Source organism: Pontibacillus marinus BH030004 = DSM 16465 (assembly GCF_000425225.1).
Classification (GTDB): domain Bacteria; phylum Bacillota; class Bacilli; order Bacillales; family BH030062; genus Pontibacillus; species Pontibacillus marinus.
Genome location: NZ_KE384334.1, coordinates 94,382 through 140,725, shown reverse-complemented (window position 1 = coordinate 140,725; position 46,344 = coordinate 94,382). Strand labels below are relative to the sequence as shown.

General features: G+C 38.8%; 49 protein-coding genes, 1 tRNA gene, 2 riboswitches and 1 other annotated feature. Of the genes, 32 read left to right on the top strand and 18 right to left on the bottom strand.

Going from position 1 to position 46,344, the window contains the following annotated elements; all coding sequences use genetic code 11:
* Nucleotides 1-250 precede the first annotated feature (250 nt).
* A complete protein-coding gene (locus H514_RS0120280; RefSeq protein WP_027448614.1) occupies nucleotides 251-739 on the bottom strand; it encodes an endolytic transglycosylase MltG in 489 nt (162 codons plus the stop codon).
* Nucleotides 736-1,152 carry a hypothetical protein gene (locus H514_RS24105; RefSeq protein WP_051255250.1) on the bottom strand — a complete coding sequence of 139 codons (417 nt, stop codon included), beginning with the start codon at nucleotides 1,150-1,152 and terminating at the stop codon, nucleotides 736-738. Before H514_RS24105 ends, H514_RS0120280 begins: the two co-directional genes overlap by 4 nt.
* A 194-nt stretch (nucleotides 1,153-1,346) precedes the next feature.
* On the opposite strand from H514_RS24105, the gene rpmG reads away from it, so the two are divergent.
* The 5 genes from rpmG to H514_RS0120250 all read left to right on the top strand — a co-directional run bounded on the left by rpmG (nucleotide 1,347) and on the right by H514_RS0120250 (nucleotide 5,083).
* The gene (rpmG, locus tag H514_RS0120270; protein WP_027448613.1) at nucleotides 1,347-1,496 is read left to right on the top strand and encodes a 50S ribosomal protein L33; all 150 of its coding nucleotides are present in this window, start codon (nucleotides 1,347-1,349) and stop codon (nucleotides 1,494-1,496) included.
* 65 nt (nucleotides 1,497-1,561) lie between these two features.
* Nucleotides 1,562-2,122 (top strand): 5-formyltetrahydrofolate cyclo-ligase, encoded by a 561-nt coding sequence (locus H514_RS0120265; RefSeq protein WP_027448612.1) that lies wholly within the window; start codon nucleotides 1,562-1,564, stop codon nucleotides 2,120-2,122.
* 28 nt (nucleotides 2,123-2,150) lie between these two features.
* Nucleotides 2,151-3,161, top strand: coding sequence for a ThiF family adenylyltransferase (locus tag H514_RS0120260; protein ID WP_027448611.1), 1,011 nt, complete (start codon nucleotides 2,151-2,153; stop codon nucleotides 3,159-3,161).
* 81 nt (nucleotides 3,162-3,242) lie between these two features.
* Nucleotides 3,243-3,431: a hypothetical protein gene (locus H514_RS0120255; RefSeq protein WP_027448610.1), complete on the top strand. Its 189-nt coding sequence runs from the start codon at nucleotides 3,243-3,245 to the stop codon at nucleotides 3,429-3,431.
* Nucleotides 3,432-3,544: 113 nt separating this feature from the next.
* Nucleotides 3,545-5,083, top strand: coding sequence for a rhomboid family protein (locus tag H514_RS0120250; RefSeq protein WP_027448609.1), 1,539 nt, complete (start codon nucleotides 3,545-3,547; stop codon nucleotides 5,081-5,083).
* Here H514_RS0120250 and H514_RS0120245 read toward each other — a convergent pair.
* Entirely contained in the window at nucleotides 5,059-5,931 is an 873-nt protein-coding gene (locus tag H514_RS0120245) for a hypothetical protein (protein ID WP_027448608.1), read from the bottom strand. The two genes, H514_RS0120250 and H514_RS0120245, sit on opposite strands and share 25 nt — an antisense overlap.
* Nucleotides 5,932-6,016: 85 nt before the next feature.
* On the opposite strand from H514_RS0120245, the gene H514_RS0120240 reads away from it, so the two are divergent.
* From H514_RS0120240 to H514_RS0120205, 8 genes are all read left to right on the top strand, one after another.
* Nucleotides 6,017-7,057: a M42 family metallopeptidase gene (locus H514_RS0120240; RefSeq protein ID WP_027448607.1), complete on the top strand. Its 1,041-nt coding sequence runs from the start codon at nucleotides 6,017-6,019 to the stop codon at nucleotides 7,055-7,057.
* A gap of 135 nt (nucleotides 7,058-7,192) precedes the next feature.
* On the top strand, nucleotides 7,193-8,632 hold the full coding sequence (locus tag H514_RS0120235) for a spore germination protein (RefSeq protein WP_036842779.1): 1,440 nt from the start codon (nucleotides 7,193-7,195) through the stop codon (nucleotides 8,630-8,632).
* Between the two features lie 299 nt (nucleotides 8,633-8,931).
* On the top strand, nucleotides 8,932-9,141 hold the full coding sequence (locus H514_RS0120230) for a YqgQ family protein (RefSeq protein ID WP_027448605.1): 210 nt from the start codon (nucleotides 8,932-8,934) through the stop codon (nucleotides 9,139-9,141).
* Between the two features lie 7 nt (nucleotides 9,142-9,148).
* Nucleotides 9,149-10,117, top strand: coding sequence for an ROK family glucokinase (locus tag H514_RS0120225; RefSeq protein WP_027448604.1), 969 nt, complete (start codon nucleotides 9,149-9,151; stop codon nucleotides 10,115-10,117).
* A 361-nt stretch (nucleotides 10,118-10,478) separates the two neighbouring features.
* The gene (locus H514_RS0120220) at nucleotides 10,479-12,356 is read left to right on the top strand and encodes an LTA synthase family protein (RefSeq protein WP_027448603.1); all 1,878 of its coding nucleotides are present in this window, start codon (nucleotides 10,479-10,481) and stop codon (nucleotides 12,354-12,356) included.
* Between the two features lie 134 nt (nucleotides 12,357-12,490).
* Entirely contained in the window at nucleotides 12,491-13,369 is an 879-nt protein-coding gene (locus H514_RS23590) for a M14 family metallopeptidase (protein WP_051255249.1), read from the top strand.
* A gap of 111 nt (nucleotides 13,370-13,480) precedes the next feature.
* A complete protein-coding gene (locus tag H514_RS0120210) occupies nucleotides 13,481-14,182 on the top strand; it encodes an ABC transporter ATP-binding protein (protein WP_036842770.1) in 702 nt (233 codons plus the stop codon).
* 21 nt (nucleotides 14,183-14,203) lie between these two features.
* Nucleotides 14,204-14,983 (top strand): ABC transporter permease, encoded by a 780-nt coding sequence (locus tag H514_RS0120205; protein WP_027448601.1) that lies wholly within the window; start codon nucleotides 14,204-14,206, stop codon nucleotides 14,981-14,983.
* Between the two features lie 77 nt (nucleotides 14,984-15,060).
* Here the strand turns inward: H514_RS0120205 and H514_RS0120200 are convergent, their stop codons facing one another.
* On the bottom strand, nucleotides 15,061-15,240 hold the full coding sequence (locus H514_RS0120200) for a DUF2759 family protein (RefSeq protein ID WP_027448600.1): 180 nt from the start codon (nucleotides 15,238-15,240) through the stop codon (nucleotides 15,061-15,063).
* A 168-nt stretch (nucleotides 15,241-15,408) separates the two neighbouring features.
* On the opposite strand from H514_RS0120200, the gene H514_RS0120195 reads away from it, so the two are divergent.
* Both H514_RS0120195 and H514_RS0120190 read left to right on the top strand, forming a co-directional pair.
* Complete coding sequence (locus H514_RS0120195) at nucleotides 15,409-16,032, top strand: MBL fold metallo-hydrolase (protein ID WP_027448599.1); 624 nt, start codon at nucleotides 15,409-15,411, stop codon at nucleotides 16,030-16,032.
* Nucleotides 16,033-16,191: 159 nt separating this feature from the next.
* Nucleotides 16,192-17,292, top strand: coding sequence for an SAM-dependent methyltransferase (locus H514_RS0120190; protein WP_027448598.1), 1,101 nt, complete (start codon nucleotides 16,192-16,194; stop codon nucleotides 17,290-17,292).
* A 15-nt stretch (nucleotides 17,293-17,307) separates the two neighbouring features.
* Here H514_RS0120190 and H514_RS0120185 read toward each other — a convergent pair whose 3' ends face one another.
* Nucleotides 17,308-17,550: a DUF2626 domain-containing protein gene (locus H514_RS0120185; protein WP_027448597.1), complete on the bottom strand. Its 243-nt coding sequence runs from the start codon at nucleotides 17,548-17,550 to the stop codon at nucleotides 17,308-17,310.
* Nucleotides 17,551-17,640: 90 nt separating this feature from the next.
* Entirely contained in the window at nucleotides 17,641-18,330 is a 690-nt protein-coding gene (locus H514_RS0120180; RefSeq protein WP_027448596.1) for a helix-turn-helix transcriptional regulator, read from the bottom strand.
* Nucleotides 18,331-18,527: 197 nt separating this feature from the next.
* Here H514_RS0120180 and H514_RS0120175 point away from each other — a divergent pair, with 197 nt between their 5' ends.
* Nucleotides 18,528-18,911: a Spx/MgsR family RNA polymerase-binding regulatory protein gene (locus tag H514_RS0120175; protein ID WP_036842766.1), complete on the top strand. Its 384-nt coding sequence runs from the start codon at nucleotides 18,528-18,530 to the stop codon at nucleotides 18,909-18,911.
* Nucleotides 18,912-19,610: 699 nt separating this feature from the next.
* Here H514_RS0120175 and H514_RS0120170 read toward each other — a convergent pair.
* From H514_RS0120170 to comGA, 7 genes are all read right to left on the bottom strand, one after another.
* Nucleotides 19,611-19,682: transfer RNA gene (locus H514_RS0120170), tRNA-Gln, on the bottom strand.
* Between the two features lie 62 nt (nucleotides 19,683-19,744).
* Nucleotides 19,745-19,957 carry a hypothetical protein gene (locus H514_RS0120165; RefSeq protein WP_161625888.1) on the bottom strand — a complete coding sequence of 71 codons (213 nt, stop codon included), beginning with the start codon at nucleotides 19,955-19,957 and terminating at the stop codon, nucleotides 19,745-19,747.
* A gap of 124 nt (nucleotides 19,958-20,081) precedes the next feature.
* Nucleotides 20,082-20,522 carry a competence type IV pilus minor pilin ComGF gene (locus H514_RS0120160; protein WP_027448593.1) on the bottom strand — a complete coding sequence of 147 codons (441 nt, stop codon included), beginning with the start codon at nucleotides 20,520-20,522 and terminating at the stop codon, nucleotides 20,082-20,084.
* Nucleotides 20,523-20,812: 290 nt separating this feature from the next.
* Nucleotides 20,813-21,295 (bottom strand): competence type IV pilus minor pilin ComGD, encoded by a 483-nt coding sequence (gene comGD / locus H514_RS0120150; protein ID WP_154657426.1) that lies wholly within the window; start codon nucleotides 21,293-21,295, stop codon nucleotides 20,813-20,815.
* Nucleotides 21,246-21,554 carry a competence type IV pilus major pilin ComGC gene (gene comGC, locus H514_RS0120145; protein WP_027448590.1) on the bottom strand — a complete coding sequence of 103 codons (309 nt, stop codon included), beginning with the start codon at nucleotides 21,552-21,554 and terminating at the stop codon, nucleotides 21,246-21,248. The genes comGD and comGC overlap by 50 nt, the downstream gene beginning before the upstream one ends.
* A gap of 18 nt (nucleotides 21,555-21,572) precedes the next feature.
* Complete coding sequence (gene comGB / locus H514_RS0120140) at nucleotides 21,573-22,634, bottom strand: competence type IV pilus assembly protein ComGB (RefSeq protein WP_027448589.1); 1,062 nt, start codon at nucleotides 22,632-22,634, stop codon at nucleotides 21,573-21,575.
* Nucleotides 22,600-23,616, bottom strand: coding sequence for a competence type IV pilus ATPase ComGA (comGA, locus tag H514_RS0120135; protein ID WP_027448588.1), 1,017 nt, complete (start codon nucleotides 23,614-23,616; stop codon nucleotides 22,600-22,602). The genes comGB and comGA overlap by 35 nt, the downstream gene beginning before the upstream one ends.
* 179 nt (nucleotides 23,617-23,795) lie before the next feature.
* Between comGA and H514_RS0120130 the strand changes: the two genes are divergently transcribed.
* Nucleotides 23,796-24,296, top strand: coding sequence for a shikimate kinase (locus H514_RS0120130; protein ID WP_027448587.1), 501 nt, complete (start codon nucleotides 23,796-23,798; stop codon nucleotides 24,294-24,296).
* A 46-nt stretch (nucleotides 24,297-24,342) separates the two neighbouring features.
* The gene (locus tag H514_RS0120125; protein ID WP_027448586.1) at nucleotides 24,343-24,534 is read left to right on the top strand and encodes a YqzE family protein; all 192 of its coding nucleotides are present in this window, start codon (nucleotides 24,343-24,345) and stop codon (nucleotides 24,532-24,534) included.
* Between the two features lie 108 nt (nucleotides 24,535-24,642).
* Here the strand turns inward: H514_RS0120125 and H514_RS0120120 are convergent, their stop codons facing one another.
* Both H514_RS0120120 and H514_RS0120115 read right to left on the bottom strand, forming a co-directional pair.
* Nucleotides 24,643-25,491: a YqhG family protein gene (locus tag H514_RS0120120; protein WP_027448585.1), complete on the bottom strand. Its 849-nt coding sequence runs from the start codon at nucleotides 25,489-25,491 to the stop codon at nucleotides 24,643-24,645.
* Complete coding sequence (locus H514_RS0120115) at nucleotides 25,469-27,133, bottom strand: DEAD/DEAH box helicase (protein WP_036842757.1); 1,665 nt, start codon at nucleotides 27,131-27,133, stop codon at nucleotides 25,469-25,471. Before H514_RS0120115 ends, H514_RS0120120 begins: the two co-directional genes overlap by 23 nt.
* A 147-nt stretch (nucleotides 27,134-27,280) precedes the next feature.
* A riboswitch (glycine riboswitch) is annotated at nucleotides 27,281-27,369 on the top strand.
* Nucleotides 27,370-27,372: 3 nt separating this feature from the next.
* Nucleotides 27,373-27,478: riboswitch (glycine riboswitch) on the top strand.
* Between the two features lie 99 nt (nucleotides 27,479-27,577).
* Between H514_RS0120115 and gcvT the strand changes: the two genes are divergently transcribed.
* From gcvT to H514_RS0120075, 6 genes are all read left to right on the top strand, one after another.
* Nucleotides 27,578-28,678, top strand: coding sequence for a glycine cleavage system aminomethyltransferase GcvT (gene gcvT, locus H514_RS0120105; protein ID WP_027448582.1), 1,101 nt, complete (start codon nucleotides 27,578-27,580; stop codon nucleotides 28,676-28,678).
* A gap of 29 nt (nucleotides 28,679-28,707) precedes the next feature.
* Nucleotides 28,708-30,057, top strand: coding sequence for an aminomethyl-transferring glycine dehydrogenase subunit GcvPA (gene gcvPA, locus H514_RS0120100; protein WP_027448581.1), 1,350 nt, complete (start codon nucleotides 28,708-28,710; stop codon nucleotides 30,055-30,057).
* A complete protein-coding gene (gcvPB, locus tag H514_RS0120095) occupies nucleotides 30,050-31,513 on the top strand; it encodes an aminomethyl-transferring glycine dehydrogenase subunit GcvPB (protein WP_027448580.1) in 1,464 nt (487 codons plus the stop codon). Before gcvPA ends, gcvPB begins: the two co-directional genes overlap by 8 nt.
* Before the next feature lie 889 nt (nucleotides 31,514-32,402).
* Nucleotides 32,403-32,617 (top strand) — a binding site (T-box leader).
* A 58-nt stretch (nucleotides 32,618-32,675) separates the two neighbouring features.
* A complete protein-coding gene (gene serC, locus H514_RS0120085) occupies nucleotides 32,676-33,758 on the top strand; it encodes a 3-phosphoserine/phosphohydroxythreonine transaminase (protein WP_027448579.1) in 1,083 nt (360 codons plus the stop codon).
* 12 nt (nucleotides 33,759-33,770) lie between these two features.
* Nucleotides 33,771-34,937, top strand: a complete 1,167-nt coding sequence (locus tag H514_RS0120080) for a phosphoglycerate dehydrogenase (RefSeq protein WP_027448578.1) — start codon at nucleotides 33,771-33,773, stop codon at nucleotides 34,935-34,937.
* A 14-nt stretch (nucleotides 34,938-34,951) separates the two neighbouring features.
* The gene (locus tag H514_RS0120075) at nucleotides 34,952-35,746 is read left to right on the top strand and encodes an HAD family hydrolase (protein ID WP_027448577.1); all 795 of its coding nucleotides are present in this window, start codon (nucleotides 34,952-34,954) and stop codon (nucleotides 35,744-35,746) included.
* 69 nt (nucleotides 35,747-35,815) lie between these two features.
* Here H514_RS0120075 and H514_RS0120070 read toward each other — a convergent pair whose 3' ends face one another.
* Nucleotides 35,816-36,190 carry a rhodanese-like domain-containing protein gene (locus tag H514_RS0120070; protein ID WP_027448576.1) on the bottom strand — a complete coding sequence of 125 codons (375 nt, stop codon included), beginning with the start codon at nucleotides 36,188-36,190 and terminating at the stop codon, nucleotides 35,816-35,818.
* A gap of 496 nt (nucleotides 36,191-36,686) precedes the next feature.
* Between H514_RS0120070 and H514_RS0120065 the strand changes: the two genes are divergently transcribed.
* The 4 genes from H514_RS0120065 to H514_RS0120050 all read left to right on the top strand — a co-directional run bounded on the left by H514_RS0120065 (nucleotide 36,687) and on the right by H514_RS0120050 (nucleotide 41,919).
* Nucleotides 36,687-39,245 carry a vitamin B12-dependent ribonucleotide reductase gene (locus tag H514_RS0120065; RefSeq protein ID WP_027448575.1) on the top strand — a complete coding sequence of 853 codons (2,559 nt, stop codon included), beginning with the start codon at nucleotides 36,687-36,689 and terminating at the stop codon, nucleotides 39,243-39,245.
* A gap of 106 nt (nucleotides 39,246-39,351) precedes the next feature.
* Nucleotides 39,352-40,386, top strand: coding sequence for a spore photoproduct lyase (gene splB / locus H514_RS0120060; RefSeq protein WP_027448574.1), 1,035 nt, complete (start codon nucleotides 39,352-39,354; stop codon nucleotides 40,384-40,386).
* Between the two features lie 78 nt (nucleotides 40,387-40,464).
* Nucleotides 40,465-40,896: a transcriptional regulator MntR gene (gene mntR, locus H514_RS0120055; RefSeq protein ID WP_027448573.1), complete on the top strand. Its 432-nt coding sequence runs from the start codon at nucleotides 40,465-40,467 to the stop codon at nucleotides 40,894-40,896.
* Nucleotides 40,897-41,025: 129 nt separating this feature from the next.
* A complete protein-coding gene (locus H514_RS0120050; protein ID WP_027448572.1) occupies nucleotides 41,026-41,919 on the top strand; it encodes a patatin-like phospholipase family protein in 894 nt (297 codons plus the stop codon).
* A gap of 12 nt (nucleotides 41,920-41,931) precedes the next feature.
* Here H514_RS0120050 and H514_RS0120045 read toward each other — a convergent pair whose 3' ends face one another.
* Nucleotides 41,932-42,324, bottom strand: a complete 393-nt coding sequence (locus tag H514_RS0120045) for an SA1362 family protein (RefSeq protein WP_051255248.1) — start codon at nucleotides 42,322-42,324, stop codon at nucleotides 41,932-41,934.
* 32 nt (nucleotides 42,325-42,356) lie between these two features.
* Nucleotides 42,357-43,316 (bottom strand): DUF1385 domain-containing protein, encoded by a 960-nt coding sequence (locus H514_RS0120040; RefSeq protein ID WP_027448570.1) that lies wholly within the window; start codon nucleotides 43,314-43,316, stop codon nucleotides 42,357-42,359.
* Between the two features lie 137 nt (nucleotides 43,317-43,453).
* Here H514_RS0120040 and H514_RS0120035 point away from each other — a divergent pair, with 137 nt between their 5' ends.
* The 4 genes from H514_RS0120035 to efp all read left to right on the top strand — a co-directional run bounded on the left by H514_RS0120035 (nucleotide 43,454) and on the right by efp (nucleotide 46,148).
* Nucleotides 43,454-43,981: a YqhR family membrane protein gene (locus H514_RS0120035; protein ID WP_027448569.1), complete on the top strand. Its 528-nt coding sequence runs from the start codon at nucleotides 43,454-43,456 to the stop codon at nucleotides 43,979-43,981.
* 70 nt (nucleotides 43,982-44,051) lie between these two features.
* Nucleotides 44,052-44,522 carry a type II 3-dehydroquinate dehydratase gene (gene aroQ, locus H514_RS0120030; protein WP_027448568.1) on the top strand — a complete coding sequence of 157 codons (471 nt, stop codon included), beginning with the start codon at nucleotides 44,052-44,054 and terminating at the stop codon, nucleotides 44,520-44,522.
* Nucleotides 44,497-45,558 carry a M24 family metallopeptidase gene (locus tag H514_RS0120025; RefSeq protein WP_027448567.1) on the top strand — a complete coding sequence of 354 codons (1,062 nt, stop codon included), beginning with the start codon at nucleotides 44,497-44,499 and terminating at the stop codon, nucleotides 45,556-45,558. Before aroQ ends, H514_RS0120025 begins: the two co-directional genes overlap by 26 nt.
* Before the next feature lie 26 nt (nucleotides 45,559-45,584).
* Nucleotides 45,585-46,148 carry an elongation factor P gene (efp, locus tag H514_RS0120020; RefSeq protein WP_027448566.1) on the top strand — a complete coding sequence of 188 codons (564 nt, stop codon included), beginning with the start codon at nucleotides 45,585-45,587 and terminating at the stop codon, nucleotides 46,146-46,148.
* Nucleotides 46,149-46,344 lie beyond the last annotated feature (196 nt).

Genomic DNA, 46,344 nt, shown 5'->3' with positions numbered 1-46,344 from the left:
TGGTCCGTTAATCTCCATAATCGCGTGGAGGGAAGGAAACGGCAAACTGTCGTGGTAACAAAGGGAAGACGAGACCCCGCAGGCACGAGGAGGCTCGGCTTTTCTTCCACAACAGGCTTGCCGTTTCACTGACCGCAACAAACTTCTCAACAGCAACGGACTCCTCTCGGTTTCAAGTCTTCAACAATCCTGCCATATAATTGAACAAAAAAATCAGCACCCCAATATAAAAGGAATGCTGACTTGCTAATTATTGACCTGTAATCTTTTTCGCAATTTCCTCATATGACATATCTCTCGTAATGCTATAAGTTCCTATTTGAATAGCACGACTATACTCATGATCTTTCAGGAACACTTCGAATTTCGCTTTATCCTCAAGAATACCAGCTTTTTTAAGTTCGTCACTGATAGAAGAGGAAAGCATACCGGGCTCAATTGTTAAAGAATAAGGTTGTTGAGAGGTATCCTTTTGATCCTTCTCCTTCGTTTCACTTTGCTTTTTATCGTCTCTTTTCGAATCGGCTTGATCAGGCTGAGATTCCTTTTTCTCTTCTTTTAAATCTTCAAATGAAGATTGACTCAATACATGATAGTCATTACTTTCTAAATGGGTTATAGCTTCTTGGTCTGTAAGTGCTTTTGACTCATTTTGATCATTGGTTTGATAATAAGTGAATGTTAATAAAGCAGTTGCTGTAGCTAATCCTAATGCAAAAGCACGTATGGTGTGTTTCATCTTCGTGCTCCTTTTTGTTCATTTTCGGATGTGAATTGCCTTAATGTTGTTAATATATCATGTTCATTTAAAGAGGTTTCAGAAGCAATATCACTCGTTGTGTAGCCTTGGTTATACATATGTAAGACTTTATGTACAAGAGGAGGTTGGTTCGTTTCTTCTTGTCTATAAGTCTGCTTAGGCTCTGGTTGAGCTTTATTGGAGTTGGAGAACATTTCTGTAGAGAAATCATCAACCAAAAGCTCTTCTTCTAAAACACGCATTTTCTTTTTTAGCTGATAAGAGTCCTGCATCGTTGTCAGTTGTACTTGCTCAACCTGCTCTTCTAAATCTTTAAAGCGGTCCTTTAAGGCAAACGAAACAAGATATAAAATAAAGGATATAGTAAATAATGTCAGAATTACATAAAGCAAACGGTTCACCTCATTTCTAGTCTTCCTTATTTATATCATAGAACCAGACCCTAGAAAACAAACTTTACGAATTTTTAACGTAAAAAGAGAGCCTACAGCCTTGAAAGAAAGGGAAAGATTTGATACTATTATTAAGGTCTGATAAAGTGAAAAACTTATGACAACAGAAGAAAGACGTGTTTGGAGGGATAAAGATGCGTGTAAATATTACACTTGCTTGCACTGAAACTGGTGATCGTACCTATATTACAACAAAAAACAAGCGTAAAAACCCAGAACGTTTGGAACTTATGAAATACAGCCCACGCTTGAAAAAGCACACATTGCACCGTGAGACTAAATAAACAGTAGGATATCAATCCTGCTGTTTTTTTTATAGGTATAGAAGGGTATGTAGGAGGTTAGCTTCATGGGTACAAAAAAGGATTTGAGAACGAAAGGTAAAGATATTCTCTCCAATTTAGTAGGAACAGAACGAGAAAGTAAAGTAATAAACATACATAAAGCGCTACTCAATACATCTAGCTACCAAAATGCAAAAGTTATTGGTTGTACAATTTCACAAGAGCATGAGATTGATACAAAACCTATAATTGAACAAGCTTGGAAAGATGGAAAAACAATTGCGGTTCCAAAGTGTAATGCTAAGCAAAAGGAACTTACGTTTCGTAAACTCACTTCATTTGAAGAGTTGGAAACTGTATACTTCGGACTTAAAGAGCCGAAAGAGGAAGAAACAGAAGTGGTAACGAAAGAGCGTATCGACCTCATGCTCGTACCGGGGTTAATGTTTGACCAGCGAGGTTATCGAATTGGGTATGGTGGTGGCTTTTATGACCGTTATTTAGAATACTTTAATCAAACGACTATTGCGCTTGCCACTGAAGAACAGTTGATGAATCAAGTACCAAATGATCCGTTTGATATTCCAGTCCAACATTTAATTACTGAATTGGGTTTACGCTATTAATCATTGAGTGAAAAGGAGATTATGAACAATGGATGATCGTTATTCCAGACAACGGTTATTTGCCCCTATCGGTGAACAAGGACAAGATGCGTTATCAAAAAGCTCTGTACTTATTGTTGGGGCAGGTGCACTAGGTACAATGCTTGCCAATCAAATGGTAAGAGCTGGAGTGGGGCGTGTGAGGATTGTAGATCGAGACTATATTGAAATAAGCAATTTGCAAAGACAAATCCTTTATACAGAAGAGGATGTTGAAAAAGCATTACCTAAAGCCGTTGCTGCACAGAAGCATCTCGAGAAAATAAACTCAGATGTTTACGTAGAAGGGGTTGTATCTGATCTTCATCGAGACAATGTTATCTCTTTAATAGATGGAATGGATATTGTTCTAGATGGGACTGATAATTTCGCAACTCGTTTTTTATTAAATGATGCCTGCTTTCAAAAAGGTATTCCGTTTGTTTATGGTGGAGCAGTGCGTTCTAGGGGAATGATGGCTTTATTTATTCCTGAAGAAACCCCGTGCTTACGGTGTGTGGTTAGCCCAGGGGCTGGTAAAGGAGAAACGTGCGATACAGTAGGAATTATTTCCCCGGTGATAAATATGGTTACATCGTATCAAGCAACAGAGACACTAAAGTACCTTACGGGTAACAAAGATGCTTTACATGGCATGTTAAAGACTTTTGATATATGGAACAATCAGCATTACGATGTGAAACTTAAAGATCCAAAGCAAGATTGTCCTACTTGTCAGGAAAACCTATATCCTTTTTTACATGATGAGCAGAGTGAAGAATTTGTAGTTATGTGTGGAAGAGATTCAATCCAAGTCAATACCAAAGAGAAAATGGATTTAGCTAAATGGGAAGATAAGCTTTCCGGTGTAGCAACTACGAAGCTAACTCCATTTTTATTAAAGGCAAAATTGGATGATGACCATACATTTGTGCTTTTTCCAGATGGACGTGTACTCATTCAGGGAACTGAAGATACCACGAAAGCGAAATCGCTCTTTTATCGTTTTATTGGCTTATAAGCAAGGTCAAAAGAAGGCAGGAATAAAAAATGCAATGCTCTCCCATACTACATGTAACAGGTATATGTAGGAGGAATTGCAATGAGAATGCTCAGTTGGATTGTGATGCTTGGTGTAGCTTTTTTCATGATAAATCGATACAAGTACCGCATCCTTAATGTATTATTAGCCGTAGGGGTAATAAGGAAAGTTGTCGTTTCAATTACAATGAGACTTCCTTATCTAAGAGAAAAAATTCTGCCTGAAATATTAGGCCGTACAGCAATATAAATACACGGATTACGTTCAGTCCTGAGACTGAACGTTTTTGTTTGTTCTATTCAAGCATTTTTGAATCGAAAAATATTCTCAAATGGTATCATGAAAGAAGGGGGGAGAGTATTATGTACATCGAGGAAGCCTATTACTTTTGGAGAATGGCCTCAGACCTAATGTTAAATCAAGATTTTGATATTCTTCATCTAAGTGAAGAACGAAATGAAATATGGCTTGAAAAAAATATTAAAAGTAAAGCGTATGTTGTTCGTATCACGCAACAAACCTTTGATTGGTCCAATCAATTAAAGCGAGATCAAGATACAGTAACTGAAAACTTAAAACGGTTTAAAAGACAATTAGTAGGAAGAGAGGTTGAGGTACATAACGTTTACATATCAGAATTTCCTCCAGTGGATGATTGGAGCGATCGAAAACAGCCTCTTCATCTTAATGATCGGAAAAAAACGACGGTTTACCACCATTACATAACAGAACAACGTACGGAACATATAAATGATATATACAACGAGTTGGGGCTCACTGAACCCTCCTTTGTTGTTCCCTCTGAGTTAGAAATGGAACAAACGATTTATGAGTTAAGAAGATCCATGAAGCGACGTCACAAAAATAATCAACAAAAAATGCAACAAATCTTTTCTTTTGGAAAACCAAGACTCACTTATCTGTTAATTTTCATAAATCTTGCCGTGTTTGCCTTACTGGAATACCAGGGAGGGAGTACAAACACTCTTACATTAATTCAATACGGTGCTAAGTATCATCCCGCTATTATGGACGGTGAGTGGTGGAGAATCTTATCCTCTATGTTTCTTCATATAGGCTTCTTTCATATCGCATTAAATATGTTAGCTCTTTATTACTTAGGGAGTCCTGTTGAGAGGATGTATGGAAGTGTTCGTTTTGCTTTTATATACTTTATCTCAGGAATTATTGGAGGTATAACAAGTTTTGCCTTAACTCCTTCTGTAGCAGCTGGGGCATCAGGTGCCATATATGGTTTGTTTGGTGCGCTTTTATTCTTTGGAGTGATACACAAAAAGTTATTTTTTCAAACCATGGGGCCAAATTTATTGTGGGTTATTGCTTTAAACATTGCGTTTTCTTTCTCCATTCCTCAGGTAGATATTGGAGCTCATTTGGGGGGATTAGTAGGTGGCTTTTTAGCTTCTAGTATTGTTCATTTCCCTAAAAGACGAAGCCTGCAAATGCAAATAGGGGCTTCCATACTCGTGTTAGGTGTTGGTGTAGGTATGTCGTGGTACGGTATTACAAACGAAGAAAATCACTATGATCCCCGTCTTCAAGCACAGGTTGCTCAAGAATATGCTAAAGAGGGGCGATATGATCAAGTCATTCAACTTGTAGATCAAACATTCCGCCATATAGAAGCTTCTGCAGAACTCTACTTTTTCAGAGCCATTGGCTATTATAAACAAGGTGAGATAGAAAAGGGTATAGATGATTTAAAAGAAGCTATATCCATAAAACCCTCATTCGGTCTAGCTCATTACAACTTAAGTATATTCTATCAGGAAAAACAAAATTCAGAGCAGGCACTCAAACATGCTCGTAAAGCTGTTCAAAATAACCCGGATGATGAACGGTTTCAAGAGCTTCTTCAGTCGCTGGAAAAGTCAGGATAGTATTGGATTAAGCGCTGCTTTCTCTGGTCCATATCTTCAAATAATACCAATAAATGTTTCCCGTCACGGTCTGCAAGAACGAGAGGCACATAACTATTGAGATCTTCTTGAGAATCACCAGTAAACTGGAGCACATAATTTTTATATAATCCTTCCCAAAGCTGTCCAATGACTTGTTGAGTTTGTTCAGCCGTTAGCTTTGGGAAGGGTTTTGTTTCATAGTCAGGTAGATCTGTAAGAGGAATAATTTCATATTGCTCTTTAGGTATTTGATAATGTTCGATCAGTTGATTCCATTGATAATGCAGCTGTTGTTCGGTGGCATGATCTAACTTTCTTTTCCAGTCTTCCTGCGATTGATTTTGTGGTGAAGTAAAAGATTCTAAAGGTGTTAATGGTGAGTCAATCACATATAATTCTGCACGAGACATATCTTGTATACTTTTAATCTTATCATCTGGATAATGAATTTCTCCGTGATGAAACGTAACAGCTTGATAATGACTGCTGTCTTCCCCATGAATCTTTTGTTCCTGAAAAAGATTTTGACCATTTTCTTTCCATTTACTTAAGATTCCCTTTAAATGACCATCCATATATAGTAAAGAAACATCCTGACGTAAATATACAGGTTCTTCAAGGGTTGAGGCAGTTTTCCACTGAAAATCATACTCATCCTCATCGCTCTCAGAAAGTAATGTGAGATCAGTAGACGTCTCATCAAACCGTTTCACTTCATCTAATGGGAAAAACTTAACCACAGAAACTTCTTTATTCGGTTTTAAAAGTAATACACCTAAAAAAGCAATAATATGGCAAAGAATAATCATTACAACTGCTCGTCTCATCACTTCGTCCCCTTTTCTTGGACATCCTATGTAATTCAAATGTATGATAGAATATGGAAGGATATGAAATGAAAGGGGAGAGAAAATGAAACAAGCGAAACCGATCACAGAAATATTAGAACAATTAGTCTCTATTCCAAGCCCTTCAGGGTACACGGATGAATGCATTCATTTTTGCGAAAACTTCCTTAAATCTTCAGGTGTTACGACAAAAATAACGCAAAAAGGTGCACTGATTGCCACGATAGAAGGAGAAGATACCAATCAGCACCGTTTACTAACAGCACATGTAGATACACTTGGTGCGATGGTTAAAGAAATTAAGTCTGATGGAACATTAAAGCTTTCAATGATTGGCGGCTTTAGATGGAATAGTGTTGAAGGTGAATACTGTAATATACATACAGCAAGTGGTGAAACGTATTCTGGCACCATTCTAATGCATCAGACGTCTGTTCACGTTTATAAAAATGGTGGCGAAGCAAAACGTAATGATGAAAATATTGAGGTTCGTATTGATGCAGAAGTCCACAACCCTGAAGATGTAAGAAGTCTGGGCATTGAAGTTGGAGACTTTATTTCATTTGACCCGCGCTTTCAAACGACAGAAACTGGTTTTGTGAAATCTCGTTTCTTAGATGATAAAGCAAGCGTGGCGATTTTATTACAACTCATTGTTCAGTTGAAACAAGAAAACGTTCAATTACCTTATACAACCCATTTTTATATTTCCAATAACGAAGAGATTGGATATGGGGGAAATGCGAGCATTCCAGAAGAAACTGTAGAATATTTAGCTGTTGATATGGGAGCGATTGGAGATGGCCAGACTACAACAGAATATGTTGTATCAATCTGTGCTAAAGATTCATCGGGTCCATATCACTATCTGCTTCGTCAGCATCTAGTAAAACTGGCTCAAAAAGAGAATGTAGATTACGAAATTGATATCTATCCATACTATGGATCTGACGCTTCTGCAGCAATCCGGTCTGGAGCAGATGTGAAACACGCTCTAATTGGACCTGGTATTGATGCATCTCATGCGTTTGAACGTACACATCAGCGCTCGTTAGAACATACGTACAATTTATTACATGCTTATGTTCAGTCAAAATTAGTATAATTGTCCCGTACGCCCTGCCTAATGAAGGTAGGGCGTTTTACATTTCAAATCCTGAAAAATGTATGCTTTCAAAGGTTTGTGCAAACAATGAAATTAGACCTTTGAAAGTTAGGTGAGACCGTGGAAAAACAACCAATGTTTCATAATTACGATCAGAACGTAGAGTATATGAAAGATCGAATGGGTGTAGATAAAAGTTTTGACATCATTCACCTAGATCTTGAATATGCTGGGCGTAAAATGTCTCTTTTTGCAATTGACGGATTTGTGAAAGATGAAATACTACATTACTTAATGGAAGGCCTATCAAGATTAGATCCAGACCAACTTGAACCAGAACCATTAGAGAAGCTCTTAAAAACCTATATCCCTTATGTTGAGCTAGAAACGAAAGATGATCTCAATGAAGCAGTGGATTGGGTATTAGCAGGACCCACAGCTTTAGTAGTAGAAGGCATTAATGATAAAGTGATCATGATTGATGCCCGAACCTATCCTGTCCGAGGTCCACAAGAGCCAGATGTAGAACGCGTTGTACGTGGTTCTAGAGATGGATTTGTAGAAACAATCGTATTTAACACAGCCTTGACGAGAAGAAGAATTCGAGATCGATCATTACGTATGGAATATATGCAGATCGGAAGAAGGTCCAAAACAGATATTTGTATCAGTTACTTAGAAGATATCGCTGATATGGACAGGGTGAAAAGAATCAAAGAACAACTCGAAGTAATTGATACCGATGCCCTCCCCATGGCTGAAAAAACAGTAGATGAGTTTTTGAGTGGAGAGCACTGGAGTCCATATCCAACAATACGTTATACAGAGAGGCCAGACACAGCGGCAGCCCATTTATATGAAGGGCATATATTGATTATGATTGATGGTTCGCCGAGTGTGATGATTACACCATCAACGTTTTGGCATCATTTACAACATGCTGAAGAATATCGGCAAAAGCCATCAGTGGGTGCTTATTTAAGGTTCGTTAGATTTTTTGCAGTTCTTGCTTCAATTTTTGTTTTACCATTGTATTACTTATTTTCAATCGATCCATCTTTGCTACCGGAGGTACTCCAATTTATTGGACCGACGGAAGTAGGGGTCATACCTCTCATTGCGCAATTTTTAATTGCTGAAATCGGAATAGACACACTTAGGATGGCCGCTATACACACCCCTTCAGCCTTAGCAACAGCTTTAGGCCTTGTAGCTGCTATTCTTATAGGGCAAGTGGCAGTTGCTGTTGGGTTATTTTCGAATGAGGTTATTCTTTATCTTGCAGCTGCTGTTATTGGCACATACTGTACTCCTAGTTATGAGCTTAGCTTAGCCAATCGATTGTCACGGCTAGGTTTACTCATATTAACAGCATTATTTGGTGTTAAAGGTTTAACAATTGGAATAACGGTTTGGATACTCTACTTAGCTCGTTTGAATACTTTCAACACAGCCTATTTATGGCCGTTTCTTCCATTTAACTACCGTGCATTCCGTGATGTAATTTTACGTACACCAATGCCACTTAAAAACCGAAGACCAGCATTCTTACATCCACAAGACCCTGATAAATGATATCAGGGTTTTTGTGTTCTCTAGGAATTTATAAAATTTGTGGCCTGTGTATAACTTTTTGATGAGAGCGGGGCCACGTCCAGCTCCAGCGCCCAGAAACGAAGGGACTTCCCTCGCCTCCGTTCGATAAGTCAACATCAAATTGTTCCACAATTTGTGTTTTCTTTATCTTACTACGGGCTCAGTCCAGTCCCTTCGTTGCTAAACGGGCGCTTGCGCTTTTGTTCTGGAAATCTATAGAAGCATTCCGTTATTTCATTTCCCTGAAGACGTTGCTATAATAATACATGGTGATATATATGAAAACTGTTTATGATGTTCAACAATTATTAAAAACATTTGGTACTTTTATCTACCTTGGTGATCGAATTGCTGATTTGGAACTGATGGAAGATGAACTTAAGGAATTATACAAATCTCAATGTGTAACGAAAGAAGATTATCAAATGGGGATATTAATATTACGTCAGGAAGCCTCTAAACAAAAGAAACAAAAAGACGAAGGATGATGGAGTTATGGAGAACCGTAATTTTATAGGAGTCGATATCGGGGGAACAACCGTTAAGTTGGCGTTTATTACATATAACGGAGACATTTTATCTAAGTGGGAAATCCCAACGAATAAAGAGGGAAATGGATCAAGTATCGTTGAGGATATTGCAGCTTCTATTAAATCCAAGCAAGAGGAATTAAATTTCTCACATGATCAGTTTATAGGTATTGGTGTTGGAGCTCCTGGGTTTGTGGATGTAGGAGAAGGTTTTATCTATAGCGCTGTCAATATTGGATGGGAAAATTATCATTTAACTACTGCCTTAACAGAAGAGACCGGTTATGATGCTTGGTTAGAAAATGATGCGAACCTAGCTGCACTTGGTGAGAACTGGAAAGGCGCAGGAGGTCAGGCGAATCATTTAATTGCTGTTACTCTTGGAACAGGTGTTGGTGGTGGCATTATTGGTAATGGTCAGCTTTTACACGGGGCTAATGGAACTGTAGCTGAAATCGGTCATATGACTGCTAAAACGGAAAATGGTAGAGCATGTAATTGTGGTAAGACAGGTTGCTTAGAAACTGTGGCATCAGCTACAGCCATTGTTCGCTCTGCTTATGATGCGATCGAAGCTGGAGAAAAGACTACACTTCAAGAAATACTTAGACAAAATGAAACCATTTCTGCTCGAGATGTTTTCCAAGAAGCTGCTAAAGGAGATCAAGCTTCTCAAAGCATTCTTGATGAAGTTATTCATTACCTCGGTATAGCTATCGCGAATTTAGCGATTGCCATTAATCCTACACGAATTGTCATTGGGGGCGGTGTTTCTCAAGCAGGTGATCAACTTCTAAACCCACTACGTAAAGTGTTTGATCAGAATGCATTAAAGAGAACCAGTCAGGCAGCTGAATTTGTAATCGCTTCGCTAGGGAATGACGCAGGAGTACTTGGAGCAGCTTATTTAGCAAAACAAAAGAGCGGTAAATAACCATAGTGAACTCAAACCTCTATTTGAAATTAAAATAGAGGTTTATTTTTTTGGCCTTCTTGGGAATTGAAGGTTGATGCGGTTATTTATGGAACAGTTATAAACCTTAAAACTCGAAGGATCTGTATTTGTTCCTACTTTTGTAGGGTTTATTTTTACATAATCGTTTAATAAAATGAATAAGGTGTTAATTGGGTGTAAAAAATTAGTAATAAAAATGTGAAACTTTTATGTTAGAATAACCGTCAAATAGTGTGTTGGTTGTTTAGAATAATATAAAAAGTGGAATTAAGTATTACTAGTATCAAACGTAGCTTAAAACATCTTGTTCAAGTTCATAACAAGAGGAGGAAATGAAAATATGCAACAAAGACGAAATCTACCATTCTATGCTATTGCCGCTCTTCTCTTTGGGGTAAAAACCTATTTGGTATATCGATTTATTTTCAATCTATCAATTGAAAATCAATTACAAGAAATAATATTACTCATAAACCCTTTTGCCACAGCATTTTTATTCTTTACTTTTGCTGCTTGGTTTAAACCGGAGCGACAAATTAAATTTACAAGACGGATTTCATTAATTGGAACGTTAATCTTGTACTTTAACGTTATTTACTTCCGAGGTTTTACGGATTTCTTAACGATGCCTGTACTATTTCAATCAAGCAACGCAAGCGATCTAGGTTCAAGTATTTTGAATTTAATTTACGTACCAGATCTACTAATCTTTGCTGATGTCATTTTAGTCTATTATCTAAGTCGAAAAGTGAAGCCATCAATGCAGATTACTGCACGCAGAGCTAAACTAAGTGCAACAGCATTAGCATTTGCTTTGTTAGTGGGTAACGTAGTATTGGCTGAAATGGAACGTCCAATGTTATTCATGCGTACATTTGACCGTGAATATCTAGTTAAAAACATCGGTATCTTTAACTACCACATTTACGATGTCGCCCTTCACTCTAAAACAAAAGCGCAACGTGTTTTTGCAGATGGAAGTGAAATGAATGACATTGAGGAATATACAAATAAAGAAATTAAGAGTAAACAATCCTCAAAACTAGAAGGAATTGCTAAAGGTAAGAACGTCATTTATATTTCTGCCGAATCCCTTCAAAGCTTTGTGATTGATAAAAAGGTAAACGGTAAAGAAATCACTCCGTTCTTAAACGATTTAATTGATGATAGTTATTACTTTGAAAACTTCTATCACCAAACAGAGCAAGGGAAAACATCTGATTCTGAATTCATTGTAGAGAATTCGATGTATCCATTATCTAGAGGTGCAGTTTTCTTCACCCATTCTCAAAACGAGTTTAATGCCGTGCCTGAGATTATTGGTAAATATGGATACACATCAGCAGTATTCCATGCGAACAACGGAAGTTTCTGGAACCGTAACGTAATGTATGACACCCTAGGTTATGATCATTTCTTTGATGAGCAATACTATGATGTGAATAAAGAAAACAGCATAGGTTGGGGCTTAAATGATAAAGCATTCTTTAAGCAATCCATGAAATATTTAAATAACTTGAAGGAACCATACTATGCGAAGTTTATTACGTTAACGAACCACTTTCCGTTTGAATTGCCTGAGGAAAAACAAAACATTGATAAGTTAGAAACAAACTCTAAAACATTAAATCAATATGTGACGACGGTTCGTTATATGGATGAATCGATTAAGAAGTTCTTCCAACACCTGAAGGATTCTGGTCAATATAAAGACTCTGTTATTGTGATTTATGGTGACCACTATGGAATCAGTCAATATCATGACGCTGCAACATCTAAGTTTATTGGTAAAGAAATTCGACCATTTGAGCACACCCAATTACAGCGTGTACCATTTATTGTTCACATTCCAGGACATGAAGATGACCGAGTAATTTCTAAGCCAGCTGGTCAAATTGATATGAAACCAACGATCTTAAATATGTTAGGCATCGAGAACCAAAAGGATATTCAATTCGGTACAGACCTATTTACGAATGATCAAGATCCGTTTGTAGTTCTGCGAGATGGAAGCTTTATCTCTGAAAATTATCTATACGCTAAAAATGTTTGTTATGATCGAGAAACTGGAGAAGAAGTAGAATCCAAAAAATGTGAACCACTTAAGAAGAAGGCACAAAAAGAACTGGATTACTCAGATAGTATTATTTATGGAGATCTATTCCGTTTCTATGATTTCAAGAATAAACAAATGGACCTGAATAAAGCTGAAAAATAGAGACTCTATTCAATAGCTAAAAAGAGCAAGAACCTCCCAGAGGCTCTTGCTCTTTTTTAATACCTTAAAAATTGACGAGGTTTATCTTTTCGCTCACTTCCTTACATATAATGTCCTAAAGGGGGAGAATAAGAATGGGCGCAATAACATTAACGAAGCATTATGATTCAGAACAATTACAACATGACCTTCGAAAATTAAATAAGGTTTATGATTTTATTAAGGTTCAAACAATTGGCTATTCGGTTTTAGGTGAGCCACTACTGGAACTTGTAATGGGGGAAGGGGAGAAGCGAGTTCATTGGAATGGAGCCTTTCATGCTAATGAATGGATAACGACTCCCCTACTTTTAAAGGTGGTTGAAGAGTATGCAGAGGGAATCATTCATGGTAGACAGTTGGAAATGGAGCTTTTCTCATCGACGCGTTTATCGGTAGTGCCAATGGTGAACCCTGACGGCGTTAATTTATTTATGCATGGCTCTGAAATAGCAAAAGGGTTTAAGGAGTTAGTGAACAGAGCTAATCATAATCACGTGAATTTCACCTCTTGGAAAGCAAATATTCGAGGGGTTGATCTAAATAATCAATTTCCAGCCCATTGGGAGGTTGAGAAAAAACGTAAGCCTCAAGAACCCAACTTTAGGGATTACCCTGGGGAATCGTCATTGTCTGAACCAGAAGCCAAGGCCCTTTTTGATCTCACTCAGAATAGCAATTTTGACAGGGTTTTGGCTTTCCATTCTCAAGGAGAAGTCATTTATTGGGGTTATCAAAATCAAGAGCCATCTCAAGCAGAATCGGTAGTGGGAGCTTTTAAGGCTGTAAGTGGTTATGAGCCTGTCCATACAATCGACAGCTATGCGGGATATAAAGATTGGTTTATTCAAGACTATAAGCGAGAAGGATACACAGTAGAGGTGGGGAAGGGAATTAATCCTTTACCTTGGTCTACCTTTTATAACCACTTGAAGAAGGTTAAATCAATTTGTTTTAAAAGTCTAGACTTGTAACACTTTCTTTGATTTTCCATACACGACGTGTCATAATCTTAATAATGATTTAAGGGTATATTCACACAGTATTAAAAGGCTCGCATGACTACAGAAAAAGGATGAGATCATATGCGCGAGGGAGAACCTATAATTAGGCTGAAAGATATTCAGTATGGACCTTTACAGGATATTAATCTGAATGTGTACCCTGGTGAACGTGTTATCGTATTTGGTCCTTCAGGGTCTGGCAAAAGTACGCTTCTTCATCTATTTAATCGTCTTTTGGATGCAGAAAAGGGTTCAATTTCTTTTTATGATCAGCCTTATGAATCATATACAATCCCCAAACTTCGACGAAAAATTGGTCTTGTTCTGCAAGCTCCTCATTTATTTCCGGGAACTGTTTTAGATAATTTGAAATTTGGACCCTCTATGGTGGATGAATGGAAAGACAAACAAGGTGAAGAATTATTGGAGTATGTTCAACTTCCTTCTGATTATTTACATAGATCTGTGGATCAACTTTCAGGTGGGGAAAAGCAGCGTGTTTCATTAGCGAGGACCTTAGCGAATAAGCCCGATGTATTGTTGCTGGATGAACCCACAAGTGCATTGGACGAGCAGACAACAGAAGATATTGAAGAGGTATTATCGATGCTTATTGATAAGCACCAGATAACGGTGATTATGGTTACCCATCAATTAAGTCAGGCGAAGCGGTTAGGAGATCGAGGTATATATCTCGAAGATGGACGAATTATGGAGGAGGGACCGCTGCCAGATATCTTAGAAAAACCAAAGACAGAAGAACTGCAATCATTTCTTGTTTAGTTCCTAGAGGAGGTTGAGAGTGTGTCGCCAGAAATATCAAATCAATCATTACTCTTTTTAATCGTATTTGTTCTAGTCCCACTCTCATTATCATATTATTATCAGTTAGGACAGAATAAGGATATTATCTGGTCTTCCATTAGGGGGACGGTCCAGTTATTTCTTATTGGTTATGCACTGAATTACTTATTTGATTTACCGCCTTATATTGGTATCCCATTTATGATTTCAGTTATGATTATCGTTGCAAGCTTCCATGCAAGGAAAAAGGGAGAAGGCCTACCAAACGTTTTATGGACGATTCTGTTAGGGCTGATCATAATCGAAGTGAGCGTTCTTTCTTTATGGCTTGTGGCAGATATGATTGAATTCACACCTTCTGAAGTCATTCCGATGAGTGGTATGGTCATTGGTAACTCAATGGTAGCGATGGGGCTAGCATTAGAAAGAATGAAAAGTGAATTCAAAGAAAATGAAGGGCGGTTACTAGCAGCTTTATCGCTTGGGGCTGAACCTAAACAAGCTTCTCACATTATTGTGCAAAGGACCTTAATGGCCTCTCTAATACCAAATGCAGATAAGTTAAAGACAGTGGGGCTTGTCCAACTACCAGGTATGATGACAGGCTTAATCTTGGGAGGAGTTAGCCCGGTTATGGCTATCAAATATCAGCTTGTTATATCACTCTCAATATTTTCAGCAGTTTCCTTGAGTGCGATCTATATCACATTGGTGATGTATCGTTATTTCTTTAATAAGAAGATGCAGCTAAAGCAGTTTTCCCACCAGGAATCCTCCTAACTTAGATACTAAAAAATCCCCTCAGTTATTGAGGGGATTTACCTTACAAGTATAACTATACGTTGTTCATCAAGGTTTTAGTGTCCACCACCAGAAGAAGTGAACTGAGAAATAATCGTCATAATGGAAAAGAATCCAAAAACAAGCGTTGAGATGCCAGCGAATGCTACGGCAAAGAAGTTATTCGTTTTTAGTTCACGAAATACAGCAAGAGCACAAAGAATGGTAACAAAAAGTAACATAATCGCTAATACCATTTTACCCTAACCTCCCTAATTGAAATGCACCGTTTGCACACGGTGAGCATGTTTATTACTATAATTAATATGTATCTTTTCTTTACTCCTCATACATTTTAAACCACTTTCAATTATTTGTCGAGATATTCATGATAGTTTCTATAAACTTTTTAGGAGGGTCTACACATGGAAGTAGAACAACTGCCACTAGGCACTTTAGGAACCAATTGCTATCTTATTGAACAGAACAAAAACACGTTAATTATCGATCCAGGAGGAGACGCTGATAAGTTAATTCGGATGATTGAACGTAGAGAACTAACTCCTAAAGCAATCTTACTCACACATGCTCACTTTGACCATATCGGGGCTCTTGATGAAGTACGTGATCATTTTAATGTGCCCGTATATGTACATGAAGAAGAAAAAGATTGGTTAAATGACCCTGAGAAAAATGGATCTAAATTCTTTTCAATGGTAGTTTCACCTATTCAAGCAAGATCGGCAGATCACTTTATTGAACCAGGTAATATGACAGTTGCAGACTTTACATTTGAAGTGCGTCACACCCCAGGGCACTCTCCAGGCAGTGTATCGTTTGTTTTTAAGGATGAAGGGTTTGTTATTGCAGGAGATACATTATTTGAAGGCGGAATTGGCCGTACAGACCTCCCAGGTGGAAACCATGATTTACTTATTGAGAGTATTCAAAACAAGATACTATCTTTAGGAGATGAAATGGAAGTGTGTCCTGGTCATGGCGGTAAGACTACGGTAGAGAAAGAAAAGTTATCGAACCCATTTTTATAAGATTAAATGCACAACGAAAAACCCCTTCCGAGTCGGAAGGGGTTTGGGGGATGTGCTCTGCTTTTGTTGGTTAGGGATAAAAGTTAAGCTACAGCTAATACTATATAATTTAATTAACACTATGTCAATAGTGTTAACCTATGCAAAGGGGATAGGTTAATGTTTCCTTCATTAAAAAATAGAATACAAAGCGAAGAAAATCGCTTAATTTCATATGATACCTTTATCCAATATGCACTCTATGATCAAGAGAATGGCTATTATAATCTCTCTGGACCAAAAGTGGGGAAAGAAGGAGACTTTTATACATCCAGTCATATTCATCGTGTATTCAGTCAAGTATTAGCCAATTACTTTATTCATATATCCCAATCCTTAGAGATTCCCTTACATATTTGTGAAATTGGGGCAGGTGACGGTACCTTCGCAAAAGAAGTATGTGAATTCCTGAGCCAAAAAGATCTAGAGTATATTTATGATGCAGTAGAAGTATCTTCAGAACATAGAGTGATGACATCAAAAATCGTTAAAGGACAAGATGATTTTCATATGTTTAATTCACTAGAGGAGTGGCATGCTGAGCGAAAAGGATTCAACGGTATTCTTTTTTCTAATGAATGGTTAGATGCTCAGCCTGTTAAAGTGGTGACCAAGCAAAACGGAGAGCTATACGAAGTCTGTATAGGGATTCAAGGGAATGATACGTTAGAAGAGGTACTAGACCCTTGTTCTCAGGATATATTAGATTGGTTGTCGTCTTTTAATTATCAATTGATAGAGGGACAACGAGTAGAAATTCCATTCTATATGGATAGCTTGTACAAACAAATAAGCCAAGCTCTGAAAAAAGGGATTATGTTAACGATTGATTATGGATACACACATATGGAGTTATCTCATCCTGCAAGGGTTTCCGGAAGCTTAAGAGGGTACGCTAATCATCAAATGAAAGATCACGTTTTATATCACCCAGGAGAAATGGATATTACTCATCACGTTCACTGGGATACGTGGATGAAAATAGGAGAAAAATATGGGTTTCAATCGAAGTTAATGAAACAGAAGGATTTTTTATTAGAAGCAAATATTCTTGAATTCCTCACAGAACATGCATCAATGGATCCATTTTCAGAAGAACATAAACGAAATCGTGCTATTCGCTCTTTTATAATGGGAGACCAAATTGCTGACTCGTTTGAGGTGTGTGTTCAAGCAAAAGGGATCGAGTTACCTGAAGACATAAAAAAACCTATGCGCTGAAGCATAGGTTTTTTCTTAGTGGCGGAATGATGGTTCTAATAAGAAGCCTGTGTAATAGGTAAATCCTATCATAAATACCGTTAAATAAGCGCCAAATATGTACATATACATGCGCTCAGATAGTTTTAAGTAGCTTAATGTAAGAAAGAATACCGTTTGAACAAGGAATAACATTGCTGCATCCGGCATTTCACCAATTACAAACATTACTGTAAAAATACCTGTCCAAAAAGCAAGCACACGAAACATGCGATCCATATTATATCCCCCTCCTTTTTCACAAAAGGTGACTTATCATCGTTATTATAAACGACCTTACCTTAATTGTAAATGAATCTGTTGAAAACCTTACCATAGGAATGCTTTATAAGAGCAAGATGAACAACCTTCCATCATATTTTCCCCTTCTTGGAGTTCAATATTCTTAAATAAAGAATCTAACATCCCTTTTATGAGCTGACTATGCATTTTACAGACCAATTCAGGCTTTTTTTGAGCAAGGTCTTTAAACGGACAATTATGAATTGAAAAAAATATGGTGTTTTTATGTTTAACATATTCAAATCGAGGGTAAATGCCAATGATGTTGGAGATATGTCTCAGTTTCTCTATTTTGTTTTCAATGGTCATATCTGATGGGGTGGAGTTTAAATGGGTTTCCAAAATTTCTTGACCATACTTATAACCCGTTTTGTATAAGATCTGTTCACCCTGCTCACCTAGTTCTTGTACAACCTCCATGGCCATAGTAGCTAGTAATTTATAGTCTCTATAGGGGAAGTTTAATTGGATTTCCTTATTGGCCAATGAATACAACCGGCTTGGCCGACCACCTTTACCCGTTTTTTTCGTTTGGGATTGTAGCATATGCGCTTGTTCCAGCTTGGAGAGGTGCAAGCGAGCCACGTTTGGGTGAATATTAAATTTTTTGGCGATTTCTAAGACAGACACTTCTTCGTTCAGTTCGCTCAAGTATTGGTATATGTAATACCTTGTAGGATCTGAAAGAACCATACTAACCGTTAAAGCTTGTTCCATTTCACGACCTCCTAAAGAGTAAGCTATTTATTATTATAGTACATATAATTTGGAAAAAGATTAGATTGGTTGAGTTGTTGAAAAACGTACACAATTTAATTTACAGAAGATAAGCAAAATTCTGTTCATTATTTGCGTAAAGAATGTACAATCAATGTACAGAATATAACTCACATATAGAAAGGTGCGATGAGTTGATGAGTGGTCTAAAGTTTTATACGTATCCAAGCTGTACGTCATGTCGCAGAACGAAAGCCTGGTTAAAAGATCATGAAGTTGGATTTAATGAAAGACACCTATTTCGAGACACTCCTTCTTATGAGGAATTCTTAGAAATTTTACAACTAACAACAGATGGCATCGATGAAATATTAGCAACACGAGGTAAAACGTATAAGTCGTTAAATGTAGATGTAAACGATTTAAGCATATCCCAATTTATTGATTTGGTCATGAAAGAACCAAAGCTTTTACGTAGGCCAATCTTAACAGATGGTGAAAAGCTAGTTGTAGGGTATGATGAAGATGGTTTGAAAAGTATAACAAATGTAAAACAAGAACTTATGACAAAGATTTCTTAAATGAGATTCTGTAAAACCTCAAATAAGAAGATAAAAACACTACTGCCACTTACATAGAGAGGATAGTAGTGTTTTTATTTATGGAGAATTAGTTAAATCCTTCAGAATGGTTTATTCAGTTTAATGGCAGTTATGTTGAAGACTTGATTCCAAGATATTGGTTGGGAAAAATCCGTTGCTGTTGAGTAGTTTGTTGCGGTCAGTGAAACGGCAAGCCTGTTGTGGAAGAAAAGCCGAGCCTCCTCGTGCCTGCGGGGTCTCGTCTTCCCTTTGTTACCACGACAGTTTGCCGTTTCCTTCCCTCCACGCGATTATGGAGGCTAACGGACCCTTATTTGAACTTTCTATTCTCATATTGATGGAAATCATATTCAACCTCTTGTCATGAGGGGTTCCGTTATTCACAATTCGACCAAGGTGGGCTGTGGAACGGGTTGACTCCAGCGGAAGAACGGAGTGACGAGACCCCGCAGAGAGCTTGCGAATGAGGAGGCTCGGCGCTTCGTCCGCAGGAAAGCAACCCGTTCCACAGCCCACCTATCTGCACAAAAGCAACGGAACCATACTCACTTAATCCGAACCCAAGTCTTCAACATAAGGGGGGGCTTTAATGGCGTAAGTCCCAAATCTGAAAAATAAGTGATAAGCCGTATTTGGTCAAAAAATAAAGCACTGACCTCGATGGTCAGTGCTTTGGAACTGGGCTAGCTGGATTCGAACCAGCGAATAACGGTACCAAAAACCGCTGCCTTACCGCTTGGCTATAGCCCAATGACGTAACAATAATTATCATGCCATGTTCGCCATAAAAATATACACCCATAACGAAAAAATTATGGATCGACATAAATTTTTCGGTTCACAATCTTTTTACTCCCTTCAGAAGTCACCATTGTAAATTGTGCCTGAATATCATTAGAAGCCAAAATAACATATTCAACTGTGACAGTACCATAAGGAAACCTATAAGTTTTTTCATCATTCTCTTGTAAAGCATTAGCTTCTTGTTGAAGTGTAGCATTCCCCATTTGAAATAACGTTTCCAAATGAAGTTGTTCTTTTTCATTCGTGGTAAGCTTTTGGCCCGTTTGGAGCTGCAGAAGAGAAGCGTTAAAAAACAAAAACATAAAAGAAAGTAATAGGAAAAGAAGCGGAAAAGCAAAACCTTGTTCATTCTGTATAGAGGTTAAATAACTTTTGATACATGGACCCTCCTTCTTTTTGAAGAAGAATGTAAAATCCCTTAGAAGAGGACCGTACTTCAAAACTTTTCACGTTGTTTAATAAGCCTTGATGCCCTTGCTGATTGACCTGTCGTCGGATCATGTTCCCGTATTGTTCAATATCTACTTGATCACCATTTTGTTTATACAGCCTTACTCCATCTGAGAGTGCACGAATAGACCCTGTTGTATAGAGATCCTGCTCAATAAAATGGTACAACTGGTAAACCTCTACATCTTCTTGGGGAGATTGTTGAGAGTAGATCCAAACCGTTTTAAGGACATAGGGGAGAGCCTGTAAAATGAATAAGGTAATGAATAGGGAAAGAAGAGCTTCGAGTAGTGTTATCCCATTTTCATTGTTAAGGTTTTTTATATAAACATTCACGCTCCTCAGTCCCCCTCTCATTTGTCCACTCTATGCAGCCCTCAATTAGAGTAGATTTGTATTGGAAAGTAACACGAGCTACTTGCTCATGCCGATCTAACTCTATGACTGTTGGGAGTGAGATTAATTCATCTCTAAACCTTAATTCATCTTGTAATGTATGAAGCCAAAATCTGCGTTCATCTAGTATCATTTGCTCTTTATAAACTGTATGGATCATTGGGAGCAGGGAAAACGTTAGTATCAGGAATAGGCTAAATGAGAACAAGCTATTCAAAAGCATATATCCTCTATTGTTCAAGAACATAATACCTCGCCTTTCCAACTGGAAATACAACTTTGAATTTTTTGGTAGGAGTTAAGAATTGAATACTTCCAGATTCTAATATGGACCCAGAGACATCAAAACGGATATGTCTATCTAATGAAGTGTAGGAAAAGCTGACTTCCCAATCATTAGGGAGTGTACGAGTCTCAACGATAAAAAAGCGATTTTTTAAAATACGATACGTTTTTTCTTCAGGTAAAAATATTATGGAGTAATGGGTTCTGGTAGTCATGGTTTGTTGCTGAACCCAAAGCACATCTGCTTGAAATTGTTCCATAAAAGCTTCTTCCTTTTGTTTATGAAAAAGAGAGGGACTTAAGGTAATCATAATCCCAATGAAGACAGACCATATAAATAATACAACGAGCATCTCAACGAGTGTGAAACCCTTTGAGTTATGGAGAAACCACCACTTTCTGTACGGTCCCATCTTGTAAGATTTCAAGTTGATCTCCTCCTGGGCATGTACTTTGTTCTAAAAAGTTGTCATCAACGAGGGTTTGTAGATCTGTTGGTAAAGATCCATTCTCGATTCGATATGCTTGTGCTTGAGTTTCTGCAAGCTTGATTAGAGCATCGCACCCTTTTTCTTGGACTAAGCTATTGTTCGATGCAATGTTGGGAATTGTAATTAAGAGAAGGGTTGAGATAATCATTAAAACGATGAGCATCTCCACAAGCGTAAACCCTTTTTCATTTTTCATAATAAAACTTCCTTTCCGTTAAATTTGTCTCATCCATTCAAGTAAAGGGAGCATAATGGATGAGTAGATCATCATAATGAAAACTGCTAAAAGGATAAACATGAGTGGCTGAATAAGCGTGAGTATTTTTAATAACCCTTGTTGTAGTTCATCAATGATCCACTCTGCATAAACCTCTAGGTCTTGGTCGAGACGACCGTCGTTTTGATTACGGCTGATAAGTTGGGACATGTCTTCATGAAAAAAGAGCTGCTTTTGTACGGAATGGGCTAAACTGCTTCCTCTTTCTAAATCTTTGAACATACATGAGGCATGGAAGGCTAAAATCGGGAAGTGTCTTTGGTCTCGCATAATGGATAAGCATTGTTTAATTGACATTCCCGACTTTAATAGGGAACTGAAGTGATAGGAAAACAAATAGGATGTTTGAGTCTTAAGATAGGTCCTCCAACCGGGAATGCGTCGATAAACTGATAAAACCCTCTCAATTGGAGATCTCTTTTGACTTATGACGATTCCAGTAATGCAAAGGACAGTGAATATAGAGAAACCCAAAATAAAATACAAGGATCGATCGAGCCATTTTAATGTAGTCATAATGGTAGTGGATTGGACATTCATGGAAGCGTAGAGTTGAAGGAATGTAGGGAGCAGAAAAACCTTAACAAAAAGAAGCAAACCAAAAAACAAGATGAAGAGGACAACTGGGTAGCGGATCACCTTTTGGAATTTTTTCTTAAACTCCACTTGTTGTTCCAAAATCATTGCGCTTTGGGATAGAGCTCTCCGTAAATTTCCATATTCTCTAGAGAAATAGAGATAAGAGACCACATATTTTGAAAACCCCAATTCTTCAAGTGCTTCATGTAACGAGGTGCCAGAGAGTAAATGCGGATGGATGTGTTCAATTACCTTTTTTAAGGCAGGGTCGAAATACAATATACTTAGTGCACTCATCAGAGAGTAACCTCTGTTAAGAAGATTGGACAAACGATTTAGAAACTGAATTTGTTGATGGGGAGAAGGTTTCTTGATAGGTGATCCTCTAAATCGATTCTTGAGAGATATAGCCAAGCGCATAAGCTTTCCTCCTTAAATGAGAAAATGAGCGATACTTGTTGGATTGTTGTGGAGGATCTCCATTAATCGCATTTCGAAGCAAGCTTCCTTCTAATAACTCAAGAATAGCTGCACGATGGGGAGCTCTTTGTGGCTCATGAGGATTGGCGATCGTGGTCGGTAATAATTGTTGGGAGGCTATAGAGATTAACGTTTGCTCTAAATCAGTTTTAGAAATGCCCATTTCCAATAAACGAAAAATGGTACCGTATGCATTTTTTGCGTGTAGTGTTGTGAGTACTAAATGCCCTGTATGTGCGGCATGAAATGCAAATTCAGCTGTCTTTTTATCACGAATTTCACCCACCATAATAATGTCGGGGTCATGTCGTAATGCTGCTTTTAAGCCTGCATTATAATCAATACCAGCTTTTTCATTTACTTGAACCTGTAAAATATCTTGGAGTTCCTGTTCGATAGGGTCTTCTAATGTAATGGTTTGATAAGATTTTTCCTGGAGGAGAGAGGATAGCAAAGCATATAGCGTAGTGGTTTTACCGCTACCAGTAGGACCTGTAAACACAATAATTCCAGATTGGTTTGTGATCCATTTTTTCATCCGTTGAAGCTGATAAGGAAACATAAACAATTGGTGTAATTGTGGTATGCGTTCTTGAGGTAGGATGCGAATAGCTAAACTTTCTGTGGAATTGACTGGGAGTGTTGAAAGACGAAGAGTGCAGGGAGTCTTTTTGGCTTGGAAATGTGAAATTCCATTTTGTGGTTTTAATATCTCACCAATATCCATTCCTGAAGTGAATTTGAAGTAGGATAAAAGAGGAGCATAATCCGATGAAGAAATAATGGAGTCAGATTGCCGTTTGCCATTTATACGAAAATAAATATAGACATTGTCGCCATAGGGGCAAAAATGGATGTCAGAAGCTTCGCAGGTAATGGCATTTTCTAAGATATGTTCAGCATGTTGCTGGGCCTGGTTCAAGGCATGGGTCACCTCCTATATCGTTTCTAAGTCTTATATTTCGACGGGTATTTTGTAATTCCTTCCTTACCTAGAAATTTCTTCGCATATTTTGTAGAGGATTTAGTTAATGAAAATTTGACGAAAGGTCTTTAAGTGCTTAAAATGTCGATCAAACACTAAAAGGACTGATGCAACATATGAACAATATTGTATTAATTGGATTTATGGGAAGCGGGAAATCGAGTGTAGGTAAACTTCTTGCTGAACAAACCCATAGAACATACATAGACCTTGATCAAAAAATCGAAGAAGACACTGGAGACACCATTCCCAACATATTCAAAAATGAGGGGGAGGAAGGTTTTCGAAAGCGCGAAACGGAAGTGTTACGTGCGCTTTCTTCTCGTGAAGGTACTGTCATCTCTACAGGTGGAGGCATTGTTGAGCGTAAGGAAAATCATGATGTATTAAAAGAACATGGACCAGTTATCTATTTACATGCATCTTTTGAAGAAATTTCAGCCCGACTTGAAGATGATGAAAGTCGCCCATTATGGAGTAAGCCTGAGGTTGAGCGTAAAAACTTATTGGAGAAAAGACTTCCCGTTTATAAGGAATGTGCAGATGAACTTGTGAACACAGACCATAAATCAATTAATGATGTGGTCAATGAAATTGAGTCCCTTATAAAATCATAAAATCTGGTTATACTATGAATAAACACATAACCAGAGGTGAAAGAAAATGTCTGGAAATGATTATGTGAAGTTCATGACACAAGAAATCGTCCGATATATGGATTTGCCACAAGAAGAAAAGAAAAAACGTAAAGAAGAGAAGAAGCACCAAAAGACTCCAATCTCCAATCAAATGTTTGGTGTACTTCCCTTTGCCTTGAAATTCTTCTTTAAGCGAGACAAAAACAAAAGTAGTTGATCTTGATGTTCAACTTCATAAAAGTGAAAGAGCTAAATCGTATAGGGTTTAGCTCTTTTTATGTGCAATAAGCGAAAAACGTCCAAAGTTCCCTTTGGACGTCAAAAATTATTCTCCTTTTATAAAACGCGTCGAAGACTCTTGCGAAAAATACAACACCCCAGCATTTATCAATTCCACAGAAATGCTAGGCTGAAATCGTTCCTCTAACTTATTTAGCTCATCCTGATAACGTTTTTCAGCATCTTCTTTTGCCTCTGCATCTTCTTCCTGCTCACTCTCATTACCTAAATCATGACGGAAAAAGTACGAGAGCAACTCTTTTTCACTCTCTAATTGTTGAAGGGCATCCACACTCCAGCTGTGGTCCTGACTCTTAATATAGGTGTTGATGTATTGCTCTACACGTTTTATGGCACTCGGCATACGAATCATAGGAGTTAGGGTAAAGCAATAATCATTTATGATGGGACCGATTTTATTTGGATCAATCTTTTCCATTATTCCTGGAATCATGCCCCCGTTCATTAAATTCAAACCAATAGAAAGTACTTCATCCTTACGTTGCGTACCTTTGTATTGTACAGAAGCATTGATCATTAGCCAAGGAACAAGTGACGTTTGGCCTTGTGAAGGTGTCACTTGTTCATACTGCCTTGTAATTCTGCCTTTTTCCCTTAACGTTTGAAACATCTTATGAAGGCGTGGTGAACCAAAATGGATCCATTCGCCTTTTTCTTCTTGTTTTTCAGGATTTGTAATGAACGTCACTTTCATAGGCATGCCCTGACCGCCGATCCGTTTAACATAATGCCAATAAAAAGGGCGGTTCATGAGCATCTCATCGACCTCATCTGTTAATTGAACCGTCATAACTCCGTCTTGGTCCTCAACAATATCACAGTCATTCGCTGTAAAATATCGGTGTAAAAAATTATGAAGCGCCGCTTGTTCCATGTTGTTCCTCCTGTTCTTGAGCGTATGAAATAACAGAGGATAGGTTGTCTAATTTGATTTTCATTTCGCCCTCTGAAGCGGATTGAGAGACTATATCCTGAATTTCATTTTCCAGATTATCGATCTCAAGTTTTTGCAGAATCGCATCAAGGTTTCCAACAACTCGTTGGAATAACTGAATTTTTTCATATAGTAAAGAAAGAACATGTTCTTCAATCGTATCTCGAATAGCAAAATTATATATATTGACGTCCTCTTTTTGACCGAAGCGGTGTACACGACCGATACGTTGTTCGAGTCGCATTGGATTCCATGGAAGGTCGTAGTTGATCATGTTGTTACAGAATTGAAGGTTGATTCCTTCGCCACCTGCTTCTGTAGCAATGAGTACTTGGGCATGGTTTTGGAAAAGCTGCTTCATCCAATCCTTCTTGCTTCGCTTAAAGCCACCTCGGAATGGAACAGAAGAAATTCCATGTTGTTGCAGATACCATTGTAAGTAGTATTGCGTAGCACGATATTCTGTGAAAATAATAAACTTTTCTTTGGAATCTCCAATTAAATCGACAACTTTTTGAGCTTTAGCATGATGTGGCATTTGCTCAATCATGGAAATCACTTCTTGAAGTTGCTCCGCACGAGAAGGGTGAATCTCTTCATTTTTTAGCATGTTTTGAAGGGATAAAAAGCATGCTTCTCGACTTGAGCATAGTTCTCGTAATAGCGTTATATTTGTAAAGGCCATACCACCACTTGTTACCTCTGATAAATATTTATAGGTATTTTGTTCCTCTTCGGAGAAGTCAATATGGACCGTCTCCACATTTCGCTTCGTCCATTCAATTCCGGTTTCACCACGACTATTACGGACCATCACTTTCTTAACGAGCTCTTTCAAATGCTCATCATTAGAAAGCTGGTTGCGATTTCGACCAAATCGTTTTGTGAAATCATCATAGTTACCAAGGTGACCAGGTTTTAAGATCGATACAAGGTTGAAAATATCAACAAGATGGTTTTGAACCGGTGTAGCCGTTAATAGCAAACAATATTTCTTTTTAAGAGAACGGACAAATTCATAGTTTTTTGTCTTATGGTTTTTTAGTTTATGAGCCTCATCAATAATAATGAAATCATAATCTGTATCCAAAATAATATCGCGATGTGGTGCACGCTTAGCTGTATCAATAGAAGAGACAACAACGTCTTGTTCCCATACATGTGTCTTACGTTGTGCAACAGCTGGAATATGAAATTTCGTATTCATTTCAACAACCCACTGGTTTACAAGAGAGGCAGGAGCAAGAATAAGAATCTTCTTCGCTAGACCACGAATCATATATTCCTTGAGTATAAGGCCTGCTTCAATGGTTTTTCCAAGTCCAACTTCATCTGCAAGAATAGCGCGACCGTTCATTTTTTCGACGACTTGCTCAGCGCATTTCATTTGATGCGGGAGAAAGTCGACATGCGGTAAATACTTTTGTGATTGTAGCCCTTGAAATTCAGGGTTCGCTACATGTTTGGAAGTCTCATAAGCCATTTGGAATAAGTCCCATGAGCAATAGGATGAATTCTCTGCAATGAGATCTTGTTCTAGCGATTCGTCAAAAGTCGTATTTAATTGAATTTGTTCGTTCACAACTATCACCTCTGCCGATATTAGAAAAGCAATAAATTTCAAAATGTTATCTGCACAGTCAAGAAACCATATGGTATAATGGCTGTGAAATCGAAATCATACTTATTATTACTAGTATGCACGATTTTTATAATTTCATAATCGCGGATGATTACAAGAGGAGAGACTACGGAAAACGTGGCGCCGAAGGAGCAAACATTAGTGAATCTCTCAGGCAAAAAGACTCTTGTAGGACGCACCTCTGGAGAGTGCCTAACCACATTAGGCCACCCAAGAAGCAAGCAGTCGTTTACTATAGTTGAATGCGCTTACATAACTGCGAAACTTTCTGGTGAATGGACAGGGAATAACACAAAAGGGTGTGGATTCTCTGTTTTTTTAATGCCCTTTTTTATACGATTGGCTAAGAAAGTGATGAATCATTAGTAAATAGGAGGTAGCGTAATGTCTGAATTGAAACGAACACCACTGTTTCCGGAATACGAAAGATCGGGTGCAAAAACCATTGATTTTGGTGGTTGGGATCTTCCTGTACAATTTTCTTCTATTAAAGAAGAACACGAAGCAACACGTACAAAAGCTGGTTTGTTTGACGTTTCCCATATGGGAGAGATTTTAGTTGAGGGACCAGAAAGTGAAGCATTTTTACAAAAGATGCTGACAAATGATGTATCCAAACTAACTGTTAACCGAGCTCAATACACAATTATGTGCTATGAGAACGGCGGTACAGTAGATGATTTATTAGTCTATAAGCTTGATGAACAAAAATATTTACTTGTAGTGAATGCTGCAAATACAAAAAAAGATTATGATTGGTTAAATCAACATCTTACAGAAGATGCAACAATGGAAAACCACTCTGACCATTATGTGCAATTAGCTTTGCAAGGTCCGAAAGCCGAAGAAATTTTGCAACGTTTAACAGTCGAAGACCTTTCAGAAATTAAGTTCTTCCGTTTTAAGCAAGACGTTGACTTTAAAGGAATTGAGCACAAAGCAATCGTTTCTCGTACTGGATATACAGGAGAGGATGGCTTTGAAATTTATATTGATCAGTCTTCTGGCGGTGCGCTTTGGAGAGCGATTTTAGAAGAAGGAAAAGACGACGGTGTACAGCCGATTGGTCTTGGAGCTCGTGACACATTACGCTTTGAAGCAAATCTACCATTATATGGGCAGGAACTCAGCCCAGACATTACACCTGTTGAAGCAGGTATGGGATTTGCCGTTAAAGCGAAAAAAGAAGCAGACTTTTTTGGTAAAGAAGTGTTGGCGAAACAAAAAGAAGAAGGCCCTGCCCGTAAGCTTGTTGGAATTGAAATGATTGATAAAGGGATTCCACGTACGGACTACCCAGTATATGTAGGGGGAGAGGAAGTTGGCTTTGTAACAACAGGTACACAGTCACCTACTCTTGATAAGCGAATTGGTCTTGCACTACTTCCTGTGAAATATACAGAAGAAGGGCAAGAAGTAGAAGTTCAAGTACGTAAGCGTCGTTTACGTGCGAAAGTTGTTCCAACACCATTTTATAAGCGTTAATCATGGAGAGGTAAAGGGGGAGCTATACAATGACCTATCGTTATTTACCAATGACTGAACAAGACAAAAATGCGATGCTTGATTCGATTGGGGTTCAGTCATCTGAGGAATTATTTCAAGACATACCTGAAAAGGTGCGTTTTCGTGGAGAATTAAATATTAAAAAAGCGCTAAGTGAACCTGAACTCGTACGAGAAATGTCTCGCTTGGCCAACCGAAATGTTAACACAAAAGATTACACATCCTTTTTAGGAGCAGGTGTATATGATCACTACATTCCATCTATTGTAGATCATGTCATTTCACGTTCTGAATTTTACACAGCTTACACACCTTATCAACCTGAGATTTCCCAAGGGGAACTACAAGCGATCTTTGAATTCCAAACAATGATCTCTGAATTAACAGGCATGGATATTGCGAACTCTTCCATGTACGACGGCGGTACAGCCTTAGCTGAAGCTGTGAATTTAAGTGCAGGCCAGACGAAAAAGAAAAAAATTATCGTTTCGAAAACTGTACACCCTCAGTCCCGCGAAGTCATCCATTCCTATGCTAAAGGACCAAACCTTGAAGTTGTAGAGATCGATGAAAAGGATGGCGTAACGGACCTTGAAGCTGTTAAGCGTGAAATTGATGAGGATACAGCGAGTGTGGTTATTCAATATCCAAACTTCTATGGACAAATTGAACCCCTTGCTGAAGTGCAAGACATCATTTCTCAGCAAAAGAAAACGATGTTCATCGTATCTAGTAACCCACTTTCATTAGGCTATTTAACGCCTCCAGGTGAATTTGGTGCAGATATTGTAGTGGGAGATGCGCAAGTATTCGGTATTCCAGCACAATTTGGTGGACCTCATTGTGGGTATTTCGCTACAACGAAAAAGCTAATGCGTAAAGTTCCAGGTCGCCTTGTCGGTCAAACAAAAGACGAAGAAGGCCGTCGTGGTTTCGTATTAACGCTTCAAGCTCGTGAGCAACATATCCGCCGTGATAAAGCAACCTCGAATATCTGTTCAAATCAGGCACTTAATGCTTTAGCATCATCTGTAGCTCTAAGTGCTCTAGGGAAACAAGGGCTAAAAGAAATGGCTTATCAAAACATGCAGAAAGCACGTTATGCATATGCGAAGTTACAAGAAGCAAACATACCTGTGAAATATCATGGACCATTCTTTAATGAGCTTGTTGTTCAGTTCTCTGACTCGGTTACTTCTATTAATGAGAAGTTAGAAGAGAAAGGATTTATCGGTGGTTTTGACCTTGAAACGGTTGATGAAAACATGAAAGGTGCCATGCTGATCGCTGTAACAGAGCTACGTACTAAGGACGAAATTGATCGCTTCGTTCAAGAATTGGGGGATGTATATGCATAATCAAGACTTTCCGGTTATTTTCGAATATAGCCAAGAGGGGCGTGTCGGTTATAGCTTACCAGAGTTAGATGTTCCTGAAGTTGATATTGAACTGGATGATGCTTATGTGCGCAAAAATGACGCAGATTTACCTGAAGTAAGTGAACTTCAGATAATGCGTCACTACACAGCGCTTTCGAAACGAAACCATGGTGTAGATTCTGGTTTCTATCCACTAGGTTCTTGCACGATGAAATATAATCCAAAGATCAACGAAGATATAGCTCGTATGTCTGGCTTTAGTCATGTGCATCCATTACAACGCACAGAATCTTCTCAAGGCGCTTTAGAACTCATGTATGATCTTCAAACACACTTAGAAGAGATTACAGGTATGCACCAAGTGACATTGCAACCAGCTGCAGGGGCACATGGGGAATGGACCGGATTAATGATGATCCGAGCTTTCCATGAAAAGAATGGCGATTATAATCGTACAAAAGTTATTGTGCCTGACTCTGCTCACGGAACAAACCCAGCATCTGCTACAGTAGCTGGCTTTGAAGCTGTAACAGTTAAATCAAATGAAAATGGTCTTGTTGATTTGGAAGACTTAAAGCGTGTTGTGGATGATCAAACCGCAGCTCTTATGCTTACAAACCCAAACACACTAGGGCTTTTTGAAGAACATATCCTTGAAATGGCAAGCATTGTTCACGAAGCAGGCGGGCGCCTTTATTACGATGGGGCTAACCTAAATGCAATTATGGGGTACGCTCGTCCAGGCGATATGGGCTTTGATGTTGTTCACTTGAACCTGCATAAAACATTTACAGGTCCTCACGGGGGCGGTGGTCCAGGATCTGGTCCAGTAGGTGTTTCTGAAGAGCTGGCTCCATATCTACCAAAACCGATCCTTACGAAAAAAGATGACCAATTCGTTTTTGATGGAGACCGTCCAGATTCCATTGGTCGCGTGAAGCCTTACTACGGTAACTTCGGTATTAATGTTCGTGCTTATACGTATATTCGAACAATGGGACCTGAAGGCTTACGTCAGGTAAGTGAATTTGCTGTAGTGAACGCAAATTATATGATGAGAGAACTTCAGAAAGAATTCGATCTTCCATTCACTCAGCATTGTAAACACGAATTTGTTCTTTCTGGTAAACGTCAGAAGAAATTAGGCGTTCGTACACTAGACATGGCAAAACGCCTGCTTGATTTCGGGTATCATCCACCTACAATCTACTTCCCGCTAAACGTAGAGGAAGCGATGATGGTGGAACCGACTGAAACCGAATCAAAAGAAACCTTGGATGCCTTTATCGAAGCAATGAGACAAATCTCTGCAGAAGCAGAAGAAAATCCAGAAATCGTACAAGAAGCTCCTCATACCACGGTAGTGAGCCGTATGGATGAAACAACAGCCGCTCGTAAACCAGTTTTACGATACGAGAAGCAGCTAGAAGAATAACTTACACTTAAAAGCCTAGGGGATTCCCTGGGCTTTTATTTTTTTAGTAAGATTATGATAGGCTTATTCCGTTGTGGCGGTCCGTTACCTTTATGCAGTTCGGCGGGGGGGCTCTTGGGAGGGGAAAGTATTCCCGCGGCGACGGAATCCCACGCCCGGGAGGAGAATCCCACACCCCAGGATGAGAATCCCACGCAGGAAGGAGAATCTCACGCGCAGGAAGGAGAATCCCACGCCCCAGGATGAGAATCCCACGCGCAGGAAGGAGAATCCCACGCCCCAGGATGAGAATCCCACACCCCAGGATGAGAATCCCACACCCCAGGATGAGAATCCCACGCGCAGGAAGGAGAGTCCCACGCGCAGGAAGGAGAATCTCACGCGCAGGAAGGAGAATCTCACGCGCAGGAAGGAGAATCCCACGCCCGGGAGGAGAATCCCACACCCCAGGAGGAGAATCCCACGCGCAGGAAGGAGAATCCCACGCCCTGGGAGGAGAATCCCACACCCCAGGAGGAGAATCCCACACCCCAGGATGAGAATCCCACGCGCAGGAAGGAGAATCTCACCCCCGGGCGGAGAATCCCTCGGCTAGACGCCGAATTCCCTCGCCCCTGCACTACCTCCTCAGCACTTTATCTCGAATCCAAGTCTTGCACATAAGGGGGCTATAACGGAATAACTCTCAAAAAAGCCGAAATCACCTCTGCTAAAGCATCTTCCAGAATCTAACTTTCTCTACTACATAAAAAATTTAAAAAATTAAAGCATTAAATTGAAAAAGCCCCTTGACGATGTCGTTTAAATCGTGTAAATTTTGATAAAAGTTTTTATTTTACGTATGCTAATATGAAACAATCATTAATATATAAACAACAAAATTTTAATAGTAAATACGAAGAAGAAGATACGTTCATTATGAGAGGAAATGACAGAGAGCTAGTGGGTGGTGTGAACTAGTATTTCCACATAATGAAAAGCACTTTTGAGTAGACAGCTCGAAATAGAAGTAGGACTGTCCGTGAATGCACGTTACGCATAACTAATGAAGGCTATGGAAATAGCGAAAATTAGGGTGGTACCGCGAAAACTTTCGCCCCTTACGATTGGGGACGAAAGTTTTTTTGTTTTTCAATAATTTTCAAGAAGAGGGGTTGCGTATATGGAACAAATTTATAACTTTTCAGCTGGACCATCAGTATTACCTAAATCAGTACTCGAAAAGCTACAACAAGAATTACTATCTTATCAAGGACTAGGAATGTCGGTTATGGAAATGAGCCACCGTTCCTCTCATTTTGAAGAAATTATAAAGCAGGCTGAACAATTATTAAGGGAGCTCATGGATATACCTGAAAACTACAAAGTGCTCTTTATTCAGGGCGGTGCATCCTTACAGTTTTCCATGGTTCCAATGAATCTCATGAACAAACACAACCATGCTTATTATGTAAATACAGGCTCATGGGCTGAAAAGGCAATAAAAGAAGCGAAAAAACAAGGTGAAGTATCCATATTAGCTTCTTCTAAGGATCAAAACTTCACAACCATTCCTTCTATAATTAAGAGTGATATTGAACCGAATACAGATTATGTCCATATCACTACAAACAACACAATAAAAGGAACGCGTTTTACGGAGATTCCAGACACAGGTAATGTTCCACTAGTAGCTGATATGTCATCCAATATATTATCTGAAACTTTTGACATTTCGAAGTTTGATCTAATTTATGCAGGCGCACAAAAGAATATGGGACCAGCAGGTGTAACAGTTGTGATTGTAAGAGAGGACTTAGTTGGAACTCATCAAGAAGACCTTCCGGCTATGTTAGATTATGAAACCTATGCTAAAGCAGGATCGATTTATAACACTCCACCAACCTTTCAAATCTATGTGACAAAACTAGTTCTCGAATGGATAAAGGATTTAGGTGGAATAGAAGCCATTGAAAAAATGAACCATGATAAAGCTTCATTGCTATATCACTATATAGATCAATCACCATTGTTTTCGAATCACGTTGAAGAAGAAAGCCGTTCGTTAATGAACATCCCTTTTACAACGGATTCAGAAGAGTTAGATCAAGAATTTCTTAAATTAGCTGAATCAAAAGGTCTCATTTCATTAAAAGGGCACCGTTCAACAGGTGGCATGCGAGCAAGCTTATACAATGCTATGCCTTTAGAAGGTGTCCAAACACTTATAGATTTCATGAAAGAATTTGAAGCAAAACACCAATAAGGAGGAGTATATATGTATAACATTCAAGTCTATAATTCCATTGCAGACAAAGGATTAGCCGTATTAAATGATGATGCTTATCAAGTAGGGGATGTGAATGATGCAGATGCTATTCTCTTACGTAGTTACAAGTTAGAGGAAGAATCCATCCCTTCCTCAGTAAAAGCTGTTGCAAGATCTGGAGTTGGTGTGAATAATATTCCTGTAGATGACTTAACCGAAAGAGGCGTCGTAGTATTTAATACGCCTGGTGCAAATGCCAACGCTGTTAAAGAGTTAGTATTGATGAGCTTAATCGCGTCTTCAAGAAACCTGTTCTCTGCAGTGAATTGGACAAATGGTTTACAAGGGAATGGAAGTGAGGTTCCTAAGAAAGTAGAAGCAGGGAAAAAGGGCTTTGTCGGTACAGAAGTTCGAGGGAAACGTTTAGGAATTATCGGTGTTGGGGCTATTGGTGCATTAGTAGCAAATGATGCATCATCTCTAGGTATGGATGTCATCGCCTATGACCCATTTATTTCAGTGAACACGGCATGGCAGCTAAACGGTGATGTTCAACGTGCCAATGATTTAGAAGATATTTTCCAAACATGTGATTATATCACCATGCATGTTCCTTTAACAGATAAGACAAAACAAATGTTGAACGCAGATGCTTTCAGCAAAATGAAGCCAGGTATGAAAATATTAAACTTCTCTCGAGGGGAACTAGTTGAGGAGAACGAATTAAAGGAAGCGATCGAAAACAATATTGTAGACAGTTATGTTACGGACTTCCCTAATGAGGAATTACTTCAAATGGAAAATGTAACGGCTATCCCTCATTTAGGAGCATCGACTTATGAATCAGAAGAAAACTGTGCCGCTATGGCTGCTAGTCAAATTAAGCAATTTTTAGAAACAGGTAACATTCACAACTCAGTCAACTTTCCTGATGTACACATGCCGTTTAAAGGAAGAAAGAGGTTAGCTGTTGTCCACCAAAATATTCCGAACATGGTTGGACAAATTGCTTCTTTATTAGCAACTCAATCGATCAACATCGCAGATATGGTAAATCGCAGTAAAGACGAATGGGCGTACACGTTAATCGATTTAGATCAAGATGTTTTGAATAATGAAGATTTAATTGACCTAGTGAAGAATATTGAAGGTGTTCTTCATGTGAGAGTCATATAAGAAAGAGGGAGTCGATGATTCAAGCTGTTGTATTCGATCTTGATGATACGTTGCTTTGGGATAAAAAGAGCGTGAGAGAAGCTTTTAAAGCTACTTGTCGTATAGCTGAAGAAAAATATAATGTTGATCCTGAAAAGCTAGAAGAAGTAGTACGAGAAGAAGCGAAGAAACTATATGCCACTTACGAGACGTACGAATTCACGAAAAACATTGGAATTAATCCTTTCGAAGGCTTATGGGGAGATTTTTTGGATGATGAACATCATGAGCAATTTCAAAAGATGAAAGAAATTGTCCCTACCTATAGAAAAGAAGCCTGGATAAGAGGTTTAAAACGAATAGGGATTGAAGATAAGGCGTTTGGTGAAAAGCTGGCTGAACAGTTCCCGATCGAACGTAAAAAGAACCCATTTCTCTATGAAGAGTCATTACGAGTGTTAGAGGAACTGCAAGGTGAGTATAAGCTTATCCTTTTAACAAATGGTTCACCTAACCTGCAAAACAATAAGTTAGAGATGACACCAGAATTAGCCCCTTATTTTGATGACATTATCATCTCAGGTGCTTTTGGAAAAGGGAAGCCCGATCCCTCGATCTTTGAGCATGCACTAGATAGGATGGGGGTATCTAAAGATCGAGTCATTATGGTAGGAGACAATTTAAATACAGATATTCTAGGTGCAACACGAGTTGGAATGAAATCAGTGTGGATTAATCGGGAGAATAAAGAAAAGCTCGATGTGGAACCGGACTATGAAATAGAACATCTAAAAGAATTGTTTCCAATACTAGATTCTCTAAATAAATGAGTTAAATACGGTTGAACAAAAGAAGAACCCGCAGAGAGTAAATGAATCTCTGCGGGTTTTTTATTGAATTTAAGCGTTCGTTTTAATTTTGCCGCCCCATTTTTTAAATCCACCTTGGAGCTGGTTTATATCCTTATATCCTTTTTTGTGAAGGATATTCGCTGCGCGGGCAGCACGTGTTCCGTTTTGGCAATAAAGATAAACGGGTTTATCAGGACGCACTTCTTGAGTTCTTTGCTTCAATTGCGTCACTGGAATGTTACGAGCACCTAGGATGTGCCCACCTTTAAATTCGTTTGGTTCACGGACATCTATTAATTGAGCTTTACGATAACCTTGCTTGAATTCTTCCTCTGTAAGCGTTGTTAGATAGCGTCTTTGCATAACATATTTGAAGACAGCATAACCAATAATCGCTACTAGAGCAGCTAGTAAATACCACATATTTTCTCCCCCAATTCTCTCTCATGTTCCTAGTCTATTATAGGTGTGTTTTGATAAAGTTTCAAAGACTTTTTCGTTCTTAACTTTGGATGTGTTGAATTTCTTTCTCGTACTTTAGTCATGTTTTTTTACCATGAACATTATAACGTTTATTCGATAGGTTTATCAAACCCTGTTTTTAAGCGATTATTCTATCTGAATGAAAATATGTAAAGTATGGCAAATGACAAAAAAGTAGGTGAATCTAGTATAAAACTCTATTTGCTTTTATTTGCTTTGAATATCTTCATTTATTAGCCATTCTTATGATTGACAACTTGGTTAATAGTTGTTCAAAACACAATATATAGTAAGAATTTATTTTTTCGAGCACTATATATTGAAACTAGTTTTAAAGCTATGGTAAGTTATAGTTATCACGTTGACGGAATCAAAATCATAAAACTTCATCATAGATAAGTCAACAATAAGAAATTGATAGAGGAGAGATGAGCACATGCAAGCGGTAAAAGATGCGCTTAAAAACATGAATGTGGAGCGTTTGAATGAGGATATTCGTTTATTCTCCCAAGTCCACCCTATCACCCCAGATATGAACACAACCCACTCAGGTGTATCCCGATTAGTCATGCTTGATCGATACGCATTTAAAGATACGGAAAAAATCACATTAACTCCTGGCGATTTTGTCGTTCTAACAATCAAAGAGGATCCAAAGTTTCCAGCTCGTGGTTTGGGAATCATTAAGTCCATTGATTGGGAAAATGCAAAAGCTGAAGTACATGTTGATTCTGAATTTGTTCATGTATTGGATCAAGAGGATGAACGGGAAACAGGTATCATCTCAAGACCTCTAGACATTATAGATAAGCCTCTAGAAATTTATTATGAGCAAATCGCTCTTAGAAATGCTACAGGCCTTTCTTCCGTTGAAGAAACTGAAGAGAAAGAAAAAGAATGGAAAGAACACTTTTATCAAGAACTTTCTAATTTAAACTTCATTCCTGCTGGACGCGTATTATACGGAGCAGGGGCAAATACTGACGTAACCTATTTTAACTGTTACGTAATGCCATTCATACAAGATTCACGTGAAGGTATTTCAGACCACCGAAAGCAAGTGATGGAAATCATGAGCCGTGGTGGAGGCGTTGGTACAAACGGATCAACACTGCGACCTCGCAACGCACTAGCAAGAGGAGTAAACGGAAAATCCTCTGGCTCTGTTTCTTGGCTAGATGACATTGCAAAGCTGACACACCTAGTTGAGCAAGGTGGCTCGCGCCGTGGTGCGCAAATGATCATGCTAGCTGACTGGCATCCTGATATTATTGAATTTATTATTTCGAAAATGCAAAACCCAAGAATTCTACGTTTCTTAATCCAAACAACAGATGATGAAGCGATTAAGAAACAAGCAGAAGCGAAATTGAAGTTCACTCCTTTATCAGAGTCAGAACGTGATATGTATCAAGGCATTGTAAACTACAAGAACATTGAAGGCCAAGGCGGCTTCACAAATAAAGTCATCGCTGATGCAGAAGAGAAGCTTCATGAAGGTGGAACATACTCTGTACACAACTCAGAGTTTTTAACAGGAGCGAATATCTCTGTTTGCTTAACAAATGACTTCATGGAAGCAGTGGAAAACGACGGCGATTATGAGCTTCGTTTCCCAGATGTTGAACAATATAACGAAGAAGATATGAAAGCTTACAATGAAAATTGGCATAGTGTTGGTGACGTTCGCGAATGGGAAGAAATGGGCTACAAAATCCGTACGTACCGTCGCTTAAAAGCGAAGGAACTATGGAACCTGATTAACATTTGTGCAACATACTCCGCAGAGCCAGGTATCTTTTTCATTGATAATGCAAATGAAAAAACAAACGCAACTAGTTATGGACAAAAGGTTGTCGCAACCAACCCATGTGGAGAACAACCACTTGCACCTTACTCTGTCTGTAACTTAGCTGCTGTGAACCTTGCTTCAATGGCTGATCGCGAGTCTAAGACTGTAGACTTTGAAAAGCTAAAAAGCACCGTTCGTACAGGTGTGCGAATGCAGGATAACGTGATCGACGCTACACCTTATTTCTTAGAAGAAAATAAGAAGCAAGCACTTGGTGAACGCCGTGTGGGCCTAGGTGTAATGGGCTTACATGACCTGCTAATCTATACAGAAACAGCATATGGGTCAGAAGAAGGGAACCAAGTAGTCGATCAGATTTTCGAAACAATCGCGACAACAGCTTATCGTGCTTCCATTGACCTTGCCAAAGAAAAGGGAAGCTTCCCATTCTTAGTTGGAAAAACAGATGATGAAACACGTGAACTTCGAACACGCTTTATTAACACAGGTTATATGAAAGATATGCCTGAAGATATTCGTCAGGGCGTGTTAGAACATGGAATTCGCAACTCACACCTATTAACCGTAGCCCCAACCGGCTCTACAGGAACGATGGTAGGCGTTGCAACAGGTCTTGAACCATACTTCTCCTTCTCTTACTTCAGAAGTGGACGTTTAGGGAAGTTTATCGAAGTGAAGGCTGAAATCGTTCAAGAATTCTTAGACGAAAATCCAGACCAAGATCCTAACAATTTACCTGACTGGTTTGTAACAGCTATGGATCTAGCGCCGGAATCTCACGCAGATACTCAATGTGTGATTCAGCGTTGGGTAGACAGTTCAATTTCTAAGACTGTAAACGCTCCAAAAGGTTATAGTGTAGAACAAGTAGAAAATGTTTATCAGCGTCTATATCGCGGTGGTGCAAAAGGCGGAACAGTTTACGTTGATGGAAGCCGTGATGCACAAGTGTTAACACTGAAAGCTGAAGAAAATGGCGTGGAAGAACAACAAGAACTATTTGAAGATGAAAAGCCAAAAGTCGTATTAATGGATACTGTTCATGAACTTGATAAAACCGATGTTACAATCGGTTCAGAAGTAGGAAACACTTGCCCAGTATGTCGTGAAGGAAAAATTCAAGACGTAGGCGGCTGTAACACATGCACGAACTGTGGTGCTCAATTAAAATGTGGTTTATAAGAAGAAAAATGTCCAAGAGAGATCTTGGGCATTTTTTTATTCACAAAGATTACCAGTAAACGCTCCATTAACTTGGTCATACTAAGCGCAAAAGGAGTGTTTGTGAATGAAGGCATTTGAGCCGAACTTAGTATATATGGAACCTCGTGCCATGGAATATCCTTTGGCGCAGGAGTTATATGAACGTTTTCAAAAACAAGGGATCGAAATCCGAGAGACAACTTCACACAATCAAGTCCGTGGCATTCCTGGTAACACAGAAATGCGCCAGTATGCCAACGCGAAAAATACGTTAGTCATTGGCGTACGCAAAACACTTAAATTTGATACATCAAAACCTTCTGCGGAATATGCCATCCCTCTTGCGACGGGATGTATGGGGCACTGTCATTATTGCTATCTGCAAACGACACTAGGGAAAAAACCATATATCAGAACCTATGTGAATCTAGACGAAATTTTTGACCAAGCCACACAGTATATCAATGAACGAGCTCCTGAACCTACTCGTTTTGAAGCAGCATGTACATCAGACATTGTGGGGATTGATCACATAACGCATTCCTTGAAAAAGACAATTGAATTTATGGGGGCTCAAAAACATGGACGATTACGTTTTGTAACCAAGTACCACCATGTTGATCATCTACTTGATGCTCAACACAATGGCCATACCCGCTTTCGTTTTAGCATCAATGCCGATTATGTGATAAAGCATTTTGAGCCAGGAACATCCCCTCTAAAAAAACGTCTAGAAGCTGCACGAAAAGTAGCTGATGCAGGTTATCCACTAGGCTTTATCGTGGCTCCGATTTATATCTATGACGACAATTGGAAAGAAGGATACTATAACTTATTCGCTAACCTTTATGAAGAAATGAAAGGGTCCTCTGTAAATGAAGAAGACCTAACCTTTGAATTAATTCAGCATCGATTCACGAAACCGGCGAAAAAGGTGATCCTTCAACGTTATCCGAAGTCCAAGCTGGAAATGGATGAAGAAGAGCGTAAGTATCGAGGCGGTAAATATGGTATAGGGAAGTATGTCTATCCAAAGGAAACACAAGAGGATATGAAAGCAACTATGGAAGCTTATATAGGAGAATTTTTTCCGAATAGTAAGATCTCTTACTTTACGTAATCATCTTGTCAGCATTTCCAATCTAGTGTATCATACTTTACAGTTAGAAATTTTGGTCGGCAGAATTGGAGGATTGTCATGCCAACACCAAGTATGGAAGATTATATCGAACAAATATACATGCTAATTGAAGATAAAGGATATGCTCGGGTGTCGGACATCGCAGAGAACCTTCAGGTACATCCTTCATCTGTAACGAAAATGGTACAAAAATTGGATCGCGATCAATATTTAAATTACGAGAAGTATCGAGGCTTAATCTTAACGGCTAAAGGTAAGAAAATCGGTAAACGTTTAGTTTATCGACATGAGCTGCTCGAACAATTCTTAAACATAATTGGCGTAGACAAAGAAAACATATACGACGATGTTGAAGGCATTGAGCACCACTTAAGCTGGAACTCCATCGATCGCATTGGTGACCTCGTTCAATTTTTCGAACAAAACGAAAATTGCGTAGAGGGTTTACGTAAAGTCCAACAAGCAAACGAAGAACAAACGAAAGAATAACACTTGGCTCAAGAGCCAAGTGTTTTTTATATTCTCTAAACAAATCAAAATCGCTTGTCCCTGTTCTACCGACTCAATCCTCACACTATAGATAAAAGTAAATGCCACTTATAAATGGGGGAGCTGCTTGTGAAAATTGATGGGGTTTTTTCGGGTGGTGGAGTGAAGGCAATTGCTTTTATTGGTGCGCTTGAAGTGGTTGAAAAGAAAGGGTATCAGTTTGAACGAGTAGCTGGGACCTCTGCAGGTGCGATTATGGCTTCATTTATCGCGGCTGGATACAACAGCGATGAAATCCAAGAACTGTTTGAAGAGCTCCAACTAAATAAATTACTTGATCCACCGAAACTAGTCGATTGGCTACCTTTTACAAAATGGTTATCTCTCTATTTCCGTATGGGAATTTATAAGGGAAAAAAGCTAGAGGATTGGATTGAACAAAAACTGAGTCAAAAAGGGATTCGTACATTTAGCGACCTTCCTAAAGATCGTTTGAAAGTGATCGTATCAGATCTGACATTAGGAAGGTTAGTTGTCCTTCCTGATGATTTGAAGCGGTTGTATGGACTTAAACCAAGGGACTTTTCAGTAGCCCGAGCCGTAAGAATGAGTGCAGGGCTTCCATACTTTTTTATCCCAGAGAAAATTCAAGGAGAGAAAGAACGTCAAAAGAGTATTATAGTCGATGGTGGATTGTTAAGTAACTTTCCTGTTTGGGTGTTCACCTCAGATTTGGAGAGAAGGAAGCGTCCGATTCTTGGTATGAAGTTAAGCAATTCTGCAGACAACATTCCACCTCGTGTCATCAAAAATGCAATAGACATGTTTCAGGCTTTATTTATAACGATGAAACAAGCACATGATGCCCGTTATGTCTCTAAATCGGATGCCGTGGATATTATTTTTATTCCAGTTGAAAAAGTGGGGACAACAGATTTTGATATGAGTGAAGAGGATCGAGAAGGATTAATAAAACTTGGGCGAGGCCATGCAGAAGAGTTTTTAAAAAAATGGAGAGGATAAAAAAATCGAGCCTTATAGAGAGGCTCGATTTTTCTTTTTACTCTTGTTTCCCTCAATAACACGAAGTTGAGGGGTGTCTTTTTTCATCTGTTTTTGCTTGGTTGTAACCTTTGATTTAATGGTAGAAGGTTTCATTTTACTGGAAAACTTAGAAGACTGTGTTTGGCCATATTTCTTTTTAGACTGACGAACTGCTTGTCGATAGCGTTTCATTTCATCTGAGTTTCCACCGTTTCGTCTAGAAAGAAAGAAGTAAACAGCACCTACAATAAGTACAGCAACGAGAGCTCCAATAAGTAGTTCTGTAAACAAGCTTGACGTATCTGTGAAAAGCTTGTAGCCAAACCCAATAATACCCAATCCGACAATGGCATAAATAAGAGGCTTTGCCACTCTGTTAAACAACAGCATTTCCTCCCTTCTGAGTTTCCATCCCTTTAAGAGATTACCTTACTACCTTGTATACCACTTTTTCCTTCATTTTTATCATTTTCAAGAACTTTTTTGAAAGAATGAATGGCAACATCGACTTGATCGTCTTGAGGTTCCTTTGTTGTAAGCAATTGTAACCATAGACCAGGGTAACCTAAAACCTTAAGGAATGGTACGTTTCTCACTTTGTTTGTTAATTGTAAAACTTCAAAAGAAATCCCAATTACAAAAGGAAGTAGCAAGATGCGGTTCACCATTCTCCACCAAAGTGGGTCAATTGCTACAAATGGTAGTAAATAAATGAATAAACCGACAAATACAGTAAATAGAATGAAACTTGAACCACAGCGATAATGAAGACGAGAGTGCTTTTGAACATCTTCAACGGTTAAATCAGCACCGTTTTCATAAGCGTTGATCACTTTATGCTCTGCTCCGTGATATTGGAATACCCGTTTAATAAGTGGGGTCAGCGATATAATATATATATATGCTAAAAGCAGCACAAATTTGATGAGACCTTCAAGTAAGACTTGGCCCGTTTTTCCGGGTACGATAGGTTCAAAAAAAGAGGCTACTAAAGCTGGGGTTAACGTGAAAATGAGTTTACCAAATAAAAATGATAAAACTCCGACAGCCCCAATTCCAATTACCATTGCAAGTTTAGATGTTTCTTCTTCACTTTGAATCTGATCATCATCTGCTGGGTCAACATCATAGCGTTCACTTGAGAAGTTTAGGTGTTTTGTTCCATTTGCACTTGCTTCTACAAGGGCTACTAACCCACGAAGAAAAGGGATCTTCTTTAAACGATTTGCTATTTTAGATTGTTTCCGTTCTACTTCAAAATATTCAATGGAGTCATCTTTACGTCTTACAGCGGTAACATAACTTTTTTGCCCCGCAAACATAACTCCTTCAACGACAGCCTGACCACCGTAGGCAGGTTGTTTGTTTTCACTCATATTTTCCACCATCCTCGGATGTTCAATCTTAGATTTTCCTCTATTTTACTAGAAATATCGTTCTTCCTCTAGTCCTTAAAGAGAAAAAGCATGGAATATCCCATTTTTGGCTATCCTAACAAACGGAGGTGACGGAAATGGAACAAGAACAAAAAGATGAAAAACAAAATACAGAATTAGAACAAAATCAACGGGAGCAACCTGTACCCGTTTTTTCAAAAGCCTTGGTGATTGGCTTTGTCGGAGGAATTCTATGGAGCTTTGTTGGATCCATTGCATATGTGCTAAATTTTAGTTCAGTATCGGCAGCGACATTTGTGTTACGGTCTTGGATACAAGAAGAATGGACAAGTGGTTGGATGGGAGAATTTATTGGTATTTTAGCTGTTGGGATCCTTTCTTTAGGGACGGCTATTATATACTTTTCACTACTAAAGAAAGCTAAGGGATTAGCGCCTGCTATTTTATTTGGTGTAGCGTTATGGTTTTTGATTTTTTACTTATTTAATCCAGTATTTTCAGCTGTACCTGAATTCGACCAATTTGAGAGTAATACGATCGTGACAACATTGTGTCTTTTTATATTATATGGAACATTTGTGGGGTATTCCATCTCGTATGAGTACTTGGAAAACAATCAATCCAGCCAAAACGCTCCCAACTAATCTCGATATTGTGTTATCCTAAAAAAGTGTCGGAAAATTCCCGCCTATTTACAATAGAGGGAGATGAATTATGAAGAGACTATTACTAGTAAATGGACCCAATTTGAACCTGTTAGGAACCCGAGAACCAGGAGTTTACGGTCAAAAAACGTTGGCTGATATTGAACATGAAGTGGAGACAACACTTAAAGAGAATGGTTGGGAGTTTGATGCATTTCAATCAAATCATGAAGGTGATCTGATAGATGCGATTCACGAATCCCGACACGAGAGCACAGGCATTATTTTTAATCCAGGAGCTTATACACATACCAGCATAGCATTACGTGATGCGATTGCGAGTATTGATGTTCCTGTGATTGAAGTACATATTTCCAATGTTCATAAACGAGAGTCATTTCGCCATACGTCCCTGATCTCCCCTGTAACATGGGGGCAAATCGTGGGCATGGGAACCATTGGGTACACATTGGCAGCACAAGCCTTTATCGATCATTTTAGGGAGGAGAATGAGGATGGAGAAATTAACGAAACTACGTAAGAGCTTAAAGGATCAAGACCTTGATGCTTTATTAATTACAAATGGGAAGAATCGTCGTTACATGACGGAGTTTACAGGAACAGCAGGGGTTGTTCTTATTACACAAGAGGACGCGCTATTTATTACGGATTTCCGTTATATGGAACAAGCGAATGAGGAAGCTAAAGGCTTTGACATCGTGCAGCACACAACGCCGATTCATGAGGAAGTAGCAAGCCAGGCGAAGCGTCTAGGTGTGAAGCGCCTCGGTTTTGAAAAACAAGATGTTACATTTGGTTTATATGAAACCTATAACCAAGTTGTTGAGGCAGAGCTTGTCCCTACGTCAGGAATCGTAGAAAAATTACGCTTGATTAAAAATGATGATGAGATTAAGATATTAAAGGAAGCAACTGAGATTGCGGATGCGGCATTTGACCATATCCTTTCTTACATAAAACCAGGTGTAAAAGAAATCGATGTGTCTAATGAGTTAGAATTCTTCATGAGAAAGCAAGGAGCAACGTCTTCATCTTTTGATATTATTGTAGCTTCAGGCTATCGTGCTGCGCTTCCACATGGCGTTGCATCTGAAAAAACAATCCAATCTGGTGAACTCGTAACACTGGATTTTGGTGCTCTTTATAAAGGGTATTGCTCAGACATTACACGTACAGTTGCTGTTGGAGAGATTAGTGATGAACTTCGTGAAATCTACGACACGGTTTTAGCAGCTCAAGAACGTGGAATGGAAGGATTGAAAGCTGGTATTACAGCAAAAGAAGCGGATGATTTAACCCGTGATTATATTAAGGAAAAAGGATATGGCGAATACTTTGGCCATTCTACTGGTCACGGAATTGGACTTGATGTCCACGAAGGACCTGCGTTATCTTTCCGTTCTCAACAAACATTAGAGCCGGGGATGGTTGTTACGGTAGAGCCAGGTATTTATGTACCAAATGTAGGTGGCTGCCGTATTGAAGATGATACCGTTGTAACGGAAAACGGGAATGAGCGCTTAAGTCATTCAACGAAAGAGCTAATTACTCTATAAAAGCGCGTTAAGAAGGAGGAAATAAAATGGTTTCAGTAAACGATTTTAAAACAGGGTTAACAATTGAAGTAGATAACGGAATTTGGCAAGTTATGGACTTCCAACACGTAAAACCAGGTAAAGGCGCTGCGTTTGTACGTTCTAAGCTTCGTAACCTACGTACAGGTGCGATCCAGGAAAAAACGTTCCGTGCTGGTGAGAAAGTAAACAAAGCTCATATCGAAAACCGCAAAATGCAGTACCTTTATGCAGCGGATAATATCCATGCATTCATGGACCATGACACATATGAGCAGGTTGAACTCCAAACAGACCAAATCGAAAACGAATTGAATTACCTGAAAGAAAACATGGAAATTCAAATTCAGTTCTACGAAGGTGAAACAATCGGTGTTGAACTTCCAAACAACGTTGAGCTACAAGTAACTGAAACAGAACCAGGAATCAAAGGTGACACAGCAAGCGGTGGTACAAAACCAGCAACGCTTGAAACGGGCCTTATCGTACAAGTTCCATTCTTCATTAACGAGGGTGACGTACTTGTAATCAACACAGCTGACGGTAAGTATGTGTCTCGTTCTAACAACTAAATTTGATAACTAATGACTGCCTCAAGCTTATGCTTGGGGCAGTTTTTTTGTTCGGACTAGAGCGAAAGCATCGCGGACCCGAGCGAAAGCATCGGCGACCCGAGCGAAAACATCGCGGACCCGAGCGAAAGCAGCACCGACCCGAGCGAAAGCATCGGCGACCCGAGCGAAAGCATCGCGGACCCGAGCGAAAGCA

Coding starts and splice junctions, on each gene's coding strand:
- H514_RS0120025 (WP_027448567.1), top strand. CDS start 44,497: ATGGAGAAATTAACGAAACTACGTAAGAGCTTAAAGGATCAAGACCTT.
- H514_RS0120255 (WP_027448610.1), top strand. CDS start 3,243: ATGAGAATGCTCAGTTGGATTGTGATGCTTGGTGTAGCTTTTTTCATG.
- H514_RS0120125 (WP_027448586.1), top strand. CDS start 24,343: ATGTCTGGAAATGATTATGTGAAGTTCATGACACAAGAAATCGTCCGA.
- efp (WP_027448566.1), top strand. CDS start 45,585: ATGGTTTCAGTAAACGATTTTAAAACAGGGTTAACAATTGAAGTAGAT.
- gcvT (WP_027448582.1), top strand. CDS start 27,578: ATGTCTGAATTGAAACGAACACCACTGTTTCCGGAATACGAAAGATCG.
- H514_RS0120080 (WP_027448578.1), top strand. CDS start 33,771: ATGTATAACATTCAAGTCTATAATTCCATTGCAGACAAAGGATTAGCC.
- H514_RS0120210 (WP_036842770.1), top strand. CDS start 13,481: ATGCGCGAGGGAGAACCTATAATTAGGCTGAAAGATATTCAGTATGGA.
- H514_RS0120065 (WP_027448575.1), top strand. CDS start 36,687: ATGCAAGCGGTAAAAGATGCGCTTAAAAACATGAATGTGGAGCGTTTG.
- mntR (WP_027448573.1), top strand. CDS start 40,465: ATGCCAACACCAAGTATGGAAGATTATATCGAACAAATATACATGCTA.
- H514_RS0120075 (WP_027448577.1), top strand. CDS start 34,952: ATGATTCAAGCTGTTGTATTCGATCTTGATGATACGTTGCTTTGGGAT.
- gcvPA (WP_027448581.1), top strand. CDS start 28,708: ATGACCTATCGTTATTTACCAATGACTGAACAAGACAAAAATGCGATG.
- H514_RS0120035 (WP_027448569.1), top strand. CDS start 43,454: ATGGAACAAGAACAAAAAGATGAAAAACAAAATACAGAATTAGAACAA.
- H514_RS23590 (WP_051255249.1), top strand. CDS start 12,491: ATGGGCGCAATAACATTAACGAAGCATTATGATTCAGAACAATTACAA.
- H514_RS0120195 (WP_027448599.1), top strand. CDS start 15,409: ATGGAAGTAGAACAACTGCCACTAGGCACTTTAGGAACCAATTGCTAT.
- rpmG (WP_027448613.1), top strand. CDS start 1,347: ATGCGTGTAAATATTACACTTGCTTGCACTGAAACTGGTGATCGTACC.
- H514_RS0120245 (WP_027448608.1), bottom strand. CDS start 5,931: ATGAGACGAGCAGTTGTAATGATTATTCTTTGCCATATTATTGCTTTT.
- H514_RS0120250 (WP_027448609.1), top strand. CDS start 3,545: ATGTACATCGAGGAAGCCTATTACTTTTGGAGAATGGCCTCAGACCTA.
- H514_RS0120225 (WP_027448604.1), top strand. CDS start 9,149: ATGGAGAACCGTAATTTTATAGGAGTCGATATCGGGGGAACAACCGTT.
- H514_RS0120265 (WP_027448612.1), top strand. CDS start 1,562: ATGGGTACAAAAAAGGATTTGAGAACGAAAGGTAAAGATATTCTCTCC.
- H514_RS0120240 (WP_027448607.1), top strand. CDS start 6,017: ATGAAACAAGCGAAACCGATCACAGAAATATTAGAACAATTAGTCTCT.
- aroQ (WP_027448568.1), top strand. CDS start 44,052: ATGAAGAGACTATTACTAGTAAATGGACCCAATTTGAACCTGTTAGGA.
- H514_RS0120040 (WP_027448570.1), bottom strand. CDS start 43,316: ATGAGTGAAAACAAACAACCTGCCTACGGTGGTCAGGCTGTCGTTGAA.
- H514_RS0120175 (WP_036842766.1), top strand. CDS start 18,528: ATGAGTGGTCTAAAGTTTTATACGTATCCAAGCTGTACGTCATGTCGC.
- H514_RS0120280 (WP_027448614.1), bottom strand. CDS start 739: ATGAAACACACCATACGTGCTTTTGCATTAGGATTAGCTACAGCAACT.
- H514_RS0120220 (WP_027448603.1), top strand. CDS start 10,479: ATGCAACAAAGACGAAATCTACCATTCTATGCTATTGCCGCTCTTCTC.
- H514_RS0120120 (WP_027448585.1), bottom strand. CDS start 25,491: ATGGAACAAGCGGCGCTTCATAATTTTTTACACCGATATTTTACAGCG.
- H514_RS0120200 (WP_027448600.1), bottom strand. CDS start 15,240: ATGGTATTAGCGATTATGTTACTTTTTGTTACCATTCTTTGTGCTCTT.
- comGC (WP_027448590.1), bottom strand. CDS start 21,554: ATGAAAAATGAAAAAGGGTTTACGCTTGTGGAGATGCTCATCGTTTTA.
- gcvPB (WP_027448580.1), top strand. CDS start 30,050: ATGCATAATCAAGACTTTCCGGTTATTTTCGAATATAGCCAAGAGGGG.
- H514_RS0120230 (WP_027448605.1), top strand. CDS start 8,932: ATGAAAACTGTTTATGATGTTCAACAATTATTAAAAACATTTGGTACT.
- H514_RS0120130 (WP_027448587.1), top strand. CDS start 23,796: ATGAACAATATTGTATTAATTGGATTTATGGGAAGCGGGAAATCGAGT.
- H514_RS0120190 (WP_027448598.1), top strand. CDS start 16,192: ATGTTTCCTTCATTAAAAAATAGAATACAAAGCGAAGAAAATCGCTTA.
- comGB (WP_027448589.1), bottom strand. CDS start 22,634: ATGCGCTTGGCTATATCTCTCAAGAATCGATTTAGAGGATCACCTATC.
- H514_RS0120070 (WP_027448576.1), bottom strand. CDS start 36,190: ATGTGGTATTTACTAGCTGCTCTAGTAGCGATTATTGGTTATGCTGTC.
- H514_RS0120235 (WP_036842779.1), top strand. CDS start 7,193: ATGTTTCATAATTACGATCAGAACGTAGAGTATATGAAAGATCGAATG.
- H514_RS0120185 (WP_027448597.1), bottom strand. CDS start 17,550: ATGGATCGCATGTTTCGTGTGCTTGCTTTTTGGACAGGTATTTTTACA.
- splB (WP_027448574.1), top strand. CDS start 39,352: ATGAAGGCATTTGAGCCGAACTTAGTATATATGGAACCTCGTGCCATG.
- H514_RS0120260 (WP_027448611.1), top strand. CDS start 2,151: ATGGATGATCGTTATTCCAGACAACGGTTATTTGCCCCTATCGGTGAA.
- H514_RS0120180 (WP_027448596.1), bottom strand. CDS start 18,330: ATGGAACAAGCTTTAACGGTTAGTATGGTTCTTTCAGATCCTACAAGG.
- serC (WP_027448579.1), top strand. CDS start 32,676: ATGGAACAAATTTATAACTTTTCAGCTGGACCATCAGTATTACCTAAA.